Source organism: Nocardia wallacei, from assembly GCF_014466955.1.
Classification (GTDB): Bacteria; Actinomycetota; Actinomycetes; order Mycobacteriales; family Mycobacteriaceae; genus Nocardia; species Nocardia wallacei.
The window spans coordinates 966,829-1,021,202 of the sequence record NZ_AP023396.1; the positions used below are offsets into that span (position 1 = coordinate 966,829).

A 54,374-nucleotide genomic window follows, 5' to 3' on the forward strand; every position below is an offset into this window, starting at 1 on the left:
GAAGGCGGCGGGGAAGGTGATCTCGTTGTTCGGCGGGGAGTAGAAAGCGTTGACGGTCTGCGGTGTGCTGTTCCACTCGGACTTGTCGACCGGCTTGCCGAGGTAGCCGAACATCCGCGCGGCCTCGAAAACCGCTATGGCACGCAGGGATTCGATCAGTTTGCCGCGCGTGATCCGCAGGCCCGAATAGTCGGTCCACTTGTCCGGGTAACCGAGCTTGGCGGTCATCTTGTCGAGCTTCACCAGTGCCGCGTCGCGGGTGGCGGGCGTCATCCAGGCGGAGTTGCGGAAGTCCTCGCGGTAGGCCGCCATCAGATCGTCGACCATCTTCCTGACCGTGTCCTTCGCCTCCGGCGGGAAGTACTTGGCCACATAGAGTTTGCCGAGCTGCTCACCGAGTTGCTCGTCGACGGTGGAGACCCCGTACTTCCAGCCCTCCGGCCGTTCCTTCTGCCCGGCCATCACCGTGCCGAAGAAATGGAAGTTGGCGTCGTTGATCGCCTTCGGCAGATATTTGGCGAACGCCCGAATCAGGCTGAGCTTCAGGTACTCCCGCCAGACCGCGATATCGGTCTCCGCCCAGATCTGCCCCGCCGCGGTGATATACGACGGCTGACCCACCACCACCTCGCCGAACAGATCCCGGGACCGGTCGGTGTTTCCGGCCAGCCAGGGGTCCCAGTCGAAACCCTTACCGAGGTCGGTCAATTGGGCCCAGGTCATCCGGTTGTAGGTGGCGTTGGCGTCTCGGACACGGACGTTGTTCCAGTGGTTCGAGGCGATCCGGGTCTCCAGGTCGAACATCCGCTGCGCTGTGCCGGCGGGATCGGAAAGCCCTGCGCCGGAAGCGATCTGCTCCAGATAGGCGCGGTAGGCGGCGCGGATCTCGGCGTGCTCCGGCTTGCGGTAGTACTCCTCGCCGAGCCCGATGCCGGACTGGGCGACCGACGCCACGTAGCTGTCGGTCTTCTTCCGGTCGACGCCCACCCCCAGCCCGATCAGCCCGCCCAGCGGCAGCACGCCCATCACGTGGGCGAGGTCGGCTTTCGTAGCGGCGCGGTCGATCCGGTCGAACAGGTCCTGGAGCGGAGTGATGCCCAGCCGCTCGACGGTGTCCAGATCGACGCGCGCGTCGTACAGGTCGCGGATGTGCTGGGCCTCGGTGCCCGGCTCCGGATCCTTGATGCCGTCGATGATCTCGCGCAGCTGGTTCTGGGTGCGCTCGAAAGCCTCGCTGCCCGAGCCGTATCCGGCCTTGTCCGGCGGCAGCTGGTACTCGCGCAGCCACTTCCCGTTGACGTAGCGGTACAGATCGTCCTGCGGGCGCACCGCCTCGTCGACACCGGACAGATCGGGGCCGTTGAGTCGTTTCGGCGCCGCGTCGTTCGAGCAGCTCGCCAGCGCGGCGGCCGCGGGCGCGAGCCCCAGGGCGATCAGAAATGCGCGACGCTGCAGGCGCACCGGACCCGACGATGTCACCAGAAACCCCACTCCCCGGGGTGTCGCCCCCGTGCTCGTAGCCGACTTGCTGGCATGAGGCTACCGGCACCGACGCGCCGGGGCGGGCCGAGCGGTTTCCGGCTACAGCGTGACGCGCTGATCCTGGGGCAGATACAGCTTGTCGGTGTCGGTGACGCCGTAGGTGGCGTAGAACTCGGGCAGGTTGCGGACTACCTGGTTGCAGCGAAACTCCGCGGGGGAGTGCGGGTCGGTCGCGATCTGGCTCTCGGTGGATTCCGGGGTCTGCTTACCGCGCCAGGTCCGTCCCCAGGACTCGAACATCTGGCGGTAGTCGGGGTTGTCGACGCCGTCGCGGCGCTGGGCGATCCGGTAGGCGGCCAGCGAGATCTCCAGGCCACGCAGGTCGGCCAGGTTCTCGCCGACCGTGAGTTCGCCGTTGACGTGCTGTTCCGGCGGCAGTCCCGTCGGCACCAGCGCGTTGTACTGTGCGATCAGCTGTTTCGTCTTGGCGTCGAAGGCCGCTTTGTCCGCCGGCGTCCACCAGTCCTTCAGGTTGCCGTCGCCGTCGTACTTGGAGCCCTGATCGTCGAAGCCGTGCCCGATCTCGTGGCCGATCACCGCCCCGCCCGCACCGAAGTTGACCGCGGGAAGGGCGTCCTTGTCGAAGAACGGCGGCTGCAGGAACGCGGCCGGGAAGACGATCTCGTTGCCGCTGGGGTTGTAGTAGGCGTTGACCGTCTGCGGCGGCATGATCCACTCGGACTTGTCGACCGGGGTGCCGAGTTTGCCGAACATCCGGGCGGACTCGAACGCGGTGACCGCGCGCAGCGATTCGACCAGCTTGCCGCGCGTGATGGTGAGTTTCGAGTAGTCCCGCCACTTGTCGGGGTAGCCGATCTTGGCGTTGATCTTGCCGAGTTTCGTGAGGGCGGCTTCCCGGGTGGGTGGTGACATCCAGCCGGAATTGCGGAAGTTCTCCTGATAGGCGGCCATCAGATCGGCCACCATCTGGTTGGCGCGGTCCTTCGCCTCCGGCGGGAAATACTTTGCGACATACAGCTTTCCGAGCTGTTCGCCGATGTTCCGGTTGACCAGTTCCACCGCCGAGCGCCACCGCTCCGGCCGCTGCTGCAGGCCCTGCATGGTCTTGCCGAAGAAGTCGAAGTTGGCGTCGGAGATGTCCTGCTTCAGATACGGCGCGTATTCGCGCACCAGCGCCAGCTTCAGATAGTCGCGCCAGGTGGCGAGATCGACCTGGTCCCACAGCTTTCCGGCTTCGGTGACGAACGACGGCTCGGCGACGACGAGGCGGCCGAACAGTTCCCGGGGCCGGTCGGTGTTACCGGCCAGCCACGCGTCCCAGGCGAAACCCGGTGCGAGCGCGACCAATTCGGCCCAGGTGCGCAGGTTGTAGGTGGCGGCGGCGTCGCGGGTGCGGACGTTGTCCCAGAACCCGGCGGCGATCCGGGTCTCCAGGTCGACCACGCGCTGGGCCATGGCCGCCGGGTCGGGGAAGCCCGCGCCGGTGGCGAGGCGCTTCATGTACTCGCGGTAGGCGGCGAACTTCTGGGCGTACTCGGGCTTGCGGTAGTACTGCTCGCCCAGCCCGAGGCCCGCCTGGCTCACCATGGGCAGGTAGGCGTTGGAGTTCATCGGGTCCGCGTCCACGCCCAGGCCGATCAGCCCCACGCCCGGCAGCGCGCCCATCACCTTCGCCAGCGCGGTCTTGTCGGCGGCCCCGTCGATGTGCCCGAACAGGTCCCGCAGCGGGGTCATGCCGAGCCGCTCGATCTCGTCCTGGTTCAGGTGGGCGTCGTAGAGGTCGCGGATCTGCTGGTCCGCGCTGCCCGGCCGCGGGTCGCGGATGCCCTCGATGATCTCGCGCAGCTCGCCCTCCACCCGATCGCGCACCTCGTCGAAGGTCCCGAAAGAGGTCTTGTCCGGCGGCAACCGGTACTCGCGCAGCCACTTCCCGTTGATGTGACGGAACAGGTCGTCCTGCGGGCGGACCGCCGGGTCCACACCGGACAGGTCCGGTCCGGCCAGCGGTTTTGCGGCCGCGGAATCGGAATTGCAGGAGGCCAGCACCGCGGCGGCGGGCACGAGTCCCAGAGCCGTCAGGAAGGTGCGGCGGGCGAGGGCGGTCGGACGCTCGGGCGCGGTCACTCGGTCTCCTCCACGGATGTCGTGCGCTTGCTCGGACGTAGCCCGGGCGACGTTAGTAGAGCGGGCTGAGGAAATGCTGAACCCACGCCCCGGTTTGGGTGCCACCTGCGGCTTCGTTACACTGGTCGGGTTGCCTGCGGGACGACTGTGCCCGCGCTCCGGCCGCGAACCCACAGTGGTGGCTCATCCAGAATCGAGAAACCGCTGGCAGGCGCGCGTGTGGAGGGCAACCGGCCATGCCCGTCGGGTCGGTAATCCGGCGTGCATATCGTCCAGGTCTAGGAGGAGCTGAAGTGATTCAGCAGGAGTCGCGACTGCGCGTCGCCGACAACACGGGTGCCAAGGAAATCCTGTGCATCCGCGTGCTCGGCGGGTCGTCGCGTCGCTATGCCGGTATCGGCGACGTCATCGTCGCCACCGTGAAGGACGCCATCCCCGGCGGCAACGTCAAGAAGGGCGATGTCGTCAAGGCTGTCGTCGTGCGCACCACCAAGGAGCGCCGTCGTCCGGATGGTTCGTACATCCGCTTCGACGAGAACGCCGCGGTGCTGATCAAGCCGGACAACGATCCGCGCGGCACCCGCATCTTCGGCCCCGTCGGCCGCGAGCTGCGTGACAAGCGTTTCATGAAGATCGTTTCGCTGGCCCCGGAGGTGCTCTGACATGAAGGTGCACAAGGGCGACACCGTGCTCGTCGTCTCGGGTAAGGACAAGGGCGCCAAGGGCAAGGTCATCCAGGCCTACCCGAAGACGGACAAGGTCCTGGTCGAGGGCGTGAACCGGATCAAGAAGCACGTCGCGAACTCCGCGAACCAGCGCGGCGCCAGCTCGGGCGGCATCGTGACCCAGGAGGCGCCTATCCACGTCTCGAACGTGATGGTTGTCGACTCCGACGGCAAGCCGACCCGCGTGGGTTACCGCACCGACGAGAACGGCAAGCGGGTGCGTATCTCCCGTCGCAACGGGAAGGACATCTGATGACCACGACCGAGAAGATCCAGCCTCGGCTGAAGCTGCGCTACCGCGCGGAAATCAAGGACGCGCTGAACAGCGAGTTCAACTACGCCAACGTGATGCAGATCCCGGGCGTGGTGAAGGTCGTCGTGAACATGGGTGTCGGTGACGCCGCCCGCGACGCCAAGCTGATCAACGGCGCGGTCGCCGACCTGGCCCTGATCACCGGTCAGAAGCCGGAGATCCGCAAGGCCCGCAAGTCGATCGCGCAGTTCAAGCTGCGTGAGGGCATGCCGATCGGCGCGCGCGTCACCCTGCGCGGCGACCGCATGTGGGAGTTCCTGGACCGTCTGGTCTCCATCGCGCTCCCGCGTATCCGCGACTTCCGCGGCCTGTCGCCGAAGCAGTTCGACGGCAACGGCAACTACACGTTCGGCCTGAGCGAGCAGTCGATGTTCCACGAGATCGACGTGGACAAGATCGACCGCCCGCGCGGCATGGACATCACGGTCGTCACCACGGCGACCAACGACGAGGAGGGGCGCGCCCTGCTCAAGCACCTCGGCTTCCCGTTCAAGGAGAACTGAGCACATGGCTAAGAAAGCTCTGATCAACAAGGCCAACGCGAAGCCGAAGTTCGCCGTTCGCGCCTACACCCGCTGCCAGCGCTGCGGCCGCCCCCACGCGGTCTTCCGCAAGTTCGGCCTCTGCCGCGTGTGCCTGCGCGAAATGGCGCACCGCGGCGAGCTGCCGGGCGTGCACAAGTCCAGCTGGTAAGTCGCTGACCCGCCGATGCGGTGGTCCGTCGATGACGGACCACCGCATTCGCATGTCCGGGGCTCTCCGGTGTCGAGTTCCGGGGAGCCCGTTCGTCCTCGTTATGACAACGACCCTCTCTTCGAAGGACACGGCGATGGACGACACCTTGCGGGCCTACCACCGAGCGCAGGACGAGCTGGACATGGTGCTGGCGAAAGTCGGTGCGGATCAATGGGATTCGCCTTCGATGTGCGCGGACTGGACCGTTCGCGACATCGCGGGCCACGCCACCTGGGCGCAGCGCCAGATGTGTGCCTGGGCGACCGGCGACGAGTTCACCGATCGCACCGGCGCACCCGGGTCACCCCACCCCGGCGTTCTGGTCGGCGACGATCCGGTGCGAGCCTTCCGCACTGCCCGATCGGCTTGTGACGCCGCACTGACCGATGACGGGCTGACGCGGACCACTGTTCTGCCGGGAATGGGCGAAATCCCGGTCGCGGCCATCCTCCCGCTGCTGCTCACCGATTCGATCGCCCACGCCTGGGACATCGCTCACCCGCTCGGCATCGAGATCCAACTCCCACCCGACCTCCTCACGCGCGCAACGGCCTGGGCCCGAGCCAACGTCGTCCGCGCCCCCGGCTTCTTCGCCCCCGAACTCCCCGCACCCCCGGACGTCGACGACCAAACCCGCCTGATGGCCTACCTCGGCCGCGACACGGCCCGCCGCGGGGTCTGTCGATAGCGGACCACCAGCCTCCGTTCACGCGCAGTGAATCAGGAACTCCAGCGTCACGGGTTCGTCGAGTTTGACGTCTGCTGTGCCGCTGGCGGCCTCATCGGCTTGGCAGCCGGATGGCGCGGAGGTGACCGTCGCGCGGTAGCACCCGGCGGCGGTCACGGTGTGCCCGGCGTTACCGTCGCGGCCGGTGGTGGCCGTACCCACCTCGGAATCGTCTGCGCACGAGGTGAATCGAACGCCCACGCCAGGCACCGGGAAGTGTTCGTTGCCGGTCCAGGCGTGCACGGTCAGATTCGCCGGAGTCCCCGCTGCCGAAGCGGGCGTCTCGGACGCCGCCGAAGCCGCGCTGGAAACCGCCACGGGCTTACTGTCGGCCGACTCGTCGCCGGAACAGCCGCTCAGCGTTATCGCCGCGGCGAGTACACAGAATGCCGATATCGCGGTGCGCACAGAATCTCCTCTCCGCGGGCCGGGACGGCCTCCACGCTCGCGTCACACCTTAGACCCAACCGTGCGCAACGCTCGTTTCAAAACCGTCTCGGGCGTGCACTTTTCGACCCTTGCTCCCGGACTGAGCCAGTCTCGGTCCCTTGATTTCGGCCGACGCCTGCGGTTCGATGGCGAGGCGCCCGAGTCACTCGAAGAGGGGTCGAGTATGGCAGGAGAAGAACCGTCGCTGTCGATCGAGCCGGAATCGGTCAAGGCATTCGGTCGCATCGCTCTCGACATCGCCGTCCAGTGCCGTGCCGGGTTGGCGGCTCTGGAACTCGACGTGCGCGACGTGCGCGACAGCTGGTCCGGAAACAACTCCGACACATTCATTGCCGCCTGGGACGAGTTCCATCAAGGCGCGGTCGAAGTCTGGGATGCGTTGGTGGAGTTGGCGGCGAAACTGGGACCATCTCCGCAACCTTGTTCGACGATGTCACCTCCCCGGACGCGGTGCACATCCGCGACGATCTACGTACCCTGTCGAATTCCATCGACCAGCTCCTGACCTCCTGCAGGCAACTCAGCGAGTCCTGCCTCGCCTACCGAGAGGCGCTGAAAGAACTTCGCGACGAAATCAAGGGCCTCCTCGAAGGCCTCGTCAAAGACCTCGCAATCGACGCCGGTATCACCATCGCCGCCGCCCTGATCAGCTTCGGCGCGGGCGCCGTCGCCGGCGCCAAAGCAGTCGACACCGTCCGCCGCTGGGCCAAGCGCATCGCCGACGGCATCATCGTCTGGCGAGCCCGCAAGCCCGCCCAGATTGCAGGCCGAACCCAGGACGCCAAAGACGCGTTGGCCAAGGCATCCAAAGCTGTCCGGGACATCTTCGAGCGCTTGCGCAAGAAGGGCGATGTGCCTGCGAAGGGGCCAAAGGTTGGATCCGGTGTCAAGACGATCGAAAAGAGAGATCTTGTCGTCGATCGATCGATTATCGAGAAAAAGTACAAACATGCTGCGGACTTCGGAGTGACCGAACCGCGTGGGCGGGAGGGATGTCGCCCAAAGGTGAGTTCATCTCGGGATGGAGGCTCAGTCCTGCTCAAGAGCAGTACGTTCTTAACGAAGGAAAACTGGGTGGTGGATGATGGCGGATGGCCGTGCCGATGTCTCCCGCATGCTTGCGGTGTATGAGCCGCTGCTTCGCGCATTCGTGTCGGGAGAGTTGTCAGCTGATAATTTCGAAGCGGCGTACTTGGCGAAATTCAAGCAGGATCGAAGTCAGGTTCCCGGCCCGGAGTTCGAGGTATTGGATGGTCTGTTCGCCGACGTGGACGACTATGTTGCGGATGCGGTCCTCAGGGAACGGGCCGGCGGTTTGGACGCCGAGCAATTGCGTGACCGGGCCCGCGCGGCCTACACGCGCCTCTACGAATCGAGGCCAGGCCCCGGCCGGGTGTGACCACCCCCATGCCACCCCGATTTCGATCCCGCCCCCACCCCCGTCTACACTGAACCGGTTGCCTGGGGCCGAGCTGTGCCTGTGGTGCGGTGTGGAGGCCGGGCGACGTGCCACTTCATCCGGTCGGCAAACGGTGTCGGCCGGACCAAGCCGAATTGCTGTAGGCCCACGATCCGGGCGCCGAGAGGCGTGCGGGTGTTGCATGGGAACCGCGGCGAGAAAGGTGACGGTCAACCTATGACCATGACTGATCCGATCGCAGACTTCCTGACCCGTCTGCGCAACGCCAACTCGGCGTACCACGATCAGGTGAAGGCTCCGCACTCCAAGCTCAAGGCGAACATCGCCGAGATCCTGAAGCGCGAGGGCTACATCGCCGACTTCCGCACCGAGGATGCGCCCGTCGGCAAGACCCTGATCGTCGACCTGAAGTACGGCCAGAGCCGGGAACGCAGCCTGCAGGGTGTGCGTCGCGTCTCGAAGCCGGGTCTGCGGGTGTACGCGAAATCCACCAACCTGCCCAAGGTACTGGGCGGCCTCGGCGTGGCGATCATCTCCACGTCGCAGGGCCTGCTCACCGACCGTCAGGCCAAGCAGCACGGCGTGGGCGGCGAAGTCCTCGCCTACGTCTGGTAAGGGAGGTAGGAACAATGTCGCGTATCGGTAAGAAGCCGGTCCCGGTTCCCGCCGGTGTCGAGGTGACCATCGACGGCCAGAACGTGTCGGTCAAGGGCCCCAAGGGCACCCTGTCGCACGTGGTCGCCGAGCCGATCACCGTCAACCGCGCCGAGAACGGCGAACTCGAGATCATCCGTCCGGACGACGAGCGCCGCAACCGTTCCCTGCACGGGCTGACCCGCACCCTGGTCAACAACATGATCGTGGGTGTCACGCAGGGCTACGAGAAGAAGATGGAAATCTTCGGCGTCGGTTACCGCGTGCAGCAGAAGGGCTCGAACCTGGAGTTCGCGCTCGGCTACAGCCACCCGGTGCCGATCGAGGCGCCCGAGGGCATCACCTTCAAGGTGGAGGCCCCCACCAAGTTCTCGGTGTCCGGCATCGACAAGCAGAAGGTCGGCCAGATCGCCGCCGTCATCCACCGCCTGCGCAAGCCCGACCCGTACAAGGGCAAGGGCATTCGCTACGAGGGCGAGGTCGTGCGGCGCAAGGAAGGGAAGACGGGTAAGTAAGCCATGGCCCAGACTGATACTCAGAAAGCCGCGCGCAAGCCGCTCGGCAAGGACGTGTCGACCCGTCGCCGAGTTTCCAAGGCGCGCCGGCACTTCCGTCTGCGCAAGAAGGTCGTCGGCACCGCCGAGACCCCGCGCCTGGTCGTGTTCCGCTCGTCGCGGCATCTGCACGCCCAGCTGGTGGACGACTCGGTCGGCAAGACCCTCGCCGCCGCCTCCTCGGTCGAGGCCGACGTGCGGTCCGTCGAGGGCGACAAGACCGCCAAGGGCAAGAAGGTCGGCGAGCTGCTCGCCGCCCGCGCCAAGGCCGCCGGTGTGGAGAGCGCGGTCTTCGACCGCGGTGGCCACGACTACCACGGCCGGATCGCCGCCCTGGCGGATGCCGCTCGGGAAGGCGGGTTGAAATTCTGATGACCAACAGCAAGCGCAACGGAAGGAACGTCTGATGCCGGGACGTCAACGGCGTGACGGCGGAAACGGACCCGCCGGACAGAACAACGAGGGCGGCCGCCAGGAACGTGGCGGCGGCCGGGACCGTCGCGGCGACCGCCGCGACAATGCCGCCGAGAAGAACCAGCTCGAGCGGGTCGTCGCGATCAACCGCGTGTCCAAGGTCGTCAAGGGTGGTCGGCGCTTCAGCTTCACCGCCCTGGTGATCGTGGGCGACGGCAACGGCATGGTCGGTGTCGGCTACGGCAAGGCCAAGGAAGTGCCCGCGGCCATCCAGAAGGGCGTCGAGGAGGCTCGCAAGAACTTCTTCCGCGTCCCGATGATCGGCTCCACCGTCACCCACCCGGTGCAGGGCGAGGCCGCCGCCGGTGTCGTCATGCTGCGTCCGGCCTCGCCGGGTACCGGTGTGATCGCCGGTGGTGCGGCGCGTGCCGTGCTGGAGTGCGCCGGTATCCACGACATCCTGGCCAAGTCGCTGGGCAGCGACAACGCCATCAACGTCGTGCACGCGACCGTGGCCGCCCTGAAGCAGCTGCAGCGTCCCGAGGAAGTGGCGGCCCGCCGTGGCCTGCCGCTCGAGGATGTCGCTCCTGCGGGCATGCTGCGTGCGCGCGCGGGAGTAGGAGCCTGACATGGGACAGCTGAAGGTGACCCAGATCAAGTCCACGATCGGCGCCAAGAAGAATCAGCGCGAGTCGCTGCGCACCCTCGGACTCAAGGGCATCCGCAAGTCCGTGCTGCGCGAGGACACCGCCCAGAACCGCGGGCTGATCAATGTCGTGCGCCACCTCGTTACTGTTGAGGAGGTCAACGCGTGACCATCAAACTCCATCACCTGCGTCCGGCCCCCGGCGCCAAGACCGAGAAGACCCGCGTGGGTCGCGGTGAGGCGTCGAAGGGCAAGACCGCGGGCCGCGGTACCAAGGGCACCAAGGCTCGCAAGAATGTGCCGGCCCGCTTCGAGGGCGGCCAGATGCCGATCCACATGCGGCTGCCGAAGCTGAAGGGCTTCACCAACCCGTTCCGGACCGAGTACCAGGTCGTGAACGTCGGTGACATCGCCCGGAAGTTCCCGGACGGCGGTGCGATCGACAAGGATCAGCTGGTCGCGGCCGGTCTCGTGCGCAAGAACGAGCTGGTGAAGGTGCTCGGCGAGGGCGAAATCGGTGTGGCCGTTCAGGTTTCCGCCGACAAGTTCTCCGGCTCCGCCAAGGAGAAGATCGCCGCCGCCGGTGGCACCGCCATCGAGCTGGCTTGACAGTTACTCTCTGTAGTAGGGGACGCCGGACGGGTGAGAGCCCGTCCGGCGCCGCTGTTAGAGTCAAGTTGTTGTCTGCCTCGCCCCATGTCGTTAGCCAGGAGGATCTGTGCTTTCCGCCTTCGTGTCGGCTTTCCGGACCCCGGACCTACGGCGGAAGATTCTCTTCACGCTGGGCCTGATCGCGCTGTACCGCATCGGTGCGTCGCTGCCGTCGCCCGGTGTGGACTACAAGGCGATCCGCCAATGTATCGACCAGGCTTCCGGTGGTGAGAACGCCGGGATCTACCAGCTGATCAACCTGTTCTCCGGCGGTGCGCTGCTGCAGCTTTCGGTGTTCGCGATCGGCATCATGCCCTACATCACCGCGAGCATCATCATCCAGTTGCTGACCGTGGTCATCCCGCGCTTCGAGGAATTGCGCAAGGAAGGCCAGTCCGGCCAGACCAAGATGACCCAATACACCCGGTACCTGTCGATCGCGCTGGCGATTCTGCAGGCCACCGGTCTGGTCGCGCTCGCCGCCCGCGGCCAGTTGCTGCAGTGCCAGCAGGACATCATCGCGGACAACAGCATCTTCGGAATGATCATCATCGTGCTGGTGATGACCGCCGGCGCGGCGCTGGTGATGTGGTTCGGCGAGCAGATCACCGAACGCGGTGTCGGCAACGGCATGTCGCTGCTGATCTTCGCGGGCATCGCGGCCCGCATCCCCGGCGAGGGCAAGGCGATCCTGGACAGCAAGGGCGGATTGATCTTCGGCCTGGTCTGCTTCGGCGCCTTCCTGGTGATCGTGGCGGTGATCTTCGTCGAGCAGGGGCAGCGCCGGATTCCGGTGCAGTACGCCAAGCGCGTGGTGGGCCGCAAGATGTACGGCGGTTCCTCGACGTATCTGCCGTTGAAGGTCAACCAGGCCGGTGTCATCCCGGTGATCTTCGCGTCCTCGCTGCTGTACCTGCCGAACCTGGTCGAGCAGCTGACCCGCTCGCAGAACGACCCCAACCCGAGCTGGTGGCAGAAGATAATCCAGCAGTACCTGGTCAACCCGACCAACTGGGTCTACATCACGATCTATTTCGCGCTGATCGTGTTCTTCACCTATTTCTATGTCGCGATCACCTTCAACCCGGAGGAACGCGCAGACGAGATGAAGAAGTTCGGCGGCTTCATTCCCGGATATCGGCCCGGTAAGCCGACCGCCGACTACCTGAACTTCGTCCTGAGCCGGATCACCCTCCCCGGTTCGATCTATCTGGGTGCCGTGGCCGTCCTGCCGAACCTGTTCCTCCACATGGGCAATTCGAGTGGTTTGCAGAACCTGCCGTTCGGTGGCACCGCCGTCCTGATCGTCGTGAGTGTCGGCCTCGATACGGTCAAACAGATCGAGAGCCAGCTGATGAACAGAAATTACGAAGGGTTCCTCAAGTGAGACTCGTACTGCTCGGACCGCCGGGTGCCGGCAAGGGCACGCAGGCCGAACTGCTGTCGGACAAGCTGGGTGTGCCGCACATCTCCACGGGGAATCTGTTCCGTGCGAACATCTCGCAGGAGACTCCGCTGGGCCGGGAGGCGCAGAAGTACCTCGACGCCGGGAACCTGGTACCCAGTGACGTGACAAACCGCATGGTCGAGGCGCGCATCGCCGAACCGGACGCCGCGAACGGCTTCGTGCTCGACGGCTATCCCCGCACGGTCGACCAGGCCGAGGCGCTGGAGAAAATGCTCAAGGAATCCGGGCGCGAGCTGGACGCCGTGCTGTGCTTCGTGGTGGCCGAGGACGTCGTGGTGCAGCGCATGCTCAGCCGCGGCCGCAACGACGACACCGAAGAGGTGATCCGCAACCGGCTGCGGGTGTACCGCGAGGAGACCGAGCCGCTGCTGCAGCACTACGACGGCCAGGTCGTCTCGGTGGACGGCATCGGCGAGATCGAAGAGGTCAACACTCGCGCGCTCCGCGCCCTGGGCCGCTGACGCGAATGGTCTTCGGACTCAAGCAGAAGAAGGTGGTGCCCTTCCGCACCGCCGGTGAACTGGACGCCATGGCCGCGGCCGGTGCCGTCGTGGGCAGGGCGCTGGTCGCCGTGCGCGCGGCGGCACAGCCCGGCGTCTCGACGCTGGAGCTGGACCGGGTCGCCGAGCAGGTGATCCGCGACGCCGGTGCGGTGCCGTCGTTCAAGGGGTACCACGGCTTCCCGGCCTCGATCTGCGCATCGGTGAACGACCGTGTGGTGCACGGGATTCCGTCGAAGGACGAGGTGCTCGCCCCCGGCGATCTGGTGTCCATCGACTGCGGCGCCATCCTCGACGGCTGGCACGGTGACTCGGCGTGGACGTTCGGCGTCGGCGAGATCATCGAGGCCGACCGGCTGCTGAGCGAGGCGACGAAACAGTCGATGGAGGCGGGTATCGCCGCCATGCTGCCGGGCAACCGGCTCACCGACGTCTCGCACGCCATCGAGGTCGGCACCCGCGCGGCCGAGCGGGAACACGGCCGCGCCTACGGCATCGTCGACGGTTACGGCGGGCACGGCATCGGCAGGCAGATGCATATGGACCCGTTCCTGGCCAACGAGGGCGCGCCGGGCAAGGGGCCGAAGCTCGTGGTCGGCTCGGTGCTGGCGATCGAGCCGATGCTCACCCTGGGCACCACTCAGACCCGCGTCCTCGACGACGACTGGACCGTGGTGACCGAGGACGGCAGCCGCGCCGCGCACTGGGAGCACACGGTCGCCGTCACCGAGGACGGGCCGCGGATTCTCACCCTTCGCCCGGAATAGGGCCGCTCCGGCCGTAGGACGGCCGCGACACGCGCTCGTGCGCTGTATCGGGTCAGGCCGTGCCGGTACATCTTTCGCGACATGAGGGGGAACGGTGGCGGCATCAAGGTGCTGCCGCGCAGGCGAATTCGGCGCATTTGGGCGTTGCTGCCGCGCGAGCGGGTCTGGGCGGCGGCGCGGCACCTATCTGCCGACCGAGATCGACAACAGCGGGCCTGGTGATCGCCGGGTCTGCCTGGTCGGGGCCGTGATCGGGTTCGCGGCCGGGCAGCCGGTGTCGTTCGGCGAAATCCGGATGACCTGGCACGAGGCGGGTTCGCCGCGAAAGTCGGTGCCGGGGGCGCGGGTTCAGCAGATTCACCGCTCTCGGCGAGCGCCTGCGGCGCACGCGCGGCGCGGCGCAGTGAGGTATTGAGCCGGTCACTCCCGCATGTCGGCGTGCCGACGATGCTCGGTCATGGTGGTCAGGGGCACGATGCCGCTCCAGCCGCACGGTCGGTCGCAGGAGGCGACCACCGTGCTGCTGTCCCGCAGTGTCGCCGAAGCCGTTGCGGGGTAACCGCATTGGGGGCACTTGCCGAAGAAGTCGAGAATTTCCCGCGGGTCCGATGGCGCGGTGAGGTGACGGTGTTTACGCATACTGGGTCTTCTCCTGAGCCCGGGTGGGCCGCTTTCTCAGTCGTGAGTCGAGGCCGACACTATCGGCACCGGTGACGCGGCACGGCCCATCGGATTCGCCCTGTGTTTCTCACAATGATCGCCGCCGGATTTCCGGGCGCGCCACAGCCACCGCGGTGTTGCCCGATGAACGGTGGGTTGCCTTGTCGAATTCCCTTGTGTGCCACCGGGAATTCACGAACATGCCTGACCGGCCTCACACTTCGAGCAAAATCGTCACCGGACCGTCGTTGACCAGCTCGATCCGCATATGCGCGCCGAAACGTCCCGTGGCGACGGTGGCACCGAGCGCACGCAGGTCCGCGGCGAAGGCGTCGACCAGCGGTTCGGCGACCGCTCCCGGTGCGGCGGCCGACCAGGACGGGCGGCGGCCCTTGGCGGTGTCGGCGTAGAGGGTGAACTGGCTGACCACCAGGATCGGCGCGGCCAGGTCGGCGGCGGAGCGCTCGCCGTCGAGGATGCGCAGCCGGAACAGCTTGTCCGCCAGCGTCTTCGCCGTCGCCGGGGTGTCGTCGTGGGTGACACCGACCAGCGCGAGCAGGCCGTGGGGCGCGCCCGCGGCGGCCGGGTCGATGCGCCCGACGATCTCGCCGTCGACGGTGACCTGCGCCGCTGTCACTCGCTGCACGAGTACTCGCATGACCGTGATCATCGCAGACCCGGCCGGGTGGACGCGCGACCGGTCGGGACCGCACGCCGCGGAAACGCGTATCGCAGAGGAGGCTCCGATGTGCGGCGAACGCCTGCAGGAGGACGCGCCGGTCGATGGTGCGGGACGACGACGAGCCGGAGGAAGACGATTCCGCCCCCGCCGCAGCGTTTTTCAGCACGCCCGCGACGGCCACGGGCATCGTCGAGGTGCTGCAGGGCCGGTCAGTGCGCGGTCGGCGCTTCCGGATGCTCGGGCGGTCGGCGGTGCGCGGGCTCAGGGGCGTGGATCGTCCAGGTCTCGGGTGATGTGCTCGAGGTATCGCGAGATGAACTGATCGACCAGTTCGGCGGACACCCGGCCGGGCAGGGTGCGGGCGGTGGCCAGCTGTTCGGTGAACTCGGCGACGTCGTGCGGGGTGCGGCCGGACTGCCGGAACGCCGCCGCGGCGGTGTGCTCGAACAGGTCCACGAAGCGCCGGGCGATGTGGTCGCAGTCGGCGCGCAGCCGGTCGAGTTCGTCGAGGACGGCGACATCGTCCACCCCCGAGGCGGACAGCTGATCGGCGAACCGGACCAGCTGGGGATCGCGTTCACGATAGGTGGTGGCGTCGAACGGCTCGTACAGGCCCGCGGCGACGACGCGGGCCAAGCCGTTCGGCACGTCGCGGTAGCGCTCCATGAGTTCGGTGGCCGCGATGGTCCGCTCGCCCGGAGGCTCGGGGCGTGCCTGCTCGGCGCCCGGCGGGCCGTCCTCCAGCGAGACGCCGAGGACCGCACCCAGGTCGTCGCCGCGATCCCAGGCGTCGAGCAGCTCACGGATGCCGCTCAGTTTGATGCCGCGGTCCATGAGCCGGCTGATGATGCGCACCCGGTTGAGGTGCTGTGGACCGTAGAACCCGGTCCGGCCCTTCAACCGCGGCGGCGGCAGCAGGCCGCGCTCCTGATAGGCCCGCAGGCTGCGCACGGTCATGCCGGACTCGCGCGCCAGCTCGTCGATCGTGAACTCCGCACCCGATGCCATCTATCAAGGAAACCACACCGAAACCCGGTTCTCGCCCTGAGAAGTGGCACATAGGGGCTTTCAGGGGACATTGGCAGGCTCGATGTCGGCCCCTTCGGCAACATTGCTAATCGATAGCTGTGATTGGGTGTAGCGCCGGAGTGTCGGGTATCTTGCCCGGCCAGAGACGGGTAGGGCAACCGAGAGGCAACCGATTTGGGTGGTCTCCGGGTTTCCGCGGCGTTACAAAATTCCGTCCAACGTTGTATGTGCCATCGGTTAGAGGTATGTTCCATTACCTGATGGTATGATTGGCATCACATGGAAGGTCCCGTTATGACCACCGTTCAACCCCACCCAGACGCGCAGGCGGCTGCCGCGAGCGCGCTGGAGGCCGAGGACGCGGGCTATCACAAAGCGCTGCGTCCACGGCAATTGCAGATGATCGCGATCGGCGGCGCGATCGGCACCGGGCTGTTCCTCGGCGCGGGCGGTCGGTTGAAGGACGCCGGCGCTGGGCTGTTCATCGCCTACGCGGTCTGCGGCATCTTCGTCTTCTTCATCCTGCGCGCCCTCGGTGAGCTCGTGCTGCATCGCCCGTCCTCGGGTTCGTTCGTCTCCTACGCCCGCGAGTTCTACGGCGAGAAGCTGGCCTTCGGCGTCGGGTGGATGTACTTCTTCCACTGGTGTATGACCGGCATCGTCGACATCACCGCGATCGCCACCTACGTGCACTACTGGAGCGCGTTCAAGGCGATTCCGCAGTGGACCATCGCGCTGATCGCCCTGGCGATCGTGGTGAGCATCAACATGGTGTCGGTGCGCTGGTTCGGTGAGATGGAGTTCTGGGCCGCGCTGATCAAGGTGGTCGCCCTGGTGACCTTCCTGATCGTCGGCACCGTGTTCCTCGCCGGGCGTTTCACCATCGACGGCGCCCAGACGGGCATCAGCGTGATCAGCGACCACGGCGGCCTGTTCCCGAACGGCCTGCTGCCACTGGTGCTGGCAACCACCGGCGTCGTATTCGCTTACGCCGCGGTGGAATTGATCGGCACGGCCGCCGGTGAGGCGGAGAACCCCGAGAAGATCATGCCCCGCGCGATCAACTCGGTCATCGCCCGCATCGCGCTGTTCTACGTCGGTTCGCTGGTGCTGCTGGCGCTGCTGCTGCCCTACACCGCCTTCAAGTCCGGTGAGAGCCCGTTCGTGAGCTTCTTCTCCAGGCTCGGCGTGGACGGTGCGGGCACCGTGATGAACCTGGTCGTGCTGACCGCGGCCTTCTCCAGCCTGAACGCCGGTCTGTACTCGACCGGTCGCATCCTGCGCTCGATGTCGATGAACGGCAGCGCCCCCAGCGTGGCGTCGCGGATGTCCAAACAGGGCGTGCCCTACGTGGGCATTCTGGCCACCGGCACGATCGCCCTGGCCGGCGTGGGGCTCAACGCGCTGGTGCCGGAGAAGGCGTTCGAGATCGTGCTGAACATGTCGGCGCTGGGCACCATCACGGCCTGGGCGGCGATCCTGATCTGCCAGATGAAGATGGTGAAGTGGGCCAAGGAGGGTCGCCTCGAGCGTCCGTCCTTCCGGTTGATCGGTGCGCCGTACACCAACTACGCGGCGCTGATCTTCATGGCCGTCGTCGTCGGGCTCATGCTCTTCGGCGAGGACGACACGCAGCGCGGCGCCGTCATCGCGATGGTGGTGCTGATGCTGCCGCTGCTGGTCGGCGGGTGGTTCCTGGCCCGTGGCCGGGTGCTGCAGGTGGCGTCGCTGCGCCAGGGCTACACCGGCCAGTTCCCGGTGGTCGCCGAACGGCCGCTGGAGCACCGTGAGGAGCGCGCCGGCAACGCGTCCGCGACGAGCGCCGACGCCGCCGACCGCGATGAGGCAGAATCGCCCTGATGCCCGTCGGTCCCGACCCCCTGTGACGCCAATAGGGACCGACCCCGGTCGCTCCGCGGGACGGATGATCTCCGTCCCGCGGAGCGGTTCAGGTTTGCGGGCCAGCACGACTAGCCGTAGGTCTGAGAGGTCGGAATGCCGGACGATGCGACTGTATCCGGCCGCCGGCGCCCGCCCGGGTGGGCGGCCCGGCCGCTGCCGGACCAGGACCCGACCCACCAGTGGCCCACTCGCCGCGTCGAACCGACTGCGGCGAGTTTCTGGTATCCGGACGACGACGAGCCGGATTCCGATGTGGCGGAGCCGACTTCGGGCCGGGCCGGGGGCCGGTCCCGCCCGAGTGTCCGGCGGTTGGGGGCGGGCCTGGTCACACTGCCCGAATCGACCTCCACCGATCCCGACACCGCGATCCTGGCCGACCCCGAGGTGCCCGAGGACAAGCGCTTCTGCTGGAAGTGCTGGAAGCCGGTCGGACGCTCGTCCGGCGCCACCCGGGCGAAATCCACCGGCACCTGCGCGCAGTGCGGCGCACCGTTCAACTTCCGGCCGCTGCTGAATCCCGGCGACGTCGTCGCCGACCAGTACGAGGTGAAGGGGTGCCTGGCCTACGGCGGGCTCGGCTGGATCCACCTGGCCCGCGACCGTAATGTCAGTGGCCGCTGGGTGGTGCTGAAGGGCCTGCAGAACCCGCTCGATTTCGAGGCCAACGTGGTGGCGCTCGCCGAACGCCAATTCCTTTCGGAGATGGCGCATCCGGCGATCGTCAAGATCTTCAATTTCGTCACGCACCGGACCGTCGACAACATCGCGTGCGGTTACATCGTGATGGAGTATATCGGCGGCCGCTCGCTGAAGACGATGCTCGACGAGCGTGCGCCCGCACGGCTTCCGGTCGCCGAGGCCATCGTCTACGTGATGGAGATTCTCCCCGCGCTGGACTACCTGCACTCCTGCGGTCTCGCGTACAACGACCTCAAACCGGACAACATCATGGTGACCGCCGACGAGGTCAAACTCATCGATCTCGGCGCCGTGGCGGCCCGCGAATCGGGTGGAAATCTCTACGGCACACAGGGTTTTCAAGCGCCCGAGTACATCGAGACCGGGCCGACCGTGGCCTCCGACATCTACACGGTGGGCCGCACCCTGGCCGCCCTGACGCTGCGGTTGCCCACCGATGCGCAGGGTCGCAAGCTGCCGGGGCTGCCCACACCCGACGAGGAACCGGTCCTGCGCCGGTATCCCACCTTCGAACGGCTGTTGCGGCGGGCCACCGATCTCGATCCGGCACAGCGCTTTCCGTCCACTTTCGCGATGTACCGGCAGCTGGGTGGGGTGCTGCGGGCCGTGCTCGCGGAGGACCACGACCGTGGCTACCCGCAGGTGTCGACCGTATTCGGCGCTGCCCGAGGCGATTTCGGCGTCACCACGCTGCTGCGCCAGACCGACGGCATCATCGACGGCCGGCATCGCCCGCCGGAGTTGGAGCCGTCGAGTGTGCTCGCCGCGCTGCCGGTGCCGTTGATCGACGGTGACGACCCCAGCGCCGAGCTGCTGTCGCCGCTGCTGCACGGCGATCCCGGCCAGGCGCTGGAAACCCTGCGGTTGCACCGCGACAGTGTCAACGCGGGGGCGTTGCCCGACTCGCCGACGGCGGAGTTGGAGGAAGGGCTGGCGGCGGTGCGCGCGTACCTGGATCTGCGCGAGGTGGATCGCGCTCGCGCCGAACTGGATCGGCTGGCTCCGAGCTATCCCGCGGACTGGCGGATCGACTGGTATCGCGGGATCGCCGAACTCGGCGTCGGCCGTTTCGAGCGGGCGTACGAGAACTTCGAGCTGGTGCACGGCACCGTCCCGGGCGAGGTGGCGCCGCAGCTGGCGCTGGCCGCCACCGCCGAGCTGCTGTTGCAGGACAGCGCGACCGATGATCCGGACCGCTGGCGGCGGGCGGCGGCGGAGTACTACCGCGCGGTGTGGCGGGTCGATCGCGGCCTGGCGAGCGCGGCGTTCGGCCTGGCCCGCCGCCAGGTCGCCGATGGTGATCGCGCGGCCGCCGTGGCGACGCTGCAACAGGTTCCGGAGGTGTCGCGGCATCACAACGCCGCCCGCTTGACCGCCTGCCTGCTGCAGGTCTCCCGGCCGCCGGAGGAACTGACGCAGGCGGACCTGAGCGAGGCGCAAGCCCGCCTGGCGGCCCTGCGCGACGATCCCCGCCAGTTGCAGATGCAGGCCGTGGTGCTCGGCGCGGCGCTGGCCTGGGTGCGCGCCGGTGGGCGCGCCGAACCGCCGGACGCGACGATCCTGGGGGTGCCCTATACGAAGGCCGGGTTGCGCGAGGGGCTGGAGTCGGTGCTGCGGACCGCGGCACGCACCTCGCCGCGGCGGCTGCACCGCTACGCGCTGGTCGATCTCGCCAACCGCATCCGCCCGCAATCGCTGTGGTGATCGGCCGAATCCCGCCTCCGAATCCCTAGGAAGTGTTGTGGTCGATACCGCCGTCAGGTCTCCCACCGGAACCCGTGTCCCCGAATGGTGGTGATCAGCCCGGGCCGGTCGAGCTTGGCGCGTAGCGCGGCCATGTGCGCGTCCAGGGCCCGGGAGACAGCGAGGAAGGCATCGCCCCAGAGGCGGTCCATCAGTTGCTGTCGGCTCACCGCCGACCCGGGGTGCTCGACCAGCGCCCGCAGCAGCTCGAATTCCTTATTGGTCAAGCTGATCGGTGCCCCGGCCACTGTCACCTCGCGTGCTCGCAGGTCGACGCGGACGTCGCGGGACACGACGACCTCCGGTGTGGGCGTGGCGCGATGGTTCGGGCGCCGGGTGACCACCTCCAGTCTGGCGGCCAGTTCCGCGATCCGCGGCGGTTTGACCAGGTAGTCGTCGGCGCCGGCGCGTAACCCGCGCACGATCGAACGTTCGTCACCGCGTGCGGTGAGCACCACGACGGGTACGTTGCTGACCCGCCGCAGCTGCCGCAGCACCATCAAGCCGTCCATATCGGGAAGGCCGAGATCCAGGACGACCGCGTCGTAGCCGCGGTGGGCCAGCAGTAGGTCCGCTCCGCGCCGCTTCAGCTCGACCTCGTGACCACGCGCCTGGAGTGCTTCGACCAGTGCGTTCCCGACGCCTTCATCGTCCTCAACCACCGCCAGCCGCACAGGCCGATACTGTCAAATCGCGGGTTCGGCCGCAGCTGTTTGCCGCGACGGGTGACGGCAGGTGGCATCCGGTCGCCACATGGGTGAACTGTTGCTGCTGAACCGTTCTCAGCGCGCGTGCAGTTCGCCGCCCGCGCTGGTGAGCACCGGCGTCGGCAGCCAGCTGTCGGCGCGGCGCTCGAACAGCGCGCCCGACGGCCCGGATGCCTCCGGCCCCGCCAGCCGGACCAGGCGGAAACCGGCGCGTTGGTAGTAGGAGTGCAGGCCCGGGTTGGTGGTCCAGGCGTCCAGCCGCACCCAGGTGCGGTGCCGGGCGCGGGCGATCGCCGCGGCGTGCGCGAGCAGCGTTGTGCCGAGCCGCAATCCGGTGAACCGCAAATCCACGATCATGTAGTGCACGACGACGGCGTCGGCGAGTTCGCCCGGCGACCAGAGACCCTCGTCCGCGCGGTCGTTCACGGTGATGGTGCCTGCCGATTCGCCGTCCACCTCGGCCATCCAGGTCTCCCCGGCACGCAGCGAGCGCTCGACCGCGCGGGCAAACAGCTCGATGGGCAGTCCTCGCCCCTCGCGTGTCCACTGATCCGAGCCTCGAGCCGCGAGCCAGGCCGTGCGCTGGAGCCGTAGTCGGCAGATGGTGCCGAGGTCGGCCAGGTGGGCCTGGCGAATGCGAATCGTCATGGCGAGCCGGGCACCAGCGAGTTACCGAAGGAATGGGAATTGCCCGGTGGATGCGGCGTTCCCAGCGTCTTGCGGATGACCTCCGTACCGTCGTCGTCGCCCAGTTCGTAGGCGAGCCGGTTGCGCGCGGCGATCGACCGCTGCCGCGTCACCCGGGTGATGCGTTCGGCGTTGGCGCCGATGCGCAAGTGGTCCAGCAGCATGGTGCCGGTGCCCACGCCCAGCACGGCGGCCTCCTCCGCGGTGGCGGGGCGGGCCACGACGGTGTCGCGGTGCGCGGTCTCGGGCTGGCCCCGCGCGGCCAGGCGGCGCGTGGTGCCCTCGGGAATGTCGTGCGGGAAGTCGATTCCGGTGGCCTCCGCCAAGTCCCGTGGATAGAAACTGACCTCCCAGGACCAGGGTTCGTTGTCCAGATACTGGACCACCGTGCGGGCCACCACCCAGGAGTCGCGCGGCACCCCCAGCCAATGCGCGACGTCGGCGCCGGCGGGTTCCATCCGGGCGCTGAACTGCTTGGACGGCTCACGGCCCGCCGCGCGCGCGATCTCGGAGAAGATGTCGTGCGAGGACTTGGGGCGGTCGCGGCGGATATGGTGGGTGACAACCGATTCCAGGACTTCCTGGCTGCGCACGATGGTGCCCCGGGAAGTGGCTGTGTAGAGCAGGTTTTCGGCTACCAGGACCTGAATTGCGTTGCGGGCGGTGGTGATGGAGACCTGCATCTGATCGGCCAGTTCGTTGTGACTGGGTAGTCGATCGCCCGGCTTCCACGTCCCGTTGCGAATCTCCTCCCGGAGGAGGTCTGCGATCCGCTGGTACCTCGGACCGTCGCCCATCTCGCTCCTCGGTTGCTTCTTCAAGAAAATGTAGTCTACTCCGCGCCGCGGCGCGGCGTGTGACCCTTGACACAGGGCTTCAGAGGTTTATTGTAAGGAACGTCCTGAACGATGTGTTGTAACGGCGATGACGGCGAGGCAACGTGGCTGGTTCGGAGACAATCCAGACGGTGGTAATGGCAGTGCCCTACACGCCGCAGACATCGATGGCGGTCCAGACTCTGACAACCGGCTTACTGCCGAGTTCGGACCTGATGCTGCGCGCCTGTCGTGGGCACCGTGTCATCGGCGGGCCGTTACTGTGGTTCGCTCGCGATCTCGCGGTGCTACACGAGCGCCGGTCGACCGGCCGTGGTGGATCCGAGCCCGACCCGGATCCCACCGCGACAGTCGAAATCGAGCGGCGCCGAGCCGAATTGGTGATGGCGATCGACGACTGGGTGGCGCGTACCGTCCCCCAGCACCGGCTCGGCGCCACGCTGCACACCGAGACCATCGGTTCGGTCATCGACCGGCTCGCCGAGTCCTCGGTCCGTGCCCACCACGCGCTGATGACGCTCGACGCCGACAACGAGATCCTGCACGGCGCCTGGCATCATCTGGCCGAATTGGCCGACGGCTACGACGATCTCGTGCGCGACGTACTCGCCGGCCGGCGGCGGCTGCCGGCCTGGTAGCCGTCAGCGGGCGGGCGCCCCGCAGGAGGGCAGTGCGCGCGGAGTGATCGCGCGGTTCGGCCGGGTGAGCGCGGGCAGGGGCGGCGGCGTGTGCGGCCCCACATCGATGACCCGGTATGCCCATGCCCCGTCGACGACATGAGCGCGGCGAAACTTGTTCCAGCCGAACGGCATCTGGTGGACGAGTTCGCCGCGCTCCTCCAAGCGCTCGGACAGTTCGTGCAGTACGTCCAGGGCGTCGGCGAGGCCGGTCAGGACGTCGAGTCCGGCGGCGCCGCGGCGGCCCGCCGTGGCCCAGCGCGCGAATCCGTCGATCACGATGAACCCCGGATCCGTCCGGGTGGCAATGTGTTTGACGATGATCGCGGCCCGGCGGGTGACGTCCAGGTCGCCGGGGTCGACGCCGACCGACAGCACCAGGCAGTCGAAGAAGGGCCGAGTGGTCCCGATGGCGGACGGCTCGAGCGCGATGGCGCACGGCCCGGCGACGGTGGTGCGGTACGCGAAGCTGTGGCAGCGGCTGGCGTGGATCCTCATCTCGTTCTGCTCTCTCTACCCACGAAGGCTCTGTCCGCGACAGGAATGTCGCACGAGCCTTGTCTGGAACGGTAGAAGGACGATTGTGCGAATGTGAGTGTCGCATCCGACATGTTCGGTACTGTTTGCGACATGGACGTCGCAGTGTTCGTCGTGGACGGGGTCGCGGACTTCGGGCTGGCCGCTGTCGTGGAGGTGTTCCGCACCGCCAACCTGTTGCTGGACGAACTCGACACCGCCCCGGACCCGTGGCGAGTGCGGACCGTCTCACCCGGAACGGGGGTGCGGTCGGGGCACGGCAATCTGGTCCCGACCACGCCGCTGTCCGAGCTGCCCGCCGATATCGGGACCATCGTCGTGCCCGCGCTGGAGCTCTACGATGCCGAGGGGGTGATCGGTCTGGTCACCGCGGCGCGCAACGACGTTGTGCTGGAACGTATCTCGGCGGCGCAGCAGCGTGGCGCGCACGTGGCGGCCGCCTGCACGGGCACGTTCTTCCTGGCGGAGTCCGGGGTGCTGGACGGGGGATCGGCGACCACCAGCTGGTGGCTGGGCCCGGCGTTCCGGCGGAGGTATCCACAGGTCGAGCTGGAGGAGGGGCGCGTGCTGTGCCGCTCCGGGACTATCACGACAGCCGGTGCCGCGCTGTCGCATCTGGATCTGGCGTTGGCGATGGTCGCGGCGCAGAGCCCGGCGTTGGCCGAACTGGTCGCGCGATTCTTCCTGGTGGGGGACCGGCGGACGCAGGTCGCGTTGCCGGAGTTCGTGGCTCGCGGCAATTCCCTGGTGGCGGCGTACGAGCGCTGGGTGCGCGACCACATCGCCGACCAGTTCCAGATCAGCGACGCGGCACATTCGCTCGGCGTCACCGTGCGCAGCCTGCAGCGTGCCACGCGCGCCGAGATCGGCATGTCACCAAGGGATTTCGCGAACGAGATCCGGCTGGAACGGGCGACCTACCTGCTGCGCAACACCACTCTGACGGTCGACGCGGTGGCCGCGCGGGTGGGTTACCTCAATGCCGGGACGTTGCGCTCGCTGTTCCGGCGTCGCCGCCATCGCAGTCTCGCCGAGGTGCGCGCCTCCCCGCTGTCCTGGGAAGGCGCGCTCGTCGGGACCGGTCAATAGCGTTGGAAGCGCCGGTGATCGGTGGCGAAGTCGTCGGCCACGGTCGCCGCCAGCTCGACCAGCGACCGCTTGGTGTTCTTGTGCAGTCGGGCCAGGTCGATCTCGGCGCCCTCGGACAGGTGCGGGTCGTACGGGATGATGTGCACCGCGCGGCAGCGCGAGAGGAAATACTCGCGCAACTGCTGGATGCCGACATTCGGTGAACCCGGGCGCGGCAGGTTGATCACCACGACGGCATTGCGCACCAGGTGGTCGTGGCCGTGCAGGGACAGCCAGTCCAGGGTCGCCGCGGCGCTGCGGGCGCCGTCGATCGCCGAGGACGAGATCAGGACCAGCGAGTGGGCCAGATCCAGCACGCCCGCCATCGCCGAATGCATCAGGCCCGTGCCGCAGTCGGTGAGGATGATGTTGTAGTAACGCTGCAGGATGCGCGCCACGCGGCGATACTCGTCCTCGCTGAACGACTCCGAGGCGGCCGGGTCCCGTTCGCTGGCAAGCACTTCCAGGCGGCTCGTGGCCTGGGAGGTGTGCCTCCGGACGTCGGCGTAGCTGCTGATCGCCTGGTCCAGCAGCAGGTCGCGCACCGTGGAGCGGGTCTGCAGCGGCACGCGCTGTGACAGGGTGCCGAAGTCGGGGTTGGCGTCCACCGCGATGACCCGGTCGCCGCGTATGGAGGCGAAGATCGAGCCGATGCCCATCGTGGTGGTCGTCTTGCCGACGCCGCCCTTCAGGGACAGCACCGCGATCCGGTAGTCGCCGCGCACCGGTTGCCGGATCCGCGCGACGAGTTCCTGCAGGCGCAGTTCCTCGGCCGACATGCCGGGATTGATCGCACCACCGGACATGTGGTGCACCGCGCGCCGCCATCCCGACCCGGGAGCCTTCTTCGCCCGCCGCACCGGCACATCGTCCAGCGACGGCTGCACTCCCGGCGGCTGTTGATACTGCGGTGGCTGCTGATATTGCTGCGGTTGCTGAAAGTGTTGCGGCTGCTGCTGATACGTGCCCGGATACGGCTGCCCGGCCTGTTGCTCCGGCCCGGGCGACTGCCACGGCGGCACTTCCCCGGGCGCCGCAAAGCGCGGATCCCCGGGCCCACTCCCATGCCCGCCCTGCGGCACGAACCGCTGCGTCGCCTCATCCACGGGCGCCCGCCACTGGTCCGCCCGAGCCTCACCACGCCCCCCTACGCCACCACCGACAGGCGCATGCCCCCCAGCGCCCGACGCCTCGCCCGTCGGCGCAGCAGCAGGGCTCTGCCACGCGGCCCCTTCACCGTTCGGCGCGCCGCCGACAGGTCCGGGAGTTCGCTCCGCGGGCGCGGTGTGGAGTGTGTGCCACGAGGGCTGGTCGGTCCCTGCGCTGGCTGGCGCCCCGCCGACAGGTCTGGGAGTTCCCTCCGCAGGCCCAGAGTGGAGGCTGTGCCATGGGGGCTGGTCGGTGCCCGCGTTGGTCGGTGCGCCGCCGACGGGTCCGGGAGTTCCCTCCGCAGGCCCAGAGTGGAGGCTGTGCCATGGGGGCTGGTCGGTGCCTGCGCTGGCCGGTGCGTTGCCGACCGGCTCTGGCGTTCCGTGCGTGGGCGCCGCATGAGGGGTGTGCCAGGGGGGTTGGCCGGTGGTTTCGCCGGTCGGTGCGTGGCCCGGGGTTCCGTCTGCGGGCGCGGGACGGGTGGGGTCGGCGGACGATTCCCAGGAGTCGTTGCGCGGGGCGATATTCCCGCTGGAGGCGGGGCGTCCGGGTTCACCGAGCGGTGAGCCGGTGGTGCCGGGCGGTTGGTGCCGGTTGATGCCCTCGAAACCCGGTCCGAGGCTGGGATGTGTCGACGCGGGAGGCTGTTCGCCGATGGAATCCGTTGCGCCACCCGCGAATCCGATACCACCCTCCGCCGAGTCGTTGTCACGACCGCTGACAGCACCTCGCGCCGGAGCCGAAGGCGCAACACCGTGCACGGGCGATGGCTGCGCTGTGCCCTGCGCGGGCGATGGTTGCGCAGGGCCGTGCGCGGGCGAGGTCTGCGTAGCGCTGTGCGTGGGGGAGGGCTGTGCTGGGCTGTGCGTGGGGTAGGGCTGCGCTGTGCCCTGCGTGGGTGATGGTTGTGTAGCGCCGTGTGTGGGTGAGGGTTGCGCAGCGCCGTGCGTGGGAGACGGCTGCGCGGTGCCGTGCGCGGGAGTGGGCTGCGTGGGTGATGGTTGTGTAGTGCTGTGCGTGGGTGAGGGTTGCGCAGCGCCGTGCGTGGGAGAGGGCTGCGCGGTGCCGTGCGCGGCAGTGGGCTGCGTGGGTGATGGTTGTGTAGCGCCGTGCGCGGGCGAAGATTGCGTAGCGCCGCGAGCGGGTGAGGGGTGTGCTGTGGCCTGCGTGGGTGAGGGGTGTGCAGGGTCTTGGGTGGGGGAGGATTGCGCGCGATCTTGTGGTGATGGTTGCGCAGGGTCGTGGGTGGGGGACGGGTGTTCGGCGTGGTCGCCGGGTAGGGCCCAGCTGGGGGCGGGGCCGTCGGCTTGTGGGTTGTGGTTGTCGGGGAACGGGCTCAGGCGGGGTGGCGGCGCGGGGGTCGACTCCGTCGACTGGGGGCCGATCGGGGAGGCGGTGGGCGAAGGGGATCGGGCGGCAGTCGATCCGGCGGTGTCGAGCCACTGCGGGACAGCCTCGTCCGAACGCGGTCGGCTCGGGGCGGTACCGCCGGATGCGGAATCAACGGCCGGGCTGTCGGCGGCCGGTGGCGTCGCGTCCGGGCGCACATCCGGGGCCGGAGGCTCCGGCAACGGCGGCCGCGTCCCCCGCTCGGGCGGCGGCGGCAGATCCGGCCGCCCGGCCGCATCGGTACCCGAGCCCGAAAAACCCTGCGGCGCAGGAGGAATAGGCGGCTGCCACGCCGCTCCGGCAGCGGAAGAACCGGATTCCGGGCGCAACGGACTTGCCTGCGCCTCCGGCGCTGTGGACGCCTGTGGACCCCCGCCGACTTGCCGAGACGCAACCTCCGGCGATGCGGGGGACTGCGGAACGGACTGCCATGAGGGCTGGGAGTTCGGGTCGGATTGCCATGGCTGCGCGGCCTCGCCGTGGGGCGGGTTCGCGAAGCCGCCGTTGGGGCGGAACGACTCGGGGGAGCGGTACTGCGGATCGTGCTGCGGCGCACCGGCGTCGGGCATCGGCGGCCGGCCCCACTCGGCGGGCGGTTCCTGGGTGTCGGACTTGTCCTTGCGCCAACCCAGCCGGCGTTTCCTGCCGCCCTCCGGTTCCGCCTTGTCCTCGGATTTGCGCTTGGCGCGCTTCTTCAGCGGCTCCTGTTCGGGAATGAGCTCCTCATGCGGCAGGTTCTGCACCGGAGCCTCGTAGCCGACCTGCGTGACATCGCTCTCGGACAGCCACGGCGGCAGCATGGGGAGTTCGTTGTTACGACTCACGACTGCGCCTCGCTAGCGGTCGGGGTCGCCGTCGCCGAGCGCGCCGCCGCGACCGGTCGCTGGCTGCGCTGACTCACGGATCCCCCTGGATCTGCTTTACCTGGTACCTGGACAGGGCGTAGTTTACGCGAGCGCACACGGTCGCGATGGCCGCGTTACCCAGGGCCGGCACACCGTAGGGCAATCGTGACGCGGACCGTGTTCGGGGGGCATTTGGCCGTGCAGGACACGCACGGGTAAGCTTGATCGGCGGTGCACCTACCCGCCGGTCGTCTCGTGTCCACATGCTGCTTCCGGAGAGTATGGCACCAGGTCGATGCACGTGCACGCAAAACTGCAATGACAAGCTAGCCGAAGAGCTGGGCCCAGCCAGGGACCGGCGTAAACGGGATCGCGGAGGATATGGCGAAGAAAGACGGGGCCATCGAGGTCGAGGGTCGAGTTATCGAGCCGCTGCCCAATGCGATGTTCCGGATCGAGCTGGAGAACGGTCACAAGGTTCTCGCGCACATCAGCGGCAAGATGCGGCAGCACTACATCCGCATCCTGCCCGAGGACCGCGTAGTCGTGGAGCTGTCGCCCTACGACTTGTCCCGCGGCCGCATCGTCTACCGCTACAAGTGACCGCGCGCCGCGCGGTGTAAAGAACTTCCCCGGCCATCAGGTCCGGGGAAAAGCTGTGTTCACACCCTGTGAACCACAACCAGATTGGACGGACGTGAAGGTTCAGCCGAGCGTCAAGAAGATCTGCGAGAAGTGCAAGGTGATCCGCCGCAACGGCCGGGTCATGGTGATCTGCGACAACCTGCGCCACAAGCAGCGTCAGGGCTAGGAACCAGGGGCTCGCCCCGGGACCAGCAGCACCGGCCAAGCACCGATCGTCGATCGGATTGGCACAAGAGAAGACCTCCCAGCGCCACTGGGTATCGACGAGCCCCGTAAGGGGGCGGATGCCCGAACACCCCCGGTACGGAGGCCGGGGCCCCACACGAGGGGACGGACAGGGAGCAGACCTCCGCAACATTAAGGAATCGCCACCATGGCACGTCTGATGGGCGTCGACCTTCCGCGCGACAAGCGCATGGAGGTCGCACTGACCTACATTTTCGGCATCGGCCGTACCCGCGCCAAGGAGATCCTCGACCAGACCGGCGTCAGTCCGGATCTGCGTACGAAGGATCTCACCGACGACGACCTGACCAAGCTGCGCGACTACATCGAAGCGTCGGACTACAAGGTCGAGGGTGACCTGCGCCGCGAGGTGCAGGCCGACATCCGCCGCAAGATCGAGATCGGCTGCTACCAGGGCATCCGCCATCGTCGCCACCTGCCGGTGCGCGGCCAGCGGACCAAGACCAATGCGCGCACGCGCAAGGGTCCGAAGAAGACCGTCGCCGGCAAGAAGAAGTAGGGATAACCGATGCCTCCGAAGAGTCGGGCCTCCGGCCCCAAGAAGACCCAGAAGTCGCGTCGCCGGGACAAGAAGAACATCCCGCACGGCCACGCGCACATCAAGAGCACGTTCAACAACACCATCGTCTCGATCACCGACCCCGAGGGCAACGTCATCGCGTGGGCCTCGTCCGGTCACGTCGGGTTCAAGGGTTCGCGCAAGTCGACCCCGTTCGCCGCGCAGCTCGCTGCCGAGAACGCTGCCCGCAAGGCGCAGGAGAACGGCGTCAAGAAGGTCGATGTGTTCGTCAAGGGCCCGGGTTCGGGCCGCGAGACCGCGATCCGCTCGCTGCAGGCCACCGGCCTCGAGGTGGGTTCGATTTCCGATGTCACCCCGCAGCCGCACAACGGCTGCCGTCCGCCCAAGCGGCGTCGCGTCTAGCGGGAAGGAAGGTAGAGAGATATGGCTCGTTACACCGGCCCCATCACCCGCAAAAGCCGTCGGCTCCGTGTTGATCTAGTCGGCGGTGACCAGGCGTTCGAACGTCGCCCCTACCCGCCCGGCCAGCACGGCCGCGCGCGGATCAAGGAGAGCGAGTACCTGGTCCAGCTGCAGGAGAAGCAGAAGGCTCGCTTCACCTACGGCGTCATGGAGAAGCAGTTCCGCCGCTACTACGAAGAGGCGAACCGCCGCAAGGGCAAGACCGGCGACAACATGCTGCAGCTGCTCGAGTCCCGGCTGGACAACGTCGTCTACCGCGCCGGACTGGCCCGCACCCGCCGCCAGGCCCGCCAGCTGGTGAGCCACGGCCACCTGCTGGTCAACGGCAAGAAGGTCGACGTCCCCAGCTTCCAGGTCTCCCAGTACGACATCATCGATGTCAAGGAGAAGTCGCTGGGCACGCTGCCGTTCCAGGTGGCGCGCGAGACCCAGGGCGACCGCCCGATCCCGGGCTGGCTGCAGGTAGTGCCGAACCGGTTGCGGATCCTGGTCCACCAGCTGCCGGAGCGCGCGCAGATCGACGTGCCGATCAACGAACAGCTCATCGTCGAGTACTACTCGAAGTAGCCGTTGGTCGTGCCGCTGTCCTTCCGGTTCGCCGGAGGGAATTCCAGTTCGTGGGCGTCAAATAGCGGGCGCCCCTGAAGGAGGAGATCCTCATGCTGATTTCACAGCGACCGACGCTGACCGAAGAGGTCCTGGCCGAGAACCGCTCGAAGTTCACCATCGAACCGCTCGAGCCGGGCTTCGGTTACACCCTCGGCAACTCGCTGCGGCGCACCCTGCTCTCGAGCATCCCGGGCGCCGCGGTCACCAGCATCCGCATCGACGGCGTGCTGCACGAGTTCACCACCGTCCCGGGTGTGAAGGAGGATGTCACCGACATCATCCTGAACCTCAAGGGCCTGGTCGTGTCGTCCGAAGAGGACGAGCCGGTCACCATGTACGTGCGTAAGCAGGGCCCGGGCACCGTCACCGCCGGTGACATCGTCCCGCCGGCCGGTGTCACCGTCCACAACCCGGACATGCACATCGCCACCCTGAACGACAAGGGCAAGCTGGAGATCGAGCTCGTGGTCGAGCGCGGTCGCGGCTATGTTCCGGCCGTGCAGAACAAGGCCTCGGGCGCGGAGATCGGCCGGATTCCGGTGGATTCGATCTACTCGCCGGTGCTGAAGGTGACCTACAAGGTCGAGGCGACCCGTGTCGAGCAGCGCACCGACTTCGACCGGCTCATCCTGGATGTCGAGACCAAGAACTCGATCTCCCCGCGGGATGCGCTGGCGTCGGCCGGTAAGACCTTGGTCGAGCTGTTCGGCCTGGCGCGTGAACTCAACGTGGAGGCCGAGGGCATCGAGATCGGGCCCAGCCCGGCCGAGGCGGACCACATCGCCTCGTTCGCGCTGCCGATCGAGGACCTGGACCTCACCGTGCGGTCGTACAACTGCCTCAAGCGCGAGGGTGTGCACACCGTCGGCGAGCTGGTGGCCCGCACCGAATCGGATCTGCTGGACATCCGGAACTTCGGGCAGAAGTCCATCGACGAGGTGAAGGTCAAGCTGCACTCGCTGGGCCTCTCGCTCAAGGACAGCCCGGCCTCCTTCGATCCGTCCAGCGTCGTCGGCTACGACGCCTCCACCGGAACCTGGAGCGACAGCGGCTCGTTCAGCGACACCGACCACGGCGAGCAGGACTACGCCGAGACCGAACAGCTCTAGGCCATTCAACGGACGCAGCGCTGTGTCCGGTACGAAGGGCCTTCCTGAAGGAGAATCCAACAATGCCCAAGCCCAAGAAGGGTGCCCGCTTCGGCGGGTCGGCGTCGCACCAGAAGGCGATCTTCGCCAATCTGGCCACGGCGCTCTTCGAGCACGGTCGGATCACGACCACCGAGGCCAAGGCCAAGGCGCTGCGCCCGTACGCCGAGAAGCTGGTCACCAAGGCGAAGGCCGGCTCGCTGGCCGACCGCCGCGAGGTGCTCAAGGTGATCCGCAACAAGGACGTGGTGCACGAACTCTTCGCGAACATCGGACCGTCGTTCGAGGGCCGCGAGGGTGGCTACACCCGGATCATCAAGACCATGCCGCGCAAGGGTGACAACGCGCCGATGGCGATCATCGAGCTGGTCCGGGAGAAGACCGTGACCAACGAGGCCGATCGTGCCCGTCGCGTGGCCGCGTCGCAGGCGGCCAAGGCCGAGGCGCCGAAGGCGGAAGCGCCCAAGACCGAGGCGCCGAAGACCGAGGCGGCTGCCGAGGCCGACGAGGTGACCGAGGCCGAGGCCCCGGCTGCCGAGGACAAGGCCGACGAGAAGTAAGGTTGCTTCCCCGCGTATGCGGGGGATGACCATAGCGAAGCCCGCCGTCCCCTCCGGGTCGGCGGGCTTTCCTCATGTTAACCAGGAGATGGCTTGACCAGTGCCGATCCGGCTCAGCAAACCATTGCGATCAGGGCACGAATCGATGTCGCCTACGACGGCACCGATTTCACCGGCTGGGCCCGCCAGCCCGGCCTGCGCACGGTGCAGGGCGTGCTGGAGGAGTCGCTGAGCAAGGTGCTGCGCGAGCCGATCCAGCTCACCGTGGCCGGTCGGACGGACGCGGGTGTGCATGCCGAAGGCCAGGTCGCGCATTTCGACACGCACGCGGAGTTCGACGGCCCCAAGCTGATTCACCGCTTGGCTCGGTTTCTGCCGAAGGACGTGCGGGTCGTGCGGGTCGGCGTCGTGCCGCCCGAATTCGACGCCCGCTTCTCGGCACTCCGCCGCCACTACGCCTACCGCCTGACCACCGCGCCGTACGGAGCCGAGCCCCTCCGGTCCCGCAGCGTCGTCCCGTGCCGCCCGGTGGACCTGTCCGCCATGCGCGAAGCGTCCCGAAAGTTGTTGGGGCTGCACGACTTCGCGGCCTTCTGCCGCCGCCGCGAGGGCGCGACCACGGTGCGTGAGTTGCAGCGATTCGATTGGGTGACATCGCCCGCGCGCGACCGTGTGGGTGGGCCGTGGGGTGATGCGTCCCCGGACGTCTCCCCCGCCATCTCCCCCGACGGCGAACTCCTCACCGCCTACGTCAGCGCGGACGCGTTCTGCTGGTCCATGGTCCGCAGTCTGGTCGGCGCCGTGCTGGCCGTCGGGGAGGGAAGGCGTACGCCCGAATGGGTCGCCGGGCTGCTTGCCGAGCGACAACGCTCCAGCTCGATCACCGTCGCCCCGGCACACGGCCTGAGCCTCATCGCCGTCGACTACCCTCCCGAAGCCGACCTGGCCGCCCGCAACGCCCAAACCCGCGAGACGCGCACGATCCCACCCTCCGCGGGCTGCTGCGGTTGAGGGGCATGCGTCGCCATGCCCGGGCAGCTGGTAGTGCCCGTCACGGGTGCTGCGGTGGAGGCTCGAGCGGCATACTTCGAATGCGCCGGGCAGGGCTGAAGTGCCCGCGGGCCGCTGCGGTTGAGGGCTGAATATCGTGCGGCGGCAGCTCCGCTCGGCTGGTTTCCGCGAGTTGGTGCGGGGGCGTGGGCGTCGGGGTGGCAGACTCGGCGCACATGAGTCCGGTGAGCCGCGGTCGTAATGGCAAGAAGAGCAAGCAGGCGCGTACGGGCGTGCCGTCCGATGCGGCCGCCGGTGACTTCGCCGATCCGGTGGAAGAGGTCCTCGAGGACGTGGGACTCCAGATCGAGGGCAGCGACTTCGAGCAGATGATCGAAGACATCGCCGCGACCATCGCGCGGTTCGAGACCGTGGACGATCCGGTGGACGGCGAGTACCTGGCCGCCTCACTGCTCGCCGCGACCTACGGCACCCCCGAGTACGACGAGGCGTTCGCGCAGATGTTCATCGGCGAGGCCGAGAAACAATCCGATACCGGCGCGCTGGGCTTCCTGCGCTGCGTCGCCGTGTTGACCGCCGAACCGTCGCGGACGGCCGCGCGGGAGGCGGCGGATCGGCTCGTCGCGGCCGGGATCGAGGCACCGGAATGGACGGCCGAACTCGACGAGCCCGTGACAGGCGTCGAATATCTGCGCTGGCCCGCCGCGGACGGACAGGGTTCGGTCCTGTACGGCAGTTTCGAGCGAGCCGGTCGGTTGGACGGCGTCCTGCTGTTCGTCGACGACGAGGATTGCGGCGCGGCCAACGACCTCGCCCCGTTCCTCGGCGAGGGCCTGGCCGAGGCCCGCCGCCTCACCGACGAACGCGAGTCCGCCCCGGGCGAACCGATTCCGGCCGAAGAATTTCGCTGGCAGGCCCAGGCCGCGCTGGACGCGCGAGCCCTGCACGAGCGCGCGATCCTCGAACTCGGTCTGGACCCGGAGGAACCCGAGGAGGAGGACGACGTGCCGCACGAGGTGACCGACGTCGTCCTCCGCGCTCGACTACGGGTGCTGCCGATGCCGGACAAACCGCTTCCGGTGCATGTGCATCCGGAACTCGGGTGAGCCCGGCTCGTGGTCAGCTCCGGTCGCCGGAGCCCGCTTCGATCGTCTTGGGCCCGCTGCCCATTCCGCTGATCTCGATGCGGCGCGGCTTGGCCTTCTCCGCGATCGGCAGCGTGACCGACAGGACTCCGTCGTTGTAGGTGGCGCTGATGTGCTCGGTGTCGATGCCCTCACCGAGCGACAGCTGGCGCATGTAGGTGCCGGCGAAACGCTCCGACGCGACCCACTGCACGTTCTCGTCGCTGGGCAGGCTGCGCTGCGCCTTGAGGGTGAGGGTGCCGTTGTCGACACTGACGTCGACCGATCCGGGATCCACGCCCGGCAGGTCGGCGTTCAGCACATAGTGATCACCGGCCCGGAACAGGTCCATCGGCATGAAGCGCGGCGCGCGTGCGGTGCCCCTGCTCTCACCGAGGAGCTGGCGGGCGACGGTGTCGATGTCGTGGAATGGATCGAACCTCAGCACAGGAATCACCTCCGAATGCGATGGGCACACCCACCACGGTGGCGGGTGCACCGTGAACTTGTCCGAGCCCCAATTTAGCACTCTCGTGCGACGAGTGCCAGATCTTGTCGAGGGTGGAATACGCACGGCGGCACGGAGGTTCGCACCGACTATGACCATTGAGGGACTGGGACGGTTCGGAGTCTGGCGCTACTACGCGGCTTTCACTCCCGAGCAGGCACGGGAGTTGGAGGGCCTCGGCTACAGCACACTGTGGCTGGGTGGGTCCCCGCCGGCGGAGTTGCCCGGGGTGGAGTCGCTGCTGGAGGCGACCGAGACGCAGTTGGTCGGCACCAGCATCGTCAATATCTGGTCGGTGCCCGCCGAGGCGGTGGCGGAGTCGTACCACCGGATCGAGGCGCGGTTCCCGGGCCGGTTCATTCTCGGTGTGGGCGTGGGGCATCCCGAGCACGACGGCGTCTACCGCAAGCCCTACGACGCGCTCGTCGACTATCTCGACGCGCTCGACAACGCCGGTGTCCCGAAGGAGCGTCGCGCGCTGGCGGCCCTCGGCCCCCGCGTACTGGAGCTGGCCCGCGACCGCACCGCGGGCGCGCTGCCCTACCTCACCACGCCCGAGCACACCCGCCGCGCCCGCGAGACGGTCGGCGCGGACACGCTGCTGGTCGCGGAGAACAAGATCGTGCTGGACACCGAGGCCGACCGCGCCCGCACCACCGGCCGCCGTACCGTCGAGTTCTATCTCGGCCTGACCAACTACGTAGCCAACCTGCGCCGCCTCGGCTTCACCGAAGCGGACGTCACCAAGCCCGGCAGCGACCGTCTCATCGACGCCCTCGCGCTGCACGGCACCGCGGACGAGATCGCCGCGGGCCTGACCGCCCACCTCGACGCGGGCGCCGATCAGATCGCCGTTCAGGTTCTCGACGAGGACTACATGTCCACCCTGCGAGCCCTCGCCCCGGCACTGGCCGCCCGGGTCTGAACCCCGAAGCCTCGGCCCGCACCCGACCACTTCGGGCATGCGGGCCTCGGCTGGGCGACCGATTCGCCCGCGCTATTGTCGCGTGTGCGTGCTCGCCCATCGGCCCGGGACTCACGGTGCGCCGGCTTCGAGCAACCGGTGGTTGCGCTACGAGCGGACCAGGCGGGCTATGGCGTCGGTGGCTTCCTTGATCTTGGCCTCGGCTTCCGGGCCGCCGTGGACGGCGGCATCGACGACGCAGTGGCTGATGTGGTCCTCGAGCAGGCCCATCGCTACGGCTTGCAGCGCCTTCGTCATCGCCGAGACCTGGGTGAGGATGTCGATGCAGTACTTCTCCTCCTCGACCATGCGTTGCAGGCCGCGGGCCTGGCCTTCGATGCGGCGCAGGCGCTTGAGGTAGTCGTCCTTGGCGGTGATGTAGCCGTGGGTAGCGTGGTCGTGGACGGGGGCGTTCGCCACCGTGCTCTGGCCTGCCGTCGTGGTCTGGTCGTCGGTCACCGGCTGCATCCTCACTCCCGCCACCTGGTCATCAATACCCCCCTAGGGTACAGTGTTTCGGCGGGCTTGTCAGGTGGGGCGACCGGTGCGCGAGAATCGGGGGCATGAGTTCGGTTCCCCGCCCCGCACTGGCCATCATCGGCGGCAGCGGCTTCTACGATTTCTTCGGCGACGACGCGACCACCCTGGACATCGACACACCCTACGGTGCGCCGAGTGCGCCCATCACGGTCGGCGAGGTCGAGGGCCGGCAGGTGGCGTTCCTGCCCCGGCACGGGCGCAAGCACGAGTACTCGCCGCACACCGTGCCGTATCAGGCGAACATGTGGGCGTTGCGGTCGATCGGCGTGCGGCGGATCTTCGCGCCGTGCGCGGTCGGCAGTCTGCGCGCCGACTGGGGTCCGGGGACCGTGGCCGTGCCGGACCAACTGGTGGACCGCACCTCCGGCCGTCCGCAGACCTACTTCGACAACGGCGGCGTCCACGTCACCTTCGCCGACCCGTACTGCGAGGACCTGCGCGCCGCGGCGACGGCCGCCGCCGTCGACGAACTGCCGATGCGGCACGCCGCGACCATGGTCGTGATCCAGGGCCCGCGCTTCTCCACCCGCGCGGAGAGCCGCTGGTTCGCCGCGCAGGGCTGGGAACTGGTGAACATGACCGGCTATCCCGAGGCCGTGCTCGCCCGGGAACTCGAAATGTGTTATGCGGCAATCGCTCTGGTGACCGACCTGGACGCCGGTCTGGAAGCCGGTGACGGCGTCAGCGCGGCGGCCGTCTTCGCCGAATTCGAGCGGAACCTGATCCCGTTCAAGAAGCTGGTCCGGCAGGCGGTGTCGGTGGTCGAAGGAACCGAAACCTGCGACCGGTGCCGCGTGCACACCGGGGTGACGCTCCCACTCGAACTACCCTGACCCCGGGACCCCATGGCAGCGAACCGATTCGCCGATGCGCCGCGTCGCGGGATGCGCTGCTACCCGGGCACACTCGTGGCTCCCGAACCGGTCCGCGAGCAACGAGAGGTGGTGAGCGCACGCGTCAGTAGCCGTCGAGGAGGTCCAAGTCGCGCGGCGACAATGTGCCGTTCACGATGAGATACCGGATGAGGTCACCGAGATCAGGGCGCTGTGCTCCGAATTGCCGTCCCCCCGAACCTCGTACCCGGCTGTCCGCCCAGCGCACACGGACCCGGTATACGAGCTCCTCGGCTCTGCGTGCAGTCCATCTGGCGGCAGGATCCAACTCTTTGAGCAACAGGGTCGCCTCACGCCGAGACCACGGTCGCGGATTCGGCTCCCCCCGCAGATACCGCTGGGCGAATACGACCAGCACCAGCCGCTCATCCGGGGACAGGTTCCACGGAACCGGTTCCGGTTCGACAGTGTTGGGGAGTGGCGGGGGGATGATGTGGTCGTCACCGACGACATACAGTTCGAGCTGGTGCAACCGTGCCTCGGAGCCCTGTACGAACAACATCGTGTACCCCTGATCGATCGCGATCGGACCATCCTCGGTGAAGGTCACTCTCGACCCGGCCTGAATCGGTACTCGTCCGATATTGGTCAGCCACCAGCGGCCGTTCCGGAAATCCAGCCGCCCTTGCCGACGGCCTACACTCGCATCGTCCGCGCCGAGAACGACGGTGACATTGCCGCTGTCGCGGCCGAACACCACTTCGACGCCCTCTCGGGGCTCCGCTGTGATCGCCGTGTAGAAGGTCCTCGCCACCAACGTGCCTTTCGCCGACCGGGAGCCCTGTCGTTCACCGCGGTGGATCACGTGCGCGAGTTGTTCCGCCAGGTCCGGCAAGGGCTGAGGATCCGGGCGCCGGGCGCGGCGGACTACATCACGCAGCCCCGCTGTGACGTCGAAAGCGGCGGGTTCGGAGACGGTCTCGTACGCCTTCCGTACCAGAGCGCGAATGTCGTCATCGTTGCCCGTGGTCATCGGTGGTCGCCTCCTTCCTTCAGCAGCGGCATGAGACCGGAGCGCAGTCGCGCCACCTGTGTTCGCACAGTGGAAGTGGTGATTCCCAGCGCAGCACCGATTTCGGCGTACTCGAACTCCTCGAGGAAATACAGGATGCCGATCATCCGCCTTCGAACCGGTTGGCTCTCGAGCACCTCATGTACCACCTTGAACGAACTCAGTTCATCGAGCGCTCGGTCGTATCCGGCCTCGTCTACCGGCGGGTCGTCGTTGTCGTCCCAACGGACAAAGCGTTTGCTGCGTCTGTACCAGTCAGCGACCTTGTGGGCGACGATCGCGACCACATAACGCCGGTTGTCGTCGAGCGCACGGCTCTCCCGATGCTCCCAGCGTTCCAGCATCGCCACATAGGCATCCTGCACCACGTCGTAGGCGATCTCCCGATCCCCGGCAAGCCGCACAGCTGTGGCGAAACTACGCTCGACCGTCGCGGTGTAGAAGTCTGCGAACGTGTTCGTGGTATCCGATCTGTTTTCCCCGTCGCTCTCACTCACCATGGATTCCGCTGGTCGCCGTGTCGATAGAGCCGTCGGCCGTATCGGTGAATCCGATGTACAAGCTATCTCCGTCGCCGGTGGTGTCGGTCAACCGTAGTGTTCCGGGCGCGAGATGCACCAGACGTTCGATGCGGTTGCGACGAGCGATATCTCGGCACACGGAGGCAAGCTCCCGAACGACCGTGATCGTCGCCGGAATGGTAATTGCCAGCAGGCACCATACGTTCACGGTCATCCCTCCTGTCGATGTGCTCACCTTCGGTACTCGTGGGAGGAGGGCTGTGCGTCCACAATCGGTTCCGCGCGGGATCGTCGTCGCTCGGTACGGGGTGGCGGGTGTCACGGTGTGGGAGTGAGCGGCGCGGGGAGGGTTATGCGGACGAGGGCGAACTGGGGTGGGGTGTTGTCGGGCGGGCCATAGGGGAGGGGGGAGATTTCCACGTCGATCGTCAGCCAATCACCGGTGGTCGAGGCGAGTCGCAGGGCCGGGATGGTGTGGAATTGGGTTCCGGCGAGAATGGCGGTGCGGGCGGCGAGGATTCGGGGGCGGTCGGCGGGGTGGGGCAGGGTGCGTTCGTCGGTCGCGCCGGTCCAGCGCAGGCCGGGGAGCGGGGCGCTGATCCAGCGGATCACCCGGATGCGCGCCGTGTCGACCACCGCCAGATGCAGGCCGGGGTTGGTGCTGACGAGCGTGTCCACCGTCGCCGCCTCGAACGACTTCCCTTGGGCGGGCACGCTGTCGGTCACGTCGGCGAGCAGTCCGCGCCAGCACTGCGGGTCGTCGCCATTGCGGGTGGCGATCAACAGCGTGCGCAGTCCGGCCGGTGTGCGCACGGTGCAGGTGCCCAGCCAGCGCGCGCCGGGTTCGGCCCGGGACACCGTGGCGACCAGGTCCAGCGCGCCGTCGAAACGTTCCATGTGCTCGAAGGATTCGGCGCCCACCCACACCGAACGTCCCCGATCGAACGCCGGTCCCAGCCCCTGCCACAGCACCTCGGTGCGGCGCGTGCGCGCGTCCATCAGGAACGGGGCCACCGGCGGCGGCGCGGCGCGAGTATCGCCCACCCGGAACAGCACGCCGTGCACGGTGCCACCAGGGCCGAGCAGCGGCAGCGCCCGTGCCCGCTGCTGTGACCACGTATGCCGCGACCTCGGCAACTCCCGATCCACCGGCGCCCGGCCCTCGACCGCGGCGGTGACGACGGACTGCAGGCGGGCGGGCACGGTGCGCGCCAGCGACTTCCATTGCCGCGGTGCGGTGCCGACGGTCAGCACCGACCAGGTGTCGGGGCGACCCAGCGTCTCGATCAGCAGCCACTCGCCGACTGTCACGTACGCCCCCTTTCCTGAATCCGCCGTGCGCCTTCGTAATAGCCAGCGAATATCGTGCACCATCCGGAACCGGCGCGGTGCCGGGGTGGCGATATCGGTGGCCGACACGGCCAGGCTAGGCTCGCGCGAGCGTGGTCAGGCCCGGAGGTGGCGGAAAGGACAGAGCATGGACAGCCCGTTGCGGCTCGAGATCATCGTCGCGAGCGTGCGGCCGGAACGGTTCGCGCCGGTCGTCGCCGACTGGTTCCTGCGCGCGGCCCGTTCGTACCCCGAATTCGACACGGGGGTCATCGATCTCCTGCACACCCGGCTGCCCACCGACCTGTCGGTGACGCCGGAGGTACGGGCCTACCGGGAACGGCTCGCCACCGCGGACGCGTTCGTCGCCGTCACCTCCGAGTACAACCACGGCTATCCGGCCGCGCTGAAGACCGCACTCGACAGCGCCAAACACGAATGGCGAGGTAAGCCGATAGGTTTCGTCGGTTACGGCGGTCTGTCCGGTGGCCTGCGCGCCGTCGAGCAGCTGCGGCAGGTGGTCGCCGAGATCCATATGGTCTCGATCCGCGAGACCGTCAGCTTCCACGAGGCCAAGCGAAAGTTCGACGCCAACGGCGAGACCGCGGACGGCGCGGCCACCGACGCCGCCGCCCGTCTGCTGCGTCAGCTCGCCTGGTGGGGCCGCCACCTGCGCACCGCACGCGCGACCGACCCGTACCCGGGCTAGGGCTTGTATCGAAGTAGGTGCTGGCTGGCACCGCTGCGCGGTGCCAGCCAGTGGCGGAAGGCGTTGCCTGCGTTGGCATATAGGTGAGGTCTCCGGTATTCGGGTTAGCGACCAAACAAACCTGAATAGTGCCGGAGACCTCGTGGCCACAGTAGCGGTGACGGGGCGAGCGGATCTGACCGATGCCCAGTGGGCACGGCTGGAGCCGTTGTTGCCTCGCGGGAAGAAGGCTGGACGTCCGCCGACGTGGACGAGACGGCAGATCATCGACGGGATCCGGTGGCGCACGCGAGTGGGGGCGCCGTGGCGGGACGTTCCGGTCGAGTACGGTTCGTGGCCTGCGGTGTACGGATTGTTCCGGCGTTGGCAACGGGCCGGAGTGTGGGTATTGATCCTGAAGTTGCTACAGGCATTCGCCGACGCGGCCGGGCAGATCGTGTGGCAGGTGAGTGTGGACTCCACGATCGCCAGGGCTCATCAGCACGCGGCTGGAGCACGCCGAGACGGTGATCGGCAGGCAGAGCCGCCCGGCGGAATCGCAAGCGAGCCGACCGATCACGGACTGGGCCGGTCCAGGGCGGCTGGACGACCAAGCTGCATCTGGCCTGCGAGCGAGGCTGCCGACTGCTGTCGGTGCTGATCACGCCCGGTCAAGCTGGAGACAACCCGCAGATGGTGGCGGTGCTGGACGCGATCGCCGTGCCCAAACCCGGCGGTGGCCGACCCCGGATACGACCGGATCGGGTACTGGCCGACAAGGCCTATTCCAGTCGCAGCAACCGGGAATGGTTGCGGCACCGCGGCATCGCAGTCACTATTCCCGTTCCGGCCGACCAAGCCGCGCACCGCCGCAACCGCGGCCGCACCGGCGGCCGTCCACCCGCGTTCGACCCCGTGATCTACCGCGACCGCAACGCGGTCGAACGGGGCATCAACCAGCTCAAACAACACCGTGCCGTCGCCACGAGATACGACAAGCTCGCTGTCCGCTACCTGGCCACCGTCCACATCGCCGCCATCAACCAATGGCTACGACACCAGTGAGGGCGGGCCAACCGGCCCCCCCTCACCACTTCGATACAAGCCCTAGCCGACTACTGATGCACGACGGGCCGCCGTCCACGCGGATTGCCGATGTAGGTGGCCTCGCGCGGAATGGACACCAATGTCAGGTCGACCTGTGCGGTCCCCGTGCGCAGGATGACATGGTTGCCGATGGCACCCGGCTGATGGATCGACAGGTCCGGCCGCGTCGCGGGCCAGCCCATCGGATCACCGGTGACATAGATCGTGGTGACGCCGGCGTGCGGCGCGGGTGCGAGGACTCCGTCGACCACGGCCGCGGTGAAATTCGCGTCGCTCTGGTGTGTTTCGACGGCGATGGTCAACCGCTCCGGGTTGCCGATGGTGGTGACCAGCTGCTCCCATGCCTGCGGGCGGTCGGTCCGGATCAGGATGCGCTCGCCGACGGCCAGCGCCCGGAACACCAGCTGCTGAGCCAGATACAGCTCGCCCGCCACGTACACGGTCGAAATGCCCTGGCCGACAAGCCGGATCGCGACGCCGTTGCCCTCGTCGTCGGAGCCGATCAACTGACCGCAGCCCGACGACGGCAGATGCAGCGCGCCGACCACGTCGATCGGGTACTCGCCCAGCGGCACCGTGTCGTCGACATCCGGGATACCGATCGGCAGATGGGCCAGCAGACTCTGCCGGTGCCGCCCGTTCAGCGACACCATGCCCTTGCGACGGCGCTTCTCCGGCAGCTCGCGGGTGGTGAGGCGCCATGCGGCGCCGATGTTCACCATCTCCGCGGAGCTGCCCGGCCGCAGCCGCACGGCCACGGTCGTGCCCCGGGAAGGGTCGACCCACAACTGCGCCAGCAGATCCGAACCGAGCTGCTTCGGATCGACGGCCGCGCCGATGTTTACGCCGTTACCCAGCTCGGCGTAGCGCCACCGATGGGTGAGGGTGCGCGGATCGATCTGCGCGGTGACCTGCAGGACGGCCTTCTTGATCTCGGGCGCGGTGAGCACTCGCGACGCGCAGTCGGCGTCCTCGAGCGCGCGCACGATGCGCTGGGTGGCGATGGTGACCGCGCGGCACGCGCCCTCGGTGCCGCCGCCGCGCCGATCGGCGGCATCCGGGCAGGCCAGCGTGTCGAAGCTGATCGCCAGCCACACCGTGCGGTGCGCTGTCGCCGGCAGCGGGCCCAGCAGCGACTCGTAGATCGGGCCGGCCGGCGTGCCGGAGCGGCTGCGGTGACCGTGGCTGATGATGTCGATGCCGCTGAGCAGGATGTCGTGCTGGGTCAGGCACTGCGCCAGCTCGGGCAGCGGCAGCAGGTGCGAGGCATGCACGGTATTGCGGTCGATGCGGGTCAGGCCGCCCCTGGGCGGCAGCACCTCGACGACCGCCACCACCCGGCTGCCCTCCCAGTACAGGCCGAGCGAACGCCCGTCGGGCCCACGGAAATCCACGGTGTCGCCGAGCCGGTAGCCGCGCCGGGTGCGGTAGCGCCAGATCGTCGCGATCCAATCCGCCACGGTGCGCTTGCCGACGGGGATCAGGACCAGCAGACCCGCCACCACGGCAGCGGCCAGCGCATACCACCACTGCAGGCCCGCGATCAGTACGGCCACCCCCACGACCAGCCCGAGCAATTGCGCCGCGAGCAGGTTCGGCAGCGAGATCCGTCCAAACAGCGGGCGGTTGTGCGACCCGCTCGGTTCGGCCATCGTCGTCCCCCAGGTACCCGGTGTCGGCCATGTCGACGGCCGAGCTGAACTTCAGTCCTGCTGAACTGTACTGTGTGGCGCCGACATGAGCACTGTTCGGGGAGCGTCGGGGCTTTCGGGCGCACCGCGCAGACCCGCGACCTCGGTCCGCAGCGCGCGGATCTCCTCGACCAGCCGACCCACCTCGAGGTCGGTGCGCTCGGCGGACTCCTCGACGGTCTTCAGTTGGTCGATGACCCAGCTGGTGGTGGTGCCGATGGCGAAGCTGATCAGCCCGATGCCGAACGTCATCAGGACCAGGGCCACCAGGCGGCCTTCGGTGGTGACCGGGTAATAGTCGCCGTAGCCGACCGTGGTGACCGAGACGACCGCCCACCACAGGGCGTCGCCGAAATTTCGCACCTTGGCGTCGGCGGCGCCGTACTCGGCGTCGAACATCGCCAGGCTGCACAGGAACACCACCAGCAGCGAGCACACCCCGACGAACACCGACAGGCGCGCCCGCGTCAGCTTGCTGCGGTTCAGCGTGTCCAGTACCAGCAGCGCCGCCCGGAGCAAGCGCAGCGGGCGCACCGGCGGGAGCAGCACGATGAGTAGTTCCAGCGGATGTGACCGCAGGAAATGCCAACGCCGCGTGGACAATCCGAGCCGCAGGAGGAAGTCCGCCGCGAAGATCGCCCAGATCCCGATATCGACGCCGGTGAGCCAGGCGTCCAGTACGGGCGAGGCGCCCGTATCGAGCACGTGCCAGGCGTACACGCCGAGGAATGCCGCCGCCAGCACGCCCATCGGGATGTTCGTGGCGCGCTCCCATGCGACGCGGCGGCTGGTCGGCTCGGGCGGGGCGGGATCGGTCCGGGCACTGAGCTGGGTCATACGGAACTGCCTAGGTGGATCGCTCGGTGGCCGGGGCCTACCGGAAAGTGTCGGCGGCCGGGGCCAACCGGAAGTGGATGCCCCCAAGTTATCGCCGCTCCCGCCCTCGACGTTGCCGGAATCCCGTAATCGACCGAGCAGCTACGCCGCACCGATCAATTCGCGACCGACGGAGAGTCGGTACCGGTATGGAGACGATCAATCTCGCCGAACTGTACGACACGGATGCGATGAGCTGGCCCGAGGTGCGGGATCGACTCGATGCGGGATTTCCGCAGGAGCCCGGGGGAGGCGGCCCGAACCGGCACACCTGTTGGCTCACCACCCTGAATCCGGACGGCAGCCCGCACGTCACGGGCATCGGCGCGCTCTGGGTGGACGGCGCCTTCTGGTTCGAGACGGGTAAGGGAAGCCGCAAGGGCCGCAACCTGGCCCGCGACCCGCGCTGCGCGATGAGCCTGGCGATCGAGGAGTTCGACCTGGTGGTGGAGGGCATCGCCGAAATCGTCACCGACCGCGCGGCGGTCGCCGACATGGCCGCGCGCTGGGCGGCCGGTGGCTGGCCCGCCCGCGTCGACGACTCCGGCGAAGCACTCACCGCCGATTTCAGCGCGCAATCCGCCGGCCGCCCACCCTGGCACGTCTACCGCATCACCGCGCGCACCGCCACGGCCCTGGGCACCGTGGAACCGTTCGGCGCGACCCGCTGGCGGTTCGACTAATGGCCCGCATCATTGCGAGACGGAGATACCGATTCCGCTGCGGTACCGGCGTTATCGTTCACGGTTGCCTCGCTCGCGCCGGCCTCGTCGGACTCGTTCGGCCTTTCCGGCGATGACATGGTCGACGCGGTTATGGTCGCGGGCACCAAAATCGGTTCTGCGCCGGGTGCCGCCTCGTCGGCCGTCGCGAAAATGCTCTTGTGCGGCTTGATCTTCGAGCGATGCTCGCCGCGGTCCCCGGGGCCCTGCTGCCGCGGGGGCATCATCGGCATCCCGAATGCCGCGGGCATCCCGTTCCGGTCATGCCCGTCCGACATTGCGGACCTTTCGTCAGCGGCCGCGGTGGACGCCTCGTTCATGGCCTCGGGAATGCTGACTGGGTGCGTGTTTGTGGCATCGCTGACTCCCGTGTCGTTGCCCGGCGGGAATTCTCCGTTGTCGAATCGGTCCCCGGAGTCCTGCCTTACGGTACCGATGATCGTCGAGATCTCCGCCGCGTTCGCGGCCGGAGTCGACTGCTGTTGTTGCACGAGTTGTGAATTCGGCGCCGCGGCCACGGCGCCCTGGGCGGTCCCGTTCTGTGTGGCGATGGGGGACTCGGGTACGGCCGGAACCTGTTGCCGCGCGGCGGGTCGGGACGCGGTGACCGCAGGCGTGGTGTCGGAGTACAGCGCCGAACTGACCGGGCCGGCCTGGGCAGGTCCGGGGTAGGGGCTGTGGTCGAGACCATCGAATGTAGTGAGCAGCTCAGCGTAATGCTGACTGATGGTGGTGCGCGTGTTCTGGTTGAGAGTGGCGAATTCGCTTACCCGAGTTTCCAATTCGGGGACGAAGGTCTCGTTCATCCAGTCGGCGGCATACTGCCGCGGGTCGGTGTCGTCCGGCAGGTCGGGGAGCACGGCGCGGACCACGGTGTGTTTGCCGTCGTCCGCCACGAGACCGAAGTCGCCCTGGGCGTAGCGCGCTATCTGCTCGACCTCGGAGACATGTTTGCCGCCGATTGTGAGTGCGCCGAAGACCGTTTCGCTGGTGTCGGCCTTGCGCCGTAGGCTGGCGGCAATCTCCGTCAGGGCCGTGCCGATCGAGGTCGCCAGCCCTGCCAGCTTCTCCACGTCGGTACCGACACGGGCGGCCACCTGCGACAGCAGCGCCGCCGCGGCCACGCCCGCGCCTTCCGTCCAGGCTGCTCCGACCCACCCGGCCCGATTCGATTGCATCCCCGCCTGTTCCCGGGCAGCGATCAATTGAGCGCTCAGCGTGTCGGCGAAAGTCGCCAGGTCGGTGAGGTCCAAGCCCCGTTCCGCGTCGTACAGCGCACGGAGTGCGGCGCTGTCGTACCCGCTGGGGGCGTTGCTGCCGGTCCAGCCCGCGTACGGTTCGATGAACTCCTGTAGTCGTCGCAGACCCGGTTCACCCCTGGTCAGCTGAGGGTCCGCGGTCAGCTCGGCGGCGTCGATCATACGAGTACATCCCCCGCCGCGCCGACTCCGGCGGTGTTGGCCTGCTCCTGCCGCTCGTACACGGTGAGGGCCCACCGCAGCGCGTTCGTGCAGTCCTCGATGCTCGAACCCCATCTCGCGAGTAGCCCGGCGGCATCCACGCATGCCTGCGACAGCTTGGCGCCGAACTCGTGGTACATCTGCCCGGTCTGAGCGGGATCGACCTGTGCCGCAGCGGTTCCCAGCGTCTTCGCGGAGGTGAGCACGCTCTGCCCCGAGACCGCCAGATCCGTCGCGATACCCTGCACCGCCGCCGTGTCGATCGAAACCACGACTCACTCCCAACCCGGTCGGCTCCTGGTTGGAGCTGCCGCTCTGCTCGTCGTCCGAACTGTCATGGAATAGGACGCACCGGACGGCGGAAGGGTTCCGAACCGCTTCAGTCCTCCCGGACACCGAATCTGCGGCGGATCGGGAACGAGGCGAGGTAACCCAGGACCAGCAATACCGCGATCCCGCCGGTGCCGAAAAGGGCGACGTTACGAGCGGTATGGTCGGGCTCGGGCGGGGTCTGCGGAACCGGCAGCCGCAGGCTGCGAGCAGGGCTCGGGCGCTTGGGCGGCAACTGGTTCGGGACCTCGGCGGTCAAGGCCGCGACGGGATCGACGGCGCCATAACCGACATACGGATTCCAGCCCTCGGCGGGAGCGTGCGCGGTGGCCTCGATGCGTTTGATGACTTCCTGCGCGCTGAGCTGCGGGAACCGAGCGCGCACCAAGGCGGCCACGCCGGCGACGTAGGGACTGGCGAAACTGGTGCCCTGAATGGGCCCCATCTGGTCCTGCCGGCCCACATGGCTGGTGGCGACGATGGTGCCTTTGCTCCCGGGCATATCGAACAGTGGGTCGAGCGAGGTGATGTCCTCGCCCGGAGCCGCCACGCCCACCCATGGGCCGGGCACGGTGAATTCCGACGGCTGTCCGTTCGCGTCGACGGACCCGACGGAAAGCACGTAGTCGTCGTAGCGAGCGGGTGAGACATTCACCTTGACCTTGCTCCACGGGTCGGCCGCCGGGTCCAGCGGATCGAGTACCGTGTCGGCGTTCTGGCAGTCGTGCTCTTTGTTTCCGGCAGCCGCGACGATGACGACGTCCTTGTTGACGGCCGCGTACCGCACGGCGGCGCCCAGTGAACTGTCCTCCAGCAGTGACCCGGAGGCTTTGCACGCTACTTCGGAGATATTGATGACCGAGGCGCCCATGTCGGCGGCGCGGACAATCGCCTGCGCCATGGTGTAGGTGGTTCCGTACCCCTCGGGCATCGCGTCGGGGCCCTTGTCCCGGTTGGCGCCCTTTTTCTGGTAGAGGGCACTGGTCTGGCGGATGCTGAGGATCCGGGCCTCCGGCGCGACCCCGGCGAAGCCCTGAGCGGGTTGTTCGTCGGTCGCGGCGATGATTCCGGCGACCAGGGTGCCGTGTGCGTCGCAGTCCTCGGTACCGTCGCCCTGGCTCACGTAGTCGCCGCCGGCGATCAGCCCGGGCAGCCGGGGATGCCGTGCGACACCGGTATCGATCACCGCGACCAATTGCCCGGCGCCCCTGGAGAATTGCCATGCGTGTGGAAGGCCGAGGGTACGTTGTGGAATGGGAACGGTCGGGCCGTCACCGCCGGTGCCCGTGGAGTTGCACGGCGCGTTCGCGCGTTCGCTTTCGTCGGGTGGTGCGGGCCGGTCGCCCGATGGGGGGTTGATCGCCGGATTCACCACCGGCTTCTCGGCCAGCGCGACGCCCGGCCCGCTCACACCGATCCCCGCGGTCGCGCTCAGCGCGAGAACGGCGGCGGTAGCGATGGTCCGGAGCACACGCAGGTACCGGCGGTTCGTCCGTTGCCGAGTCATTTGTCGCTCCCCGGCTCTACAGCGAACGGATCAGCGAGTACAGCTCGGCCACCCAGAACACCAGCGGCACCACCGCGGCCACGAAGGCGTACTCCAGTAGTTCGACGGCGCGGCGCATGGGCGGGGTGGCGGACTGGTTGGGGACGATGAGGCCGAGCACCAGGGCGCCGATCAGCATCACCATCGCCGCGCCGAACACGGCGAGGGGCTGGTCCATCGTCAGCGCGGCGGCGATCATCATCGCCAGCAGGATCGCCGCGCCGCCCGCGATCAGGACTACGGCCTGCTCGGCCCCGGCGTAGGTGCGGCTGCGGAACATCAGCACCACCGAACTCACCAGTGCCAGAGCCACACCCGGCCAGCACGGGGAGTCCGCGGTCGGATCGCCGGCGGCCAGCGCGCCGACGACCGTGACCAGCGTGGTCGCGGTGACGAGCCCGGCCAGATACATCCGGGCGCGTTCGGATTTCGCGCGCAGCGCCTCCATGGTCGGCAGCGCGCGGTGGTCGTCGGGGTCGTCCTCGGTGGGGTCGATCGGCGTGCCCGGCGAGGGCACCGGCGGCAGCGGCAGCTTGGCCAGCAGCATCGACACCCGCGGCGCCATCGACAACGCGCCCAGGGCGAGCGCGGCGGCGACGGCGCCGATGGCCTTCACAGGTTGCGAGGTCAGCAGGCCCACCAGCGCCGCCGGGACGGCGAAGACGGCCAGCGTGGTCGCCCCGATGAACAGCGCCAGGCCGACGCCGCTGACCCGCCACGCCAGAATCGCGGTAGCGCCCAACAGAACCGAGCCCAGCAGCACATTCGCCCAGCCGTAATGATCGGGCACCAGCAGCATCCCGGCGCTGAACGCCGCGGGCAGCGCGCAGCCGCCGATGATCAGGGCCGTCGATCGGTCGCCGTACATGCGGCTCAGCACGGTCGCCGCGACGACGAGCAGCACCGCGATGAACGCCGCCAGCGACCCGGTGATGTAGCCGGACAACGCATCCGGTGCGGCGAGCAGGCCTACGCAGCCGACCAGCATGGTCAGCACCGCGATGACCGAGCCGGTGATCCGGGCTACCCGTGGCGACCAGGCGCGGAAGTGGTCGCTGTCGGCGATCGCGACGTTGTACATGATGTCGTCGAACAGCGGTGTGGGCGCGACGTGATCGGCGCTCTCCAGCATCAGCAGTTCGCCGTCGCGCACGCCGTGCTCGCCGAGGCTGAGCGAGTTGGAGAACGGCGGCTGGCCGATGCGCGCGAGCACCCATTCGGCGGGCTGGAACTGTTCACCGGAGTCGTCGAAGTCGTTGTGGCGGCTGTGCTGTGCGACCATGTCGACCACGCTGGGAATGACGAGCGCGACCGGCACGTCGACCGGGATGGCCATATCGACCTGAGTGTGCTTGGCCAGGATGGTTACTCGGGCCAGATCGGGGGCCCGGACGATACCGCGGCTCGAATCCTCTTCGACACGTTCCAGTCGCGCGTGCGTCACGCTTCCCCCAACCTCGTCTCTACCTCTGTTTTCCGCATCCGCCCCGGTTTGCGGTCGCCCGGCCGATCCGTGCAGAATGCCCCCGAACTGTACGTCATGTCGGCAGTGCCCTCTACACTGAGTCCGCAGCACTGCCGCGAAGGGGGATCTTCCGTCGATGAGCACCGTCCGGTTTCAGCGCCGCCAGCGTCGGGAGGTTCCGCGAGCCCCCGGCGGTGAGGTGACGCTGCAGCCACCCCCGGAGATCCCACGCGCGGTACCGGGCAGCCTGCTGCAGAAGATGATGCCGGTCGTGATGATCGTCGGCATGGTCGGGATGATGGCTCTGATGTTCACGCAGGGCGGAGGCATCGCCTCCAACCCGATGAGCATGATGTTCCCGATGATGATGGTCTTCTCGATGGTCGGCATGTTCGCCGGTCAGGGCGGGAAGGGCCAGAAGGCCGCAGAGGCCAACGAGGACCGCAAGGACTACCTGCGCTACCTCGACCAGGTCCGCAAGGATGTCGACCAGACCGCCGCCCAGCAGCGCGATGCTGTCGAATGGAGTCACCCGGAGCCCGGGCTGATCTGGATGCTGGCCGGCACCAGTCGCATGTGGGAGCGCCGTCCGGGCGACAAGGACTTCTGCCACGCCCGTATCGGCCTGGGTGGCCAGCGATTGGCGACGCGGCTGGTATCGCCGGAGACGGGCCCGGTCGAAGAGTTGGAGCCGATCGCGGCGGTCTCGCTGCGCCGGTTCGTCCGCACCCATTCCACGGTGCCGGACTTGCCGACGGCGATCGCGGTGAAGGGTTTCGCCACCATCCAGCTGAACGGGGATCGTGGCCAGGCACGGGACATGACGCGCGCGATGTTGTTGCAGCTGTGTATGTTCCAGGCGCCGGACCAGGTGCTGCTTGCCGTGGTGTGCGGCGCCGACACCGCCGATGAGTGGGAGTGGACGAAGTGGCTCCCGCACACTCAGCACCCGGAGTCCCAGGACGGCGTCGGCACCGAGCGCATGGTCTACGGCTCCGTCCGGGAGATGGCCGAGGGCCTGAAACCGTTGCTGCACAACCGTGTCCGCTACTCGCGCAACCAGCCCGCCAACCAGAACCTCGTACACGTCGTGATCGTGGTCGACGGTGGCCTGCTGGAGGCGGAGGAGGACAGCCTGCGGGAGTCCGGCTACGAGGGCGTCACCATCGTCGACCTGTGCAATTACGCTCCGCGCCTGGCGGTTTCGCGCGGCATCCAGATGGTGGTGGAGAACGGTGAATGCGTCGGCCGCGGCGCCACCGGCAACATGGAGCGCTTCGCGCTGATCGACCGCATCAGTGCGCGCCAGGCCGAGCAGGTGGCCCGTCGCCTGGCCCCGTTCCGGGTGGCCCTGCAGCGCGGCGCCGAAACGGTGGCCGAGGAGAACGCGGAGGTCATCTCCTCGTGGTCGCAGCTGATGAATCTGGGCGACATCGGCAGTTTCAACCCGGAGAACGGCTGGAAGCCGCGCTACGACCGGGACCGCCTGCGCGTCCCGTTCGGTGTCGGCGCCGACGGCCTGCCGGTGTATCTCGACATCAAGGAGGCCGCCGAGAACGGTATGGGCCCGCACGGCCTGTGTATCGGCGCGACCGGTTCCGGTAAGTCGGAGTTCCTGCGGACACTGGTGCTTTCGCTGCTGGCGACCCATTCGCCGGATCAGCTGAATCTCGTCCTGGTCGACTTCAAGGGTGGCGCGACCTTCCTCGGTCTGGAGGGTGTCCCGCACGTCGCGGCGGTCATCACCAACCTGGAGGAGGAGGCCGACCTCGTCGACCGTATGAAGGACGCCCTGGCCGGTGAGATGAACCGCCGCCAGGAGGTGCTGCGCTCGGCCGGCAACTTCGCCAATGTCGGCGAGTACGAGAAGGCCCGCGCCGCCGGTGCCGACCTGGACCCGCTGCCCGCGCTGTTCGTGGTCCTCGACGAGTTCTCCGAACTGCTCACCCAGCACCCGGATTTCGCCGAGCTGTTCGTGATGATCGGCCGCCTCGGCCGGTCGCTGCACGTGCACCTGCTGCTGGCCTCGCAGCGGCTGGAAGAAGGCAAACTCAAGGGCCTGGAAAGCCATCTGTCCTACCGCATCGGCCTGAAGACGTTCTCCGCCAACGAATCCCGCCAGGTGCTGGGCGTGCCCGACGCCTACAACCTGCCCAACAGCCCCGGCGGCGGCTACCTCAAATCCGGCGACGGCGAGATCCGCCGCTTCCAAGCCGCCTATGTGTCCGGTCCGTACGTCGGCGGCGGCGCGCAGCGTGAGGTCACCCAGGCGGGCATCGCCGGTGGCGAGATCGATATCAACGCCCGGCCTTTCGTGGCCGGGCACGTGGCCTTCCGCGACAGCGACCGCCAGGCGCTGCCGGAGGTCGTCACGGCGGTCGAGGAGACCAAGGACGAGGGCGGCGAGAAGATGTCCAACCTGGACATGCTGGTTTCCCGCATCCGCGGCCACGGCCGCCAGGCACACGAGATCTGGTTGCCGCCGCTGGACCAGGCACCGACCTTGGACCAGCTCATCCCGCGCTCGATCCTCACCGGCGAGTACACCCCGGTGGCCACGTTGCGCGCGCCGATCGGCATCGTCGACCGCCCGTACGACCAGCGCCGCGACCCGATGATCGTCGATCTGTCCGGCGCGCGCGGCAATGTCGCGGTCGTCGGCGGACCGCAGTCCGGCAAGTCCACGGCGCTGCGTTCGCTGATCATGGCGATGGCGTTGACCCACACCGCCGAACAGGTGCAGTTCTACTGCCTCGACTTCGGCGGCGGCACCCTGGCCAACCTCGAGGGCCTGCCGCACGTCGGTTCGGTCGCGAGCCGCCTGGACGTCGACAAGGTGCGGCGCACCATCTCCGAGGTCACCACCATCGTCCGCCACCGCGAACTCCGTTTCCGCCAGCTGGGCGTGGAATCGATGTCGGAGTTCCGGCGGCTGCGCGGCAGCGGCCCTGCTTCCGGCCCGGCTGCCGCGGGCGTGCACGAGGACCCATTCGGCGACGTCTTCCTCGTCATCGACGGCTACATGTCGATCCGCCAGGATTTCGACACACTCGAGCAGCAGATCATGAACCTTGCCGCGCAAGGTCTTTCCTACGGTGTGCACGTGGTGATCGCGCTGAACCGCTGGGCCGAGGCCCGTCCTGCGCTGAAGGATCAGATCGGTACCCGCATCGAGCTTCGTCTCGGCGACCCGATGGATTCGGATCTGGGCCGCCGCGTCGCCGCCCTGGTCCCCCAGGGCCGCCCCGGCCGCGGCATGACACCCGACGCCCTCCACATGCTGACGGCGCTGCCCCGGGTCGACGGCGATCCCAACCCCGAGACCCTGGGTTCCGGTGTGGCCGACGCGGTTCGGCATCTGGCCCAGCAAACCCCCGGCCGCCCCGCGCCCTCGGTGCGCATGCTGCCGGAACTGCTCACCCGCGACAGCTTGCTGCAGGGCATGGGCGGTTGGCCGAACGGCCTGGACCCGCAGGTCCCGAACCTGCAGATCCCGATCGGCCTGAACGAATCCGAGTTGGCCCCGGTCTTGTTGAATCTGGCCGAGCAGCCGCACGCGCTGATCTTGGGCGACAGCGAGTGCGGTAAGACGAATCTGCTGCGCACCATTATTCGCGGGATCATGGATTCGAACTCCACGGCGCAGGCCAAACTGATCATCGGTGACTATCGCAGGACGCTGCTCGGGGTCGTCGAGACGAAACATTTGGCCGGTTACGCCCCTTCGGCCGAGTTGCTGGAAGGAATGGCGGCCGAACTCGTAGGTATGCTGCGGCAGCGGATGCCGGGCCCGAACATCACACAGCAGCAACTGCGTGACCGGTCCTGGTGGACCGGGCCCGAGGTGTACGTGATCGTCGACGACTACGATCTCGTGGTCACCTCGTCCGGAAACCCGTTGGCGAGGCTCACGGAGTATCTGGCGCATGCCAAGGACATCGGGTTCCATCTCATCATCGCGCGCCGATCCGGCGGTGCGGCCCGGGCCATGTTCGAGCCGGTGATCTCGCGCATGAAGGATGTCGGTACGACCGGCCTCATCATGAGCGGCAGTCGCGAAGAAGGGCCGCTGTTCG

The 54,374-nt window shown here is 67.9% G+C and carries 57 protein-coding genes and 2 pseudogenes (2 of these 59 only partly in view); 36 read left to right on the forward strand and 23 right to left on the reverse strand.

Going from position 1 to position 54,374, the window contains the following annotated elements; all coding sequences use genetic code 11:
* Together NWFMUON74_RS04370 and NWFMUON74_RS04375 are read right to left on the reverse strand one after the other, a co-directional pair.
* Window positions 1-1,479: the 5' portion of a M13 family metallopeptidase gene (locus NWFMUON74_RS04370; protein ID WP_232110837.1), read on the reverse strand. The gene continues 555 nt to the left of window position 1, outside the view; 1,479 of the gene's 2,034 nt are visible here — the first part of the coding sequence; it begins with the start codon at window positions 1,477-1,479; the stop codon falls past the left edge of the window.
* A gap of 102 nt (window positions 1,480-1,581) precedes the next feature.
* A complete protein-coding gene (locus NWFMUON74_RS04375; RefSeq protein ID WP_187686702.1) occupies window positions 1,582-3,627 on the reverse strand; it encodes a M13 family metallopeptidase in 2,046 nt (681 codons plus the stop codon).
* A gap of 293 nt (window positions 3,628-3,920) precedes the next feature.
* Between NWFMUON74_RS04375 and rplN the strand changes: the two genes are divergently transcribed.
* From rplN to NWFMUON74_RS04400, 5 genes are all read left to right on the forward strand, one after another.
* Entirely contained in the window at window positions 3,921-4,289 is a 369-nt protein-coding gene (gene rplN, locus NWFMUON74_RS04380) for a 50S ribosomal protein L14 (protein ID WP_187686703.1), read from the forward strand.
* 1 nt (window position 4,290) lies between these two features.
* Window positions 4,291-4,605 carry a 50S ribosomal protein L24 gene (gene rplX, locus NWFMUON74_RS04385; RefSeq protein WP_187686704.1) on the forward strand — a complete coding sequence of 105 codons (315 nt, stop codon included), beginning with the start codon at window positions 4,291-4,293 and terminating at the stop codon, window positions 4,603-4,605.
* Window positions 4,605-5,168, forward strand: coding sequence for a 50S ribosomal protein L5 (gene rplE / locus NWFMUON74_RS04390; RefSeq protein WP_187686705.1), 564 nt, complete (start codon window positions 4,605-4,607; stop codon window positions 5,166-5,168). Before rplX ends, rplE begins: the two co-directional genes overlap by 1 nt.
* 4 nt (window positions 5,169-5,172) lie before the next feature.
* Window positions 5,173-5,358, forward strand: coding sequence for a type Z 30S ribosomal protein S14 (locus NWFMUON74_RS04395; protein WP_187686706.1), 186 nt, complete (start codon window positions 5,173-5,175; stop codon window positions 5,356-5,358).
* A 136-nt stretch (window positions 5,359-5,494) separates the two neighbouring features.
* Entirely contained in the window at window positions 5,495-6,088 is a 594-nt protein-coding gene (locus tag NWFMUON74_RS04400; protein WP_187686707.1) for a TIGR03086 family metal-binding protein, read from the forward strand.
* Window positions 6,089-6,106: 18 nt separating this feature from the next.
* Here the strand turns inward: NWFMUON74_RS04400 and NWFMUON74_RS04405 are convergent, their stop codons facing one another.
* A complete protein-coding gene (locus NWFMUON74_RS04405) occupies window positions 6,107-6,445 on the reverse strand; it encodes a hypothetical protein (protein ID WP_187686708.1) in 339 nt (112 codons plus the stop codon).
* 295 nt (window positions 6,446-6,740) lie between these two features.
* On the opposite strand from NWFMUON74_RS04405, the gene NWFMUON74_RS04410 reads away from it, so the two are divergent.
* The 12 genes from NWFMUON74_RS04410 to map all read left to right on the forward strand — a co-directional run bounded on the left by NWFMUON74_RS04410 (window position 6,741) and on the right by map (window position 13,651).
* Window positions 6,741-7,082 (forward strand): WXG100 family type VII secretion target, encoded by a 342-nt coding sequence (locus NWFMUON74_RS04410; protein WP_187686709.1) that lies wholly within the window; start codon window positions 6,741-6,743, stop codon window positions 7,080-7,082.
* Entirely contained in the window at window positions 6,998-7,708 is a 711-nt protein-coding gene (locus NWFMUON74_RS04415) for a hypothetical protein (RefSeq protein ID WP_187686710.1), read from the forward strand. The genes NWFMUON74_RS04410 and NWFMUON74_RS04415 overlap by 85 nt, the downstream gene beginning before the upstream one ends.
* Entirely contained in the window at window positions 7,692-7,976 is a 285-nt protein-coding gene (locus NWFMUON74_RS04420) for a colicin immunity domain-containing protein (RefSeq protein WP_232110838.1), read from the forward strand. The genes NWFMUON74_RS04415 and NWFMUON74_RS04420 overlap by 17 nt, the downstream gene beginning before the upstream one ends.
* Window positions 7,977-8,213: 237 nt before the next feature.
* A complete protein-coding gene (gene rpsH / locus NWFMUON74_RS04425) occupies window positions 8,214-8,612 on the forward strand; it encodes a 30S ribosomal protein S8 (RefSeq protein WP_187686712.1) in 399 nt (132 codons plus the stop codon).
* Window positions 8,613-8,626: 14 nt separating this feature from the next.
* Complete coding sequence (gene rplF, locus NWFMUON74_RS04430; protein ID WP_187686713.1) at window positions 8,627-9,166, forward strand: 50S ribosomal protein L6; 540 nt, start codon at window positions 8,627-8,629, stop codon at window positions 9,164-9,166.
* 3 nt (window positions 9,167-9,169) lie between these two features.
* Complete coding sequence (gene rplR / locus NWFMUON74_RS04435) at window positions 9,170-9,577, forward strand: 50S ribosomal protein L18 (RefSeq protein WP_187686714.1); 408 nt, start codon at window positions 9,170-9,172, stop codon at window positions 9,575-9,577.
* A gap of 34 nt (window positions 9,578-9,611) precedes the next feature.
* Window positions 9,612-10,247, forward strand: coding sequence for a 30S ribosomal protein S5 (gene rpsE, locus NWFMUON74_RS04440; RefSeq protein WP_187686715.1), 636 nt, complete (start codon window positions 9,612-9,614; stop codon window positions 10,245-10,247).
* A gap of 1 nt (window position 10,248) precedes the next feature.
* Window positions 10,249-10,434, forward strand: a complete 186-nt coding sequence (rpmD, locus tag NWFMUON74_RS04445) for a 50S ribosomal protein L30 (protein ID WP_187686716.1) — start codon at window positions 10,249-10,251, stop codon at window positions 10,432-10,434.
* Window positions 10,431-10,874, forward strand: a complete 444-nt coding sequence (gene rplO, locus NWFMUON74_RS04450) for a 50S ribosomal protein L15 (protein ID WP_187686717.1) — start codon at window positions 10,431-10,433, stop codon at window positions 10,872-10,874. Before rpmD ends, rplO begins: the two co-directional genes overlap by 4 nt.
* A 109-nt stretch (window positions 10,875-10,983) precedes the next feature.
* Window positions 10,984-12,303, forward strand: coding sequence for a preprotein translocase subunit SecY (gene secY, locus NWFMUON74_RS04455; RefSeq protein WP_187686718.1), 1,320 nt, complete (start codon window positions 10,984-10,986; stop codon window positions 12,301-12,303).
* Window positions 12,300-12,845 (forward strand): adenylate kinase, encoded by a 546-nt coding sequence (locus tag NWFMUON74_RS04460; RefSeq protein ID WP_187686719.1) that lies wholly within the window; start codon window positions 12,300-12,302, stop codon window positions 12,843-12,845. The genes secY and NWFMUON74_RS04460 overlap by 4 nt, the downstream gene beginning before the upstream one ends.
* Window positions 12,846-12,850: 5 nt before the next feature.
* On the forward strand, window positions 12,851-13,651 hold the full coding sequence (gene map, locus NWFMUON74_RS04465) for a type I methionyl aminopeptidase (RefSeq protein ID WP_187686720.1): 801 nt from the start codon (window positions 12,851-12,853) through the stop codon (window positions 13,649-13,651).
* A 420-nt stretch (window positions 13,652-14,071) separates the two neighbouring features.
* Here the strand turns inward: map and NWFMUON74_RS04470 are convergent, their stop codons facing one another.
* From NWFMUON74_RS04470 to NWFMUON74_RS04480, 3 genes are all read right to left on the reverse strand, one after another.
* Window positions 14,072-14,290: a hypothetical protein gene (locus NWFMUON74_RS04470; RefSeq protein ID WP_187686721.1), complete on the reverse strand. Its 219-nt coding sequence runs from the start codon at window positions 14,288-14,290 to the stop codon at window positions 14,072-14,074.
* A gap of 235 nt (window positions 14,291-14,525) precedes the next feature.
* Window positions 14,526-14,969: a D-aminoacyl-tRNA deacylase gene (dtd, locus tag NWFMUON74_RS04475; RefSeq protein ID WP_187686722.1), complete on the reverse strand. Its 444-nt coding sequence runs from the start codon at window positions 14,967-14,969 to the stop codon at window positions 14,526-14,528.
* A gap of 285 nt (window positions 14,970-15,254) precedes the next feature.
* Window positions 15,255-16,001: a MerR family transcriptional regulator gene (locus tag NWFMUON74_RS04480; RefSeq protein WP_187686723.1), complete on the reverse strand. Its 747-nt coding sequence runs from the start codon at window positions 15,999-16,001 to the stop codon at window positions 15,255-15,257.
* Between the two features lie 315 nt (window positions 16,002-16,316).
* Between NWFMUON74_RS04480 and NWFMUON74_RS04485 the strand changes: the two genes are divergently transcribed.
* A complete protein-coding gene (locus NWFMUON74_RS04485) occupies window positions 16,317-17,882 on the forward strand; it encodes an amino acid permease (RefSeq protein ID WP_187686724.1) in 1,566 nt (521 codons plus the stop codon).
* Window positions 17,883-18,017: 135 nt separating this feature from the next.
* Window positions 18,018-20,327: a serine/threonine-protein kinase gene (locus tag NWFMUON74_RS04490; protein ID WP_187686725.1), complete on the forward strand. Its 2,310-nt coding sequence runs from the start codon at window positions 18,018-18,020 to the stop codon at window positions 20,325-20,327.
* 53 nt (window positions 20,328-20,380) lie between these two features.
* On the opposite strand, the gene NWFMUON74_RS04495 is transcribed toward NWFMUON74_RS04490, so the two are convergent.
* The 3 genes from NWFMUON74_RS04495 to NWFMUON74_RS04505 all read right to left on the reverse strand — a co-directional run bounded on the left by NWFMUON74_RS04495 (window position 20,381) and on the right by NWFMUON74_RS04505 (window position 22,557).
* The gene (locus NWFMUON74_RS04495) at window positions 20,381-21,040 is read right to left on the reverse strand and encodes a response regulator transcription factor (RefSeq protein WP_187686726.1); all 660 of its coding nucleotides are present in this window, start codon (window positions 21,038-21,040) and stop codon (window positions 20,381-20,383) included.
* 108 nt (window positions 21,041-21,148) lie between these two features.
* Window positions 21,149-21,721: a GNAT family N-acetyltransferase gene (locus tag NWFMUON74_RS04500; RefSeq protein WP_187686727.1), complete on the reverse strand. Its 573-nt coding sequence runs from the start codon at window positions 21,719-21,721 to the stop codon at window positions 21,149-21,151.
* Window positions 21,718-22,557, reverse strand: coding sequence for a GntR family transcriptional regulator (locus tag NWFMUON74_RS04505; protein ID WP_187686728.1), 840 nt, complete (start codon window positions 22,555-22,557; stop codon window positions 21,718-21,720). Before NWFMUON74_RS04505 ends, NWFMUON74_RS04500 begins: the two co-directional genes overlap by 4 nt.
* 176 nt (window positions 22,558-22,733) lie before the next feature.
* Here NWFMUON74_RS04505 and NWFMUON74_RS04510 point away from each other — a divergent pair, with 176 nt between their 5' ends.
* Entirely contained in the window at window positions 22,734-23,234 is a 501-nt protein-coding gene (locus NWFMUON74_RS04510; RefSeq protein WP_187688923.1) for a DUF4254 domain-containing protein, read from the forward strand.
* A gap of 3 nt (window positions 23,235-23,237) precedes the next feature.
* Here the strand turns inward: NWFMUON74_RS04510 and NWFMUON74_RS04515 are convergent, their stop codons facing one another.
* Window positions 23,238-23,771 carry a hypothetical protein gene (locus NWFMUON74_RS04515; RefSeq protein ID WP_187686729.1) on the reverse strand — a complete coding sequence of 178 codons (534 nt, stop codon included), beginning with the start codon at window positions 23,769-23,771 and terminating at the stop codon, window positions 23,238-23,240.
* Between the two features lie 132 nt (window positions 23,772-23,903).
* Between NWFMUON74_RS04515 and NWFMUON74_RS04520 the strand changes: the two genes are divergently transcribed.
* Window positions 23,904-24,899 (forward strand): GlxA family transcriptional regulator, encoded by a 996-nt coding sequence (locus tag NWFMUON74_RS04520; protein WP_187686730.1) that lies wholly within the window; start codon window positions 23,904-23,906, stop codon window positions 24,897-24,899.
* Here NWFMUON74_RS04520 and NWFMUON74_RS04525 read toward each other — a convergent pair.
* A pseudogene (locus tag NWFMUON74_RS04525) lies at window positions 24,893-26,017 on the reverse strand (MinD/ParA family ATP-binding protein); the annotation flags it as partial. The gene NWFMUON74_RS04520 and the pseudogene NWFMUON74_RS04525 sit on opposite strands and share 7 nt — an antisense overlap.
* Before the next feature lie 2,685 nt (window positions 26,018-28,702).
* Here NWFMUON74_RS04525 and infA point away from each other — a divergent pair.
* The 9 genes from infA (at window position 28,703) to NWFMUON74_RS04570 (ending at window position 34,628) form a co-directional block, all read left to right on the forward strand.
* Window positions 28,703-28,924 (forward strand): translation initiation factor IF-1, encoded by a 222-nt coding sequence (gene infA, locus NWFMUON74_RS04530; protein WP_003886926.1) that lies wholly within the window; start codon window positions 28,703-28,705, stop codon window positions 28,922-28,924.
* 94 nt (window positions 28,925-29,018) lie between these two features.
* Window positions 29,019-29,132 (forward strand): 50S ribosomal protein L36, encoded by a 114-nt coding sequence (rpmJ, locus tag NWFMUON74_RS04535; RefSeq protein WP_025347279.1) that lies wholly within the window; start codon window positions 29,019-29,021, stop codon window positions 29,130-29,132.
* A 207-nt stretch (window positions 29,133-29,339) separates the two neighbouring features.
* Complete coding sequence (gene rpsM, locus NWFMUON74_RS04540) at window positions 29,340-29,711, forward strand: 30S ribosomal protein S13 (protein ID WP_187686731.1); 372 nt, start codon at window positions 29,340-29,342, stop codon at window positions 29,709-29,711.
* Between the two features lie 9 nt (window positions 29,712-29,720).
* Window positions 29,721-30,134: a 30S ribosomal protein S11 gene (gene rpsK, locus NWFMUON74_RS04545; RefSeq protein WP_187686732.1), complete on the forward strand. Its 414-nt coding sequence runs from the start codon at window positions 29,721-29,723 to the stop codon at window positions 30,132-30,134.
* A 21-nt stretch (window positions 30,135-30,155) separates the two neighbouring features.
* Complete coding sequence (rpsD, locus tag NWFMUON74_RS04550) at window positions 30,156-30,761, forward strand: 30S ribosomal protein S4 (RefSeq protein ID WP_187686733.1); 606 nt, start codon at window positions 30,156-30,158, stop codon at window positions 30,759-30,761.
* Window positions 30,762-30,853: 92 nt separating this feature from the next.
* Entirely contained in the window at window positions 30,854-31,912 is a 1,059-nt protein-coding gene (locus NWFMUON74_RS04555) for a DNA-directed RNA polymerase subunit alpha (RefSeq protein ID WP_068020676.1), read from the forward strand.
* A 62-nt stretch (window positions 31,913-31,974) separates the two neighbouring features.
* The gene (rplQ, locus tag NWFMUON74_RS04560; protein ID WP_187686734.1) at window positions 31,975-32,511 is read left to right on the forward strand and encodes a 50S ribosomal protein L17; all 537 of its coding nucleotides are present in this window, start codon (window positions 31,975-31,977) and stop codon (window positions 32,509-32,511) included.
* Window positions 32,512-32,604: 93 nt separating this feature from the next.
* Complete coding sequence (gene truA, locus NWFMUON74_RS04565; protein WP_187686735.1) at window positions 32,605-33,522, forward strand: tRNA pseudouridine(38-40) synthase TruA; 918 nt, start codon at window positions 32,605-32,607, stop codon at window positions 33,520-33,522.
* 215 nt (window positions 33,523-33,737) lie between these two features.
* Complete coding sequence (locus NWFMUON74_RS04570; RefSeq protein WP_187686736.1) at window positions 33,738-34,628, forward strand: hypothetical protein; 891 nt, start codon at window positions 33,738-33,740, stop codon at window positions 34,626-34,628.
* Window positions 34,629-34,641: 13 nt separating this feature from the next.
* Here the strand turns inward: NWFMUON74_RS04570 and NWFMUON74_RS04575 are convergent, their stop codons facing one another.
* Window positions 34,642-35,094, reverse strand: coding sequence for an Hsp20/alpha crystallin family protein (locus NWFMUON74_RS04575; RefSeq protein WP_187686737.1), 453 nt, complete (start codon window positions 35,092-35,094; stop codon window positions 34,642-34,644).
* A 151-nt stretch (window positions 35,095-35,245) separates the two neighbouring features.
* Here NWFMUON74_RS04575 and NWFMUON74_RS04580 point away from each other — a divergent pair, with 151 nt between their 5' ends.
* Window positions 35,246-36,079 (forward strand): LLM class F420-dependent oxidoreductase, encoded by an 834-nt coding sequence (locus tag NWFMUON74_RS04580; protein WP_187686738.1) that lies wholly within the window; start codon window positions 35,246-35,248, stop codon window positions 36,077-36,079.
* Window positions 36,080-36,226: 147 nt separating this feature from the next.
* Here NWFMUON74_RS04580 and NWFMUON74_RS04585 read toward each other — a convergent pair whose 3' ends face one another.
* The gene (locus NWFMUON74_RS04585; RefSeq protein ID WP_425300863.1) at window positions 36,227-36,586 is read right to left on the reverse strand and encodes a metal-sensitive transcriptional regulator; all 360 of its coding nucleotides are present in this window, start codon (window positions 36,584-36,586) and stop codon (window positions 36,227-36,229) included.
* Between the two features lie 95 nt (window positions 36,587-36,681).
* Between NWFMUON74_RS04585 and NWFMUON74_RS04590 the strand changes: the two genes are divergently transcribed.
* Window positions 36,682-37,491 (forward strand): S-methyl-5'-thioadenosine phosphorylase, encoded by an 810-nt coding sequence (locus NWFMUON74_RS04590; RefSeq protein WP_187686739.1) that lies wholly within the window; start codon window positions 36,682-36,684, stop codon window positions 37,489-37,491.
* A gap of 124 nt (window positions 37,492-37,615) precedes the next feature.
* On the opposite strand, the gene NWFMUON74_RS04595 is transcribed toward NWFMUON74_RS04590, so the two are convergent.
* The 4 genes from NWFMUON74_RS04595 to NWFMUON74_RS04610 form a co-directional block, all read right to left on the reverse strand.
* Entirely contained in the window at window positions 37,616-38,524 is a 909-nt protein-coding gene (locus NWFMUON74_RS04595) for an FHA domain-containing protein (protein ID WP_187686740.1), read from the reverse strand.
* Window positions 38,521-39,060, reverse strand: coding sequence for an RNA polymerase sigma factor (locus NWFMUON74_RS04600; protein ID WP_187686741.1), 540 nt, complete (start codon window positions 39,058-39,060; stop codon window positions 38,521-38,523). The genes NWFMUON74_RS04595 and NWFMUON74_RS04600 overlap by 4 nt, the downstream gene beginning before the upstream one ends.
* Complete coding sequence (locus NWFMUON74_RS04605; RefSeq protein WP_187686742.1) at window positions 39,053-39,298, reverse strand: hypothetical protein; 246 nt, start codon at window positions 39,296-39,298, stop codon at window positions 39,053-39,055. Before NWFMUON74_RS04605 ends, NWFMUON74_RS04600 begins: the two co-directional genes overlap by 8 nt.
* A 104-nt stretch (window positions 39,299-39,402) precedes the next feature.
* A complete protein-coding gene (locus NWFMUON74_RS04610; protein ID WP_187686743.1) occupies window positions 39,403-40,395 on the reverse strand; it encodes a GAF domain-containing protein in 993 nt (330 codons plus the stop codon).
* A 166-nt stretch (window positions 40,396-40,561) separates the two neighbouring features.
* On the opposite strand from NWFMUON74_RS04610, the gene NWFMUON74_RS04615 reads away from it, so the two are divergent.
* A complete protein-coding gene (locus NWFMUON74_RS04615; RefSeq protein WP_187686744.1) occupies window positions 40,562-41,122 on the forward strand; it encodes an NADPH-dependent FMN reductase in 561 nt (186 codons plus the stop codon).
* 157 nt (window positions 41,123-41,279) lie between these two features.
* Window positions 41,280-42,166: pseudogene (locus NWFMUON74_RS04620) on the forward strand (IS5 family transposase).
* Window positions 42,167-42,216: 50 nt separating this feature from the next.
* On the opposite strand, the gene eccE reads toward NWFMUON74_RS04620, so the two are convergent.
* On the reverse strand, window positions 42,217-43,860 hold the full coding sequence (gene eccE / locus NWFMUON74_RS04625; protein ID WP_187686745.1) for a type VII secretion protein EccE: 1,644 nt from the start codon (window positions 43,858-43,860) through the stop codon (window positions 42,217-42,219).
* Window positions 43,861-43,911: 51 nt separating this feature from the next.
* Window positions 43,912-44,736, reverse strand: coding sequence for a potassium channel family protein (locus NWFMUON74_RS04630; RefSeq protein WP_187686746.1), 825 nt, complete (start codon window positions 44,734-44,736; stop codon window positions 43,912-43,914).
* A gap of 188 nt (window positions 44,737-44,924) precedes the next feature.
* Between NWFMUON74_RS04630 and NWFMUON74_RS04635 the strand changes: the two genes are divergently transcribed.
* A complete protein-coding gene (locus NWFMUON74_RS04635; RefSeq protein ID WP_187686747.1) occupies window positions 44,925-45,458 on the forward strand; it encodes a pyridoxamine 5'-phosphate oxidase family protein in 534 nt (177 codons plus the stop codon).
* Here the strand turns inward: NWFMUON74_RS04635 and NWFMUON74_RS04640 are convergent.
* The 4 genes from NWFMUON74_RS04640 to eccD all read right to left on the reverse strand — a co-directional run bounded on the left by NWFMUON74_RS04640 (window position 45,455) and on the right by eccD (window position 50,277).
* A complete protein-coding gene (locus NWFMUON74_RS04640) occupies window positions 45,455-46,918 on the reverse strand; it encodes a hypothetical protein (protein WP_187686748.1) in 1,464 nt (487 codons plus the stop codon). The genes NWFMUON74_RS04635 and NWFMUON74_RS04640 overlap by 4 nt on opposite strands.
* Entirely contained in the window at window positions 46,915-47,229 is a 315-nt protein-coding gene (locus NWFMUON74_RS04645; protein ID WP_187686749.1) for a hypothetical protein, read from the reverse strand. The genes NWFMUON74_RS04640 and NWFMUON74_RS04645 overlap by 4 nt, the downstream gene beginning before the upstream one ends.
* Window positions 47,230-47,336: 107 nt before the next feature.
* Window positions 47,337-48,794 (reverse strand): type VII secretion-associated serine protease mycosin, encoded by a 1,458-nt coding sequence (gene mycP, locus NWFMUON74_RS04650; protein ID WP_187686750.1) that lies wholly within the window; start codon window positions 48,792-48,794, stop codon window positions 47,337-47,339.
* 16 nt (window positions 48,795-48,810) lie between these two features.
* Complete coding sequence (gene eccD / locus NWFMUON74_RS04655) at window positions 48,811-50,277, reverse strand: type VII secretion integral membrane protein EccD (protein WP_187686751.1); 1,467 nt, start codon at window positions 50,275-50,277, stop codon at window positions 48,811-48,813.
* 157 nt (window positions 50,278-50,434) lie between these two features.
* Between eccD and eccCa the strand changes: the two genes are divergently transcribed.
* Window positions 50,435-54,374, forward strand: partial view of a type VII secretion protein EccCa gene (eccCa, locus tag NWFMUON74_RS04660; protein WP_187686752.1) — the 5' portion only. 98 nt of this gene lie beyond the right edge of the window; 3,940 of the gene's 4,038 nt are visible here — the first part of the coding sequence; its start codon is at window positions 50,435-50,437; the stop codon falls past the right edge of the window.

Excerpts from the sequence above, each read along its gene's own strand:
- rpsH (WP_187686712.1), top strand. The coding sequence starts at position 8,214 with ATGACCATGACTGATCCGATCGCAGACTTCCTGACCCGTCTGCGCAAC.
- NWFMUON74_RS04510 (WP_187688923.1), top strand. The coding sequence starts at position 22,734 with ATGGCAGTGCCCTACACGCCGCAGACATCGATGGCGGTCCAGACTCTG.
- NWFMUON74_RS04505 (WP_187686728.1), bottom strand. The coding sequence starts at position 22,557 with ATGGGCGACGGTCCGAGGTACCAGCGGATCGCAGACCTCCTCCGGGAG.
- rpsK (WP_187686732.1), top strand. The coding sequence starts at position 29,721 with ATGCCTCCGAAGAGTCGGGCCTCCGGCCCCAAGAAGACCCAGAAGTCG.
- NWFMUON74_RS04480 (WP_187686723.1), bottom strand. The coding sequence starts at position 16,001 with ATGGCATCGGGTGCGGAGTTCACGATCGACGAGCTGGCGCGCGAGTCC.
- NWFMUON74_RS04605 (WP_187686742.1), bottom strand. The coding sequence starts at position 39,298 with ATGACCGTGAACGTATGGTGCCTGCTGGCAATTACCATTCCGGCGACG.
- NWFMUON74_RS04400 (WP_187686707.1), top strand. The coding sequence starts at position 5,495 with ATGGACGACACCTTGCGGGCCTACCACCGAGCGCAGGACGAGCTGGAC.
- rpsM (WP_187686731.1), top strand. The coding sequence starts at position 29,340 with ATGGCACGTCTGATGGGCGTCGACCTTCCGCGCGACAAGCGCATGGAG.
- rplX (WP_187686704.1), top strand. The coding sequence starts at position 4,291 with ATGAAGGTGCACAAGGGCGACACCGTGCTCGTCGTCTCGGGTAAGGAC.
- rplF (WP_187686713.1), top strand. The coding sequence starts at position 8,627 with ATGTCGCGTATCGGTAAGAAGCCGGTCCCGGTTCCCGCCGGTGTCGAG.
- NWFMUON74_RS04485 (WP_187686724.1), top strand. The coding sequence starts at position 16,317 with ATGACCACCGTTCAACCCCACCCAGACGCGCAGGCGGCTGCCGCGAGC.
- mycP (WP_187686750.1), bottom strand. The coding sequence starts at position 48,794 with ATGACTCGGCAACGGACGAACCGCCGGTACCTGCGTGTGCTCCGGACC.
- NWFMUON74_RS04515 (WP_187686729.1), bottom strand. The coding sequence starts at position 23,771 with ATGAGGATCCACGCCAGCCGCTGCCACAGCTTCGCGTACCGCACCACC.
- rpmD (WP_187686716.1), top strand. The coding sequence starts at position 10,249 with ATGGGACAGCTGAAGGTGACCCAGATCAAGTCCACGATCGGCGCCAAG.
- NWFMUON74_RS04490 (WP_187686725.1), top strand. The coding sequence starts at position 18,018 with ATGCCGGACGATGCGACTGTATCCGGCCGCCGGCGCCCGCCCGGGTGG.
- eccE (WP_187686745.1), bottom strand. The coding sequence starts at position 43,860 with ATGGCCGAACCGAGCGGGTCGCACAACCGCCCGCTGTTTGGACGGATC.
- NWFMUON74_RS04470 (WP_187686721.1), bottom strand. The coding sequence starts at position 14,290 with ATGCGTAAACACCGTCACCTCACCGCGCCATCGGACCCGCGGGAAATT.
- rplR (WP_187686714.1), top strand. The coding sequence starts at position 9,170 with ATGGCCCAGACTGATACTCAGAAAGCCGCGCGCAAGCCGCTCGGCAAG.
- NWFMUON74_RS04590 (WP_187686739.1), top strand. The coding sequence starts at position 36,682 with ATGAGTTCGGTTCCCCGCCCCGCACTGGCCATCATCGGCGGCAGCGGC.
- NWFMUON74_RS04520 (WP_187686730.1), top strand. The coding sequence starts at position 23,904 with ATGGACGTCGCAGTGTTCGTCGTGGACGGGGTCGCGGACTTCGGGCTG.
- NWFMUON74_RS04555 (WP_068020676.1), top strand. The coding sequence starts at position 30,854 with ATGCTGATTTCACAGCGACCGACGCTGACCGAAGAGGTCCTGGCCGAG.
- NWFMUON74_RS04500 (WP_187686727.1), bottom strand. The coding sequence starts at position 21,721 with ATGACGATTCGCATTCGCCAGGCCCACCTGGCCGACCTCGGCACCATC.
- NWFMUON74_RS04420 (WP_232110838.1), top strand. The coding sequence starts at position 7,692 with ATGCTTGCGGTGTATGAGCCGCTGCTTCGCGCATTCGTGTCGGGAGAG.
- NWFMUON74_RS04395 (WP_187686706.1), top strand. The coding sequence starts at position 5,173 with ATGGCTAAGAAAGCTCTGATCAACAAGGCCAACGCGAAGCCGAAGTTC.
- NWFMUON74_RS04615 (WP_187686744.1), top strand. The coding sequence starts at position 40,562 with ATGGACAGCCCGTTGCGGCTCGAGATCATCGTCGCGAGCGTGCGGCCG.
- NWFMUON74_RS04595 (WP_187686740.1), bottom strand. The coding sequence starts at position 38,524 with ATGACCACGGGCAACGATGACGACATTCGCGCTCTGGTACGGAAGGCG.
- dtd (WP_187686722.1), bottom strand. The coding sequence starts at position 14,969 with ATGCGAGTACTCGTGCAGCGAGTGACAGCGGCGCAGGTCACCGTCGAC.
- rplE (WP_187686705.1), top strand. The coding sequence starts at position 4,605 with ATGACCACGACCGAGAAGATCCAGCCTCGGCTGAAGCTGCGCTACCGC.
- rpsE (WP_187686715.1), top strand. The coding sequence starts at position 9,612 with ATGCCGGGACGTCAACGGCGTGACGGCGGAAACGGACCCGCCGGACAG.
- NWFMUON74_RS04570 (WP_187686736.1), top strand. The coding sequence starts at position 33,738 with ATGAGTCCGGTGAGCCGCGGTCGTAATGGCAAGAAGAGCAAGCAGGCG.
- rplQ (WP_187686734.1), top strand. The coding sequence starts at position 31,975 with ATGCCCAAGCCCAAGAAGGGTGCCCGCTTCGGCGGGTCGGCGTCGCAC.
- NWFMUON74_RS04635 (WP_187686747.1), top strand. The coding sequence starts at position 44,925 with ATGGAGACGATCAATCTCGCCGAACTGTACGACACGGATGCGATGAGC.
- NWFMUON74_RS04410 (WP_187686709.1), top strand. The coding sequence starts at position 6,741 with ATGGCAGGAGAAGAACCGTCGCTGTCGATCGAGCCGGAATCGGTCAAG.
- infA (WP_003886926.1), top strand. The coding sequence starts at position 28,703 with ATGGCGAAGAAAGACGGGGCCATCGAGGTCGAGGGTCGAGTTATCGAG.
- NWFMUON74_RS04640 (WP_187686748.1), bottom strand. The coding sequence starts at position 46,918 with ATGATCGACGCCGCCGAGCTGACCGCGGACCCTCAGCTGACCAGGGGT.
- NWFMUON74_RS04585 (WP_425300863.1), bottom strand. The coding sequence starts at position 36,586 with ATGCAGCCGGTGACCGACGACCAGACCACGACGGCAGGCCAGAGCACG.
- map (WP_187686720.1), top strand. The coding sequence starts at position 12,851 with ATGGTCTTCGGACTCAAGCAGAAGAAGGTGGTGCCCTTCCGCACCGCC.
- NWFMUON74_RS04630 (WP_187686746.1), bottom strand. The coding sequence starts at position 44,736 with ATGACCCAGCTCAGTGCCCGGACCGATCCCGCCCCGCCCGAGCCGACC.
- NWFMUON74_RS04580 (WP_187686738.1), top strand. The coding sequence starts at position 35,246 with ATGACCATTGAGGGACTGGGACGGTTCGGAGTCTGGCGCTACTACGCG.
- rpsD (WP_187686733.1), top strand. The coding sequence starts at position 30,156 with ATGGCTCGTTACACCGGCCCCATCACCCGCAAAAGCCGTCGGCTCCGT.